This is a genomic window from Acetobacterium bakii (assembly GCF_001263355.1).
In the GTDB taxonomy this organism is placed as follows: Bacteria; Bacillota; Clostridia; order Eubacteriales; family Eubacteriaceae; genus Acetobacterium; species Acetobacterium bakii.
On the sequence record NZ_LGYO01000007.1, the window covers coordinates 115,343 to 173,013 of the forward strand.

A 57,671-nucleotide genomic window follows, 5' to 3' on the forward strand; every position below is an offset into this window, starting at 1 on the left:
CATAAAATCCGAATCAGACTTGAAAAGATCAATGACCGTAGAAAACTCATCAAACATTCCATCAACAATATTTTTATCAACGGCAGTGTCAAATAAAGCCTGGGCATATCTTTTCGCTACTAGACTCATTTAGCTTCTCCTACCTTATCGATAAAATCCAAAATCATGGCTTCATGCTGTTTCTGATCCATTGATTTGTGGATAATCTTTTCAGCTGCAAAGAGTGAAAGATCAACGATATTGGATTTAACTTCGTTCATCGCTTTACGTTTTTCGAGTTCAATTTCTGCCATGGCTTTGGCCAAAATTACTTTTGCTTCGCCATGTGCTTTTTCAACGATATCATGTCGCTGAGCCTGTCCCTCGGTATTAGCTTCCCGGATAATTTCATTCTCTTTAGCTCTGATATCCGCTAATAAGCCTTCATATTCCAGTTTCAGTTTACCGGCAGTAGCATTCTTTTCAGTGGCACCGACAATTTCCGCCGAAACATCATCTTGTCTTTTTGCTATAATAACCTTAACTTTTTCATAAAAGAAATGTTTTATGATCAAAACAAAAATTATAAAGTTGATGATTGTTGCCAATAAGATTTTTAAATCTATACCAACTAAGTTTGCGTATTCAAACACTGTTATAGCCCCCTTTCTAATTCATAAGCATTGAAGTTTTTCATATCAGATCTACTCCAGTTTTAAAAAAAAGGATTAGCAAATAGTAAGATCAGTGCAACAATCAAACCATAAATACCAGTGGTTTCAGCTACAGCTGCTCCCAAAAGCATTGTTCTTACGATATCACTTTGTGCTTCCGGCTGTCGCCCAACGGCTTCGGCCCCTTTACCAGCCGCAAAACCCTGGCCAATTCCAGGTCCAACCCCGGCGATCATGGCAATCCCAGCACCAATTGCTGAACATGCTTTAATAAAATCTAAACCATCCATATGTATACGTACCTCCTCGTTTTATCAGATAACTTATTAACTATCCGTTACTGTTTTTAAAAAAATGGGTTTGCAAATAATAAAATCAATGCAACAATCAAACCATAGATACCAGTGGTTTCAGCTACAGCTGCTCCCAAAAGCATGGTTCTTACGATATCACTTTGTGCTTCCGGCTGACGCCCAACGGCTTCTGCCCCTTTACCAGCGGCAAAACCCTGGCCAATTCCAGGTCCTACTCCGGCGATCATAGCAATGCCGGCACCAATAGCTGAACATGCTTTAATAAAATCTAAACCTTCCATAATTAAACGTTCCTCCTAAATAATTTCCCTTTTTAAAAAAAAGGATTCGCAAACAGTAAAATTAATGCGACAATCAATCCATAAATCCCAGTTGTTTCTGCTACAGCTGCTCCGAGAAGCATCGTTCTGACAATATCACTTTGGGAATCAGGTCTAATTCCTACTGCTTCGGCGCCTTTACCAGCTGCAAATCCCTGGCCAATCCCAGGTCCTACCCCGGCGATCATCGCAGTACCTGCTCCAATGGCTGAAAATGCTTTAATCACATCGATGCCATCAAACTGACTTAAAAACTGCAACAAGAAGTCTACCATATTCAAATCACCGATCATACAAATTTCCTCCTATTCTCTCTCATTAATCCATAGCCCCTGAAATAAACACCATGGATAGCATTGTAAAGATAAAACTCTGCAATAATCCTGAGAAAATATCAAAGTAAAAATGAAAAGGAATCGGTATCAGCACAGGAAAAAATATTAATCCTGCCAAAGCTGAATACAACAGTGCCATGATGATTCCCCCTCCCAGTAAGTTTCCGAAAAGACGGAAAGACAACGAAACTGGGTTTGCAAGTTCTCCGATAATGTTAATCGGAAGCAGGAAAGGCATTGGCTCAAGAAAACTCTTAAGATATCCGCCCACCCCTTTTGATTTGAAACCAAAAAACTGGGTCATAAAAAACGTCATCAAAGCCAGGGCTATCGTACAATTTAAATCAGCTGTTGGAGATCTCAGACCATAGATTCCAGCAGTATTCGAAACCGCGAGAAACAGAATAAGCGAAAGCATATATGGTGCAAACTTCATCTTATCTTTTCCCATTGTTTGTGCGACTAAATTGTCCATAACCGTGACAAGAGTTTCAGCAATGACTTGGGCTTTCCCCGGAATTTTTTTCATATTCCTTGTTAACAAGTAGCACAAAATAATAGCTATTGCCATACATATCCACGTATTGACTACTGTTTGTGTAATCGTCAGTCCGAAGATTTCCCCGTAAATTTTTGGGCCTTCCATTGTTTTTTCACCTCATTGTCCAGGCTGGTTTGAAACGATATCTTTCAAACTGCCTTTTGTGTTTTTTTAATTTTGTTCACGCCTTATTTTCAAAAACGCTTTTTTTTTCTAAAAAACTGTTTACTAAAACTGAAATTTTCACAGCAACCAAACCCAGCAGAACGCCAATGATATTTAGCCAGGGATTAATAATTGCCACATATATAACAACACCGGTAATCAGGTATCTCAAAAAGTATCTGGTCTGAATATATTTTTGAGCCTGGGCCGATGGCATTTTCATTGCTTTTTCAAAGCTTAACTGCATTAACCTGAAGTTGAGAATACTATAGAGTCCTCCGAATAGAACCCCTAACATAAACTTTAACGGATCCGCTGTCACAAAACCAAACAGCATCAGCACCAGACTGACACATCCACCGCCAATCATGATTTTCGTCTCCAAAGAAAGATTATTTATTTTCATCTTTTTTATCCTCTTCATCCTCATTGTTTTTCTGAGTATTTTTTTGAGCTTTTTCATTTAATCTCAGTGGAATCACGTACAAATTTCTGAGTCCTGCCATCACACCCAAAATAGCGCAAATGATGACACCGATATTCCCGGTGTGAAAAAAATAATCCAACCCTTTTCCCAGTAAAAACATCAGTCCAATCGGAACAATCACTGAAATTCCCAGTTGCGAAATCATCACCAGATATTGATACGACGAATTCTTTTTGGTCGCCATTGATTACTCCATTCTTATAAAACGCAGCTACTTTTTTGTTCATAAACTGGTTTTTTTCATTATTAAATATCTTTCGAGTTCAATCAACTGCAACTATTTTTGCAGAGATTCCCAATTTTTATCTTTTCCATGAAATCTTTTACATATCGTACCACAATTTCAAAGACATGTATATACAGCAGCACAAATTTTTTGAACTTTTAGGCTTTCATATACTTGTTTTCAATTTCGCTGATCAGGTCAAGCCGTCGCTGATGACGCCCGCCTGAAAATTCGGTTTCAAGCCAAACCTTGAGGATGCGCATGGCTAAATCCACGCCCAATACCCGCCCCCCCAATACCAGAACATTGGCATTGTTATGTTCCCGGGACATGGCTGCCATAAACTCATTGGTGCACAATGCACCGCGAATTCCCGGGACCTTGTTGACGGCCATGGAAATGCCCAGCCCGGTGCCGCAAATGGCAATCCCTCGGTCACAGTCACCAAAGCTCACGGCTTCGCCAACCTTCTGGCCATAAATAGGATAATCACAGGAATCTTTGGTATAGGTACCGAAATCTGCAATCTCCCAGCCGGCTTCAAGCAGATAGGCTTTCACCTGTTCTTTTAATTCCAGACCGCCATGGTCTGCGCCTAATGCGATTTTCATATAGTTTTCCTTCCTTATATAAATGTATATCCGGCAGCTTTATACAGCCGGTTCAAAAGTGCCAGGGTTTCATTATTTAACGGGATATCTTCAGCATAGATCTTTTCCACGCCCAGCTCGTCAAAGGTTCGCAGCCGTGAAAAAAGATTTTTTGCCATTTCCTTGGGATCATCCCGGCTGCCCAAGGAAATAATGACGCCGGTGTGATAGGATTCCATGGTTTCATCACTGGCCAGAATCCCGATGGTCATGGGCTTGCCATGGTAATGGGCGACTGCCTGGGTGATTTTTTCACGGATTTGGTCGGGGTTTCCCTTAACCACCACCAGTTCGCCTTTGGGGGAATAGTGGGTGTATTTCATCCCCGGGGACTTGACCTTATCGGTGCTGGTATTCTTGGTGATGCTGGCAGCAACCAGCACTTCGCCTAAAACTTCCCGCAGCTCGGCAACGGTTACATCCCCGGGGCGTAGCACCACCGGGGGATCCAGAGTCATATCAATCACCGTGGATTCCAGCCCCAATTCCCCATCCGCGGACAGGATAATGGCGGCTACCCGGCCATCCAAGTCCTCGAGCACATGCTTTCCTTCGGTGGGACTCGGTCGCCCTGACAGATTGGCACTGGGTGCCGCCACCGGACAGCCGGCCAGTTTAATAAAGGCCCGGGCGATATCATGGCTGGGAAAGCGCACCGCCACGGTGTTCAGGCCGGCAGTGACCGCCTCCGGGACCACCGCGGATTTCTCCATGATGATGGTCAGGGGACCGGGCCAGAAAGCATCCATGAGTTTTTTGGCTTTTTCCGGGATAACCGCCACCAGAGCATCCACCTGGGACAGCTCCGATACATGAATGATCAGCGGATTATCCTCCGGGCGTCCCTTGGCAACAAAGATCTTTTTGACGGCTTCCGGGTCCAGGGCATTAGCCCCTAAGCCATACACCGTTTCGGTTGGGAAAACCACGTTTTCCCCTTTGCGGATGAGTGCCGCCGGGATTTCCAGTAATTTCAGTCCCTTGGCATCCAGGTTTTGAATATCAAATATCTGTGTTTTCATTGTTTTATTTCCGTTTTTTCCTTATTGCGGTTGCTTGGCCATGCTTATTCAACCTCGCTCAATAACCGTTGTTTAAGTGACCAAAGCTCCTGGGATAAATCCACATGATACACATGGGGATTTATCATCCGTTTAAAGGCCGGCCACAAGCCTTCTTTTTCATCCCGGAGATGGGCTTGAATTTCCAGAATACTGGGGGTATCGTACACACATTTACCGGCTTCAAAAATCGGCACCATGATCTCCCGGACATAGTAGTTGGTGATGGTGCGTTTTTTCCAGGTGTACACCGGATGAAAAATAACCAGGGGTTCGTTGACGTCAATGGTTTCATGTTCCAAGGTCATCAAATCCGCCAGGGCCATATCGTTGCTTTTGCCGTAAATACGGAATACCTTTTTGCAGCCCGGATTGGTAATTTTCCCGGGATCGTTGGAAACCTTGAGTTTGGGCTTGCCGTCAATGGAAGCCAGTTTGTACACCCCACCCAAAGCCGGGCAGTCATAGGCGGTGATCAGTTTGGTCCCGACACCCCAGGAATTGATTTTCGCCCCCTGGCTTTTCAAATCCTTAATCAGGTATTCGTCGAGATCCGAGGAGGCCACAATGCCGGCGTCCTCCAAACCCGCATCATCGAGAAGCTTGCGGGCTTCACCACTGAGGTAGGCAAGATCTCCGGAATCAATCCGAATCCCGTAGTGTCCGGTAATTCCGCCTTCGGCCAGGGCCTTGTGAAAAACTGCAATGGCATTGGGAACCCCTTGTTCCAGGGTGTTGTAGGTGTCCACCAACAGAATGGCGTTGTCGGGATTATACTTGACAAATTTTTCGAAGGCTTCGATTTCGGTGTCGTAGCTTAAAATAAAGCTATGACTCATGGTTCCCATGGACGGCCGCTGCAGCATCGCTTCGGTTTCCACCACACTGGTACCGGCACAGCCGCCGATAACCGCTGCCCGGGCGCCAAAATAACCGGCTTCGGTACCATGGGCGCGACGCAGGCCAAATTCCATGACCAGGTCGCCCCGGGCCTCTTCGATGATCCGTGCGGCCTTGGTGGCAATCAGGGTCTGATGATTGATAATGCTCAGAATGGTTGTCTCCACCAGCTGGGCCTGGATCAGCGGTCCTTTCACCCGAATAATCGGTTCAAAGGGAAAAATAATGCTGCCTTCGGGCACTGCGTAAATCTCGCCTTCAAATTTAAAATTTTCTAAATAGGTTAAAAATTCTTCTGAGAACTCCGGATGGTTTTTTTTGAGTAAAACCGTATCCGCTTTGGTGAATCGGAGACCCTTAATATAATCAATGACCTGCTCCAAACCTGCTACCACTGTGTATCCACCCCCGAAGGGATTTTCCCGTATAAAAGCATCAAAAACAGCCTCTTCCGCAGCTTTACCATCTTGAAGATAGACATTCCCCATGGTAAATTGGTACAAATCAGTTGCCAGCTGAAGCTTTCGATCAAATTGCATAATAAAATCTCCTTCTTTTACGTCGAGACCTATTCTATCACTTTACCATGATAAAATACAAATCTTTTTAATAATAAATATTTGCTTGTTTTTATCTTATTTTTATCCATTGCCTGGGCTTTTCAGTGTTAATCTTTACCTATATATATATATATAAGTTTTCAGCCCCTAAAATTTCGCAGTTAAAACCACGTAAAAAAGAAATGCTTTCGCATTTCTTTAGTTTTAGCACCCAATTTTTCACCGATCAGCCGCATTTGCCGCAACCGCTTTCAGTGCCCTCAACGGCTAAAGCATTTGCGCGTTTTTCAATGTTGGCATAGTTTGCCAGATCACTCCAGGGAAGACCGGCCCATTTGGCAAATTCAAGGTCTGTGGGATATTCGCCTTTAGATTCAAGCTTACCTTCAACCACAATAAACGGCAACGCTTCGACGCCGTCTTCCACCAAGGCTGTCTTAACCGCCTCATTGGCTAAAAACGCCGGACCATCGTCAATAATATTGTAACGGGATATGGAAACCCCGCGTTCTCGTAAATCCTGGACCAGGTGCTCCATCCGAAGCAAATCTTTTTCAATGGCTGGATCGCAAAAACCGCTGGCACAACCCGCCGGTTCGTATATTTCAATTTTTCGCATATTTTTTTCCTCCTGAATCTGGTTTATATGGCTATAGTAACACAGGTATGATGGTTTGTGAATGGAAATTTGAAAGTTGCTCGCCCGAACGGGAATTAAATTTACGTTTGCTTAAAATTGATACTATTTACTGGCTCAAGGGGCGATTATTAATCGCCCGCAACCCGGGGGATTCGCAAAATGCTGGCATTTGTTGAAATGTACCTACTATCACTGAACCGCTCTCCATTTCGACGTGTCACTAAACTGTGATTTTAAATCTGCCCAGGTAACTGTTTGGGTTGTGGGTCCCATGCTGGCCATTCCAAAATTTTCTCTTCCATTATTATCAATATATTCATACCACGTGCCTTCTTCATGATTGAAAACTAACTTTGTCCCCCAACTTCCCTGAGCCGCATTAACGGAATTGGCAAACATCACTACATCCCCATCGAGTGTAAAATAAGGCTGTATCATATAATCGGTTTCATCTTTTAAGTACCGGGATTTTTTGATAAGATCCACAGGAAATGCATTCCAAGTATTCCCATTATCTCTAAATATTTTAGCCCGATAGGTATCATTTGAAAAATTACTGTCTTCAATTTTCAAATATGCCCGTTTCTCCGCAGGAGTCATATTTTTAATATCATCCCACAAAGCTTTTGATTTCACAAAAAGCTTGCCATCCGGAGACGTGGTATGAACTGAACAATAAACTACAGCAACCGCGGTTTGGGGATCTTCATAATAAGAATATCCATAATATTTTCCGCCACTGGGACAAATTCCATCCATTGGACCGTAGTTATCCTCAATAAATGCAGCAATTTCCAACTCTGGATGGATCCTGGCATTCACTTTAAAGAGATTTACCATTTCCTTTCGCTGGGTGTCACAAAGCGATTCCTGAGAATTCCCAACAAACCCCAGCATGGTTGGAATAGCAAAGGCGGCTAAAATAGCCAGAATAACCAGGACAACAATAATTTCGGTTAGGGTAAAACCTTCATTATTTTTCATCACATACCTCTCCTTTTTTGAAAACCATCTTTTTTGAATGATATCTTGAAAGAGCCAATATACGTCCTAAAAAACTGACAATACTCATTAATTTACCTGTGTAATCACAAAATATTTTTCTTCGTCCGCATTTAGGGTAGGCGTACTTAAAGATGCAATTTTTATGTTATTCCTACAATTTCACCGTTCAAATTGGTCATCTATTTTTTAGGCACAATTACATAATTCATCGTATTTCCATTGGTAGTACTCAACCTGTTTTTCGTGATCTGGTCCACTTTATATGCAACACTGTTAATGACTTCCACATCGTCTCTCTCATGGTTGAATCCCATCCCGTAAACTGCTCCGGAAATCATAGGTATCGCAACACAAGTATAGTGGTTGGTGAACACCATAAGGCTGTTTCGAAAATTTATTTTCTACAGACCCTAATTACATATACGGTTTCTCTTATTTTTTAACAATTTTCACCCAGTAATTATTTGTTGTGGTTACGGTTGGATTAATAGGCGGCGTAATAGTTGTGCTATCACTCGACCAAATATATACAAAATCGCCATATTCATATAAGTTTCCAAATGTTGGCTGCGATGTTAACCACGCGGTTTCATTAACATTATCCGAATTATACACCGGGGTAGTGCTTGTTATTTCAATGAACTTTTTCTGATCTGCTGGGCTTAGCCATCCATAAAAGTTATCCGTCGTCGTATAAAAAAACCAGGGATCTTGCTCCAAATCATCGATTGACACATATGTACCGCATTCTCTACCAAATAAAAATGTAGTACTTCTGTAAACTGCACCACTTTCTGTTGTAATAAACCAATCATATGGATACCAATCTGAATAAAGATCTTCAAAATACTTTTTCACATTACCAACAGTATCTACATTTGCAAGTTCAATAAAATTCGCTGTATAAATCATTGTGATATATGGAGTGCTTTCTGGCGGAAAAAAAGTTAAATTTGTTCCCACCCGGATTCCGGCACTGTCAACCCATTGCAAGAATTGGTACCCCTCTTGCGGTGTTGCTGTTGAACCTGCTGGGTTTCCAGTTATTGCTCCGATCGTTTCACTGGTAGGATTGACACTACCATTAGGACCTGCTGTATAGGTGATGGTAACTTCATTTTCACTGAAATTGGCAGTATATGTTGCCGATTCGTATTTCCCCTCATTTTTGGTTGGCGAGAATGTTGCGACTGGACCGACCTCCGCACCATTTTTTGTCCAGTTAACGAAGGTGTACCCCAAATTGGCAGTAGCCGTTGATCCACTTACGGGTCCATTACTCGCATCTACGGTTTCACTCGTTTTGGATACAGAACCGCCATTACTTGCTGTATATTGGATGGTCACATTGTTAACTACAGGAGGAGCAACATTAGGGTTTACATCCGCAATCATCCCATCATGTTTGTCGCAGTAAATATTGATGCTGCCATTGTCTGTCTGCGTGTAATAATTCCCGCCATCCTGGCAAATTCCCGCAACCATTTTTTTCCCATCTTTATCAATTACCTTTATAACGGATTCTTCGCCAGACGCAAGATCCACATTGAATTCGTCATAAATCGCTTGAAAGAAAATTTTGTTTCTTAACGCCACTTGATCAGGATTATTTCCATCAATTTTCACTATCTTGGTTGGTGAGTCGGTTAAATCTTTTTGTGCCTGCTGGCAATCACGTGTAAGCATTGCCGTATAGGCGGCACATTCTTTTGCCTGAGAATCCTTCACAAATCCCAGATAGGTGGGTATGGCAAACGCCGCTAAAACTGCCAGGATTACTAAAGTCACAATAACTTCAATCATCGTAAAACCATCTCTGTTTTTATCAACGTCCACTTTTACAAACATCAGCAACCACCAACTCTTTCCTTATAACTTGATAACCCCTTAGCAGTATAATCTCGTAAATACCTACTTTTAATGCCTTTAACGTACCCTATTATCGAATCTACTCCATATCGACCAATGTCAACACCAGATATTGTTTGACCGGACCATTGAGCGCTCCCTGGATGAATGCCGGAAAATTATTGTTACTTTGTCTAATATTGTTCATGACAACCCCACCACTCAAGGTTGTCATGGTTGCATCTATCGGTATAAGCCCATAATTCAGGGTTACCGCTTCATTACTCCCGGTTACCTGGACTGTTATATTTGATATCTGGGGAATGGCGTGGTCAATCCGTGAATACTGTTTTCCCCCAGATGCATCAAGCACAGGATTGCCAGCACTGTCAACAATTAAGGTCATGATGACTTCTTCGCAGGTACCATCCGCTTTAAACCCAATACTGTAACTCTCCTTTAATGCCGTTTGCGGCGTGCTGGATATTGCTACGCCTGTTGCCACTGCCAATACCTTTTGCAGATTCGTTTCTACATTCGTAATCGAGCCCTCTTTATTGCTGATAGCTTCGCTATGCACATAAGTTTTCTGGGACATTAGAAAAACCGAAGAGATGGTCGCCAACAAAATCCCCGTGATCAGCAGTGCTACCAACAATTCAATTAGCGTAAAACCCTTATCTCTGGAGATTTTCACCATTCGTTTCATACGCCGACGCCATCCTTCTTCGTATAGGCTTTCAATTCTACATAAGATTCACTATTATTATAATAAACCCGAACCCAAACATTATAGATGGTGTATTTCTTAATCCTCAATGGATCACTTGTTAATCTATTCTCATCGATCACTTTTTCAACTGTGTTTGGTTTAATAACAAACTGTTTTGATGTATCAATTTTTGATGTATCGATCAATGCCAGCTTCTCGGGAGTTATCAACTTTGGATCAATAAAATTGGCAACTGTACCAACATTGTAAGCCCCGGTGTTTTCATTTGTGGGAAGCGTCCCTTTCGAAATCATGGTCATAATCTCATCAATCAGATCTTGAGCCTGGGCTGCTCCATTGTTTTTTACGTCTGAAAAAACAACCATTTTCTGTCCGTAAAGCAAGGCTCCCAAAACCGTAACTAAAAGAATGGCGATAATTGCCGTGGCCACCACCGTTTCAACCAGAGTTACACCATTTTGATCATTGATTATCTTCTTCATGACGCCCCCCTTAGTAATAAATTTCTGAACCAGTTGAACCTGCCCCTTCAGTTACTGTCACAGTAACCGACCCAGCACCTACTGGCAATTTAATCTTATCCCATTCTGGCCCCTGATAAGGATCTGGTGTCATATTATAAAGCCAGTTTGAGGGGTCGACTTCAGGGAACTGACCTTTTATCGTATTGTAAACACCAGAATTAACTTGAAACTTGTAATAGTGCCAATCTCCTGAATCCCAAATTACCGATTTTTTTAAATGAAAATTAGTGACGTTATTATTTTTTCCTGTGTAATAAAACATACTTCGATCCGCACCATAGAATTGGTCAATATTAATTGAAACATTATCTAGATAAATATCATCAGCTGCAACTTTCAATACTGCCTGTGACTCTTTATTATCTCCGTCTAAAACAAAACTAGTGCCACCAAATATCACTAAATCCGCCCCATTAATATTGACTGTAGAAACAAGTTGAGAATAAGATCCGGCAAAGCGGATATTTAATGACTGTCCATCAAAAGTCTTAATATTTAAGGGACTAGATAACCTTGTAATTTTAACTTCGCCTGTACAATCTAAATACTGCGTTGTTATAACTACTGATCCAGCCCAAGAAAATTCAGTTTTACCCTCTATCCTCACAATCTTTGAGGTAAGTTGTACTGTTGAATTATTATTTACTGAAAAATCCTGGCATCTAAAAGAGGCGAAATTTGCAACATTAATATTATATGTATTTCCACCTTCATTTGGCTGGATTGAGTTCACTATCATTTGGCTTCCATTTATACTCGAACCAGTAACTATAAACTGAGTAGCCTGCCCTAACTTGATATTATTTTTTACATTTAAATAATTCACATTTTTAAGTTCTACGCTAACATCAGATGATTTTGTTTCTATATCTTTACCAATCCAAATGTTAGGACAATTTGTTGAAAGCGATGTTCCACGATTTAAAGAAATACCCTTCTCAACAACAATGTTTTCCGCGGTAATATTAAGTTTTGAATTACTTGAATCTAAATAAATATCGCCGGTAACAAATAGATTTTTACACGTGATATTTACCGTGCTATTTACCGCTAATTCAAGATCCCCATTAATTACAATATTGCCGCCTGTTGCAGTCAGGGTGTTAACCCCTTGATTATCCGGTGTATAACCATGTTTAAAATAAATATCACCTGGCAACAACTTATTGGTTGTTGGATCTAGTTTTTCCACCGCTGTCATATTAAAATTTGAAACCCTACCACCATCTTCCGCACTGCTACTACAATCACTCGGGTCAAATTCATGCTTAATAAAAATACTATGAGCAGTTAACTCTAATGACCTTCCTATTGCCCAGTCAATTTTATTATCAACTTGCAAATTTGCGGTTGGATAATTAAGGGTCAGCACCTGATTAGCATTCTCATACCTTGGTTGATCTCCAGGCAATCCCGGGAAGTCACCGTAAACTTTATAATTGCCATTACAGTCTATTTCACCCACGATCCACGGACTAAAATTCGTAGAAATATTACCATCATACGTTGGCTTAGTCGGTGTAACAAGCGGACCACCCGTAGTCGTTTCCGTTTTGGTGGAAGCTACATAATTAAAACCAATCTTATAATCCAGTTTACGACTGATATTTTTACTATCGGTTTCGATTCTAAATTGATTTTTGGTAGAATCAAATTTTAATTCCCCTAATTTTACAAGATTTCCTTCATTTGCTGCCGTGGGCTCTACGGACGTTAATGTCTCCGTTGCATTTTTCACATTTCCATAAATCACAAATTCTGAACTCAATGCATTTATCAATTCAGTTCTTCGGATCTCAGCCGCATCAATTTTAGTTTTTAAAGGATTTATTATGCTAGGATTCGGAGTAGGCTTTTCCATTTCCGTCTTATACTCCATATACAAACCGGTCAATTGAGTATTTATATTATTTAACGCGGTCATCCTGCTATTTATCTCTATCTTCCCAAATTCAATCACCGACTTGGCGTCAATATAAGCCTGCCGACTCTCAACCGTTTCCTGGGTAAAGGTAAAATCACTGTTAGCTATTGCAAGCAGCGAGGTCGTCATGAGCAATATAATAAAACTGATAATCAGCACAAAGGGCAAGGCGTTGCCTTTGTTGTTTTTTATTCCCTGCTTTATTTTTTCATTCATGGCATTTCCTCCTATAACGTATGGTTTATTTTAAAACTTAAGCCAGTCTGAACAACTGGCTATGCTTTTTATCATTATCTATTCTATTTATCGACCATATAAACCGTGAACATTACATTAATGGTCGCATCGCCGCCATCCAATTCGGGTGCCCATCCTGAACTTGTGGTGGTGGTTGTGGTTGTCCCGGATGTACTTGTTCCATCAGTGGACTGGCCCACCGGCAGAAGTTCATAGCTCGAAATAATCATGTCTGACCGGGCCGCCACTCCGTCCACCAGACGTTGAAAATTAAACTGGGTTCCGGTGAGTTCCATTGACACTGTACCGGTCCAGGTTTCTGCACTTCCGGAACTTACAGAAGCTGTTTCGGTGCTGCTTTCCGTCGTGGTTTCAGCACCTGTAGCTGTGGTAGTTGGGGCGGCTGCGCCTTCCGCCTGGCCTGGGGTGGTTTGATAAACCAGCGGTGCTTCCGTAAAGGTTGCGACTCCTGTCCAGGCATTGGAGGTTACATTCAACACCTTTGCTTTCAGACTGTAATCCAAACACAGTTTCGTAAGAAGGGCATCCAACCCTTCGTTTGGCAGATGAGCGGAGAAAGGGCTTTTTAACGCACTCAGTACGAAACTGGCATCATCCCGGGCTGTCATGACCACCGGCACATTTTCAATGGCGGCTGACATGGTATTTTGCTGATATTCAGCCTCGGACAGCTGATTTCGCAGATTCTGGTATTGATTGTAACTAGGAAACAGCACCAAATAGAAGCCGCCCATTACTATCACAAAACAGGCCAGGGCATAAAGAAGTATTATTTCGCGTTTTGACAATTTTTTCATTATTGGCCTCCCGCTTTCAGATAAGCGTCCACAGTAAAACCATAGCCTTCAGCTGTGGTAGTAGTAGTTCGGGTGGCAGCGTTGGCTTGGCTGGTGCTGGTGGTACTGCTGGTAGCGGTATTGGAAATGGTTTGGGTTCTGGTCATCTCCAGTTGGGAATAGCCGCCATAAACAATCTGAGTGAAATAGCCGGTTGCTTTTAACCGTTCAATATACAAGGCCGCTTCCTGTTCGTTATTAGCGATGGCGGTCATATTTAGGGCGCCGGTGGTGCCGTCATAGGTCATGGTGTTAAGGGCAATAACCCCATTGGTAAGCGTCTGGACCCGATTGAGTTTTTCCGACACCAGCTGGGGATTACTGGCAATGGCCTGATTAATGCTTTCCATACTGGCTATTTGCTCATTGATGATGGCGATCTGGGCATCCAGGGTCTGGGCCTGGGTGTATTCCGCCTGGACCTGTTCATCATTGATATACTGATTGATCCACTCCAGATTCTTTTCCATTCTAAGGTTTAGAATAAAAAAGGTCAGAAAAGCTCCCAAAAAGAATACCGCCAAACCAATGGGCAGATATAGGGCCTTATATTTAACATTGCTTTCTTTTTTAACCAGATTGCTTTCCCGATAGGCCCGCATCAGATTGATATCGGACTTCCCGGCAAAAAAACCGCTTATGGGATAAAGGTACCCGCCAAAATCGAAGGTATCCTCAACGTTGAAGGTTACCAGGATGTTCGGGGTTTGGGGGATGATGAAAAGTTTTAGATCCGGGTCAAAAACCAGGGTTTTAAGTGAATTGAGTTCGTATTCATCCAAACCGGCATAGAGGCTCATGACCAGGGTATGCTCGGATTTTTCGGACTTGTTAAATTGAATTAACGACGACAGCCGGGTTGATAATTCGGACGCAAAGGCTTCGGTGCCGCGGTCGGCCATTAACCGGGAACGGGTCGAAAAAATATAACGGCCGTTTTCAAAAAGCAGGGATAACAGATTGTTCCCGTCCACTAAATTCAAGGCAAAGGTCATCCCATGGTAGTCGCGGGTTCCCGACACATATTTGATGATGGCGTTGAGACCCACATCTATGCTTTTAATTTTTACTTTCAAGCTTTCAAATAAAGCCACATAGGGGTCCAGCACATTTTTTTCAACCGCACAGCAGAACATGTTCTGGCCGTTGACTCCAGGAATGCTGGAGTAATCGACAATCAGGTTTTCATAATTCCCGGCGGCATCTTCAAATTCACTGGCCGCCAACGCCAGAAGGGCCTTTTTATTGAGCTTGGGCACCTCGATATTTTTCGTCATAATCAGACTGCTGTCAATCAGGAGGCTGATGTTTTTAAACAAGTCCCCATTCTCTTCCATGGCGGCTGCAATGGTTGTCCGGAGGGCTTCCTCATTGGTGATAACGCCATTGATGAGGGCCCCTTCCTCGATCGGCAGGCTTTTAAAATTGCGAATGGTGAGCTTGCCGCTTTTTATCCCACCCTGGAGGACTTGAATGCCATTGTTTGAAAAGTATACGATTGTCTGCAAATGTCTGTCCTCCTATCCGATATTTTGGTATAAAGTCATAATTGGAAGCATCACCGACAGCATAATCCCGCCGACAATCACTGCCATAATAATAATCATAATCGGTTCAATAAAGGTGACCAGCCGGGTGGTGGCCATTTCCGCCTCATAGTCAAAAGCGTCGGCCACGGTTTCCAGCATTTCATCCAGGTTCCCGGATTCTTCACCGATGTAAATGGTGGATACGAGCTTAGGATCAAACCCCTTAATAGTGCCGATGGATGCCGATAATGGCTCGCCGTTACGGACCTGGGCAATGGCCTGGGGAAACTGGGACTGTAAGTAGGTATTGCCGATAATGGAACCGCTGATATTAAGGGCATTGATCATGGCCAAACCGCTGGAATACAGAGAACTCAGGGTTCTGGCAAACCGTGCGGTGTAGATGATTTTCAGGAGCTTTCCAATCTGGGGTATCTTTAATTTAAACTGATCCAGCCCCTGTTTTACGCTGGGAATGGTCAACAAAAAGGTGGTGAGGACCATCAGGATCAGCGTTCCGATAATATAAAACAACCAGTAATGGGTCAGTGAGCTGCTGATATTGATCATCAGCTGGGTAATTGCCGGTAGTTCGATGCCCTCAAACAGGGTAAAGAACTGGGGCAATATCAAGGTGAAGATCAAAATGACGACCATGATTGTGACCACAAAGAGGATCGCCGGGTAGGTCATGGCGCTTTTTATCTTACCGTTCAGCTTATGCTCTTTTTCATAGTGATCCGCCATTTTTCGGGCGGTGCCTTCCATTTGGCCACTGGCTTCCCCGGCCTTGTACATGTTGATGAGCAGTTCCGGAAAAGAGCCCCCGGTGGCTTCCATGGCAAAGGACAGGGTGTTCCCCCGCTGGATCTCCTTATATAAGGTGCTGTATACTTTTTTAAGGGGCAGCTTAATGTCCCGTTCTTCCATAATGCGGATGGCCCGGATCACCGTGATTCCCGAAGCCATCATACTGGCAACCTGTCTGGAAAAATCCGAAAGTTCCATGGGCTTTAATTTGTACTGTTTTTTATTTTCCTCGACTTCGCTAATTTTAATGGCAAATTCATTTTTTTGCCGCAGGGTACGGCGCACCACCTCGGCACTGGATGCCTCCATGGTTCCGCGGACGATTTTAGATTGCAGATTCTTTGCTGTATATTTATAAGTAGGCATTGCCCCTCCGTTGTCGGCATTAATTACCAGATCATTACGAAACTAACCTGAGCTTTGCTATCTATCTGTTTGTCTGTTTATATAAACAATTTTTCCACTTGACCGTACAACATTTTACTGTACTGTTCGCCTCGGTTACAAAGCTGTTTATATAAACAGACATCAAATTAAATAAGCCCCTCTTTTTAATTTGCTTTAAGTATCCATGCTTTTGGGCACTGAAAATCACAGCCCAAAAATACCCAGATACCACCCAATTATTATATCACCAAAAACCAGTGCTGTCATGATTCCAAAACATAAATATGGGCCAAAGGGCATATGTTTTTCTTTGGTTTTTTTGACCAGGATCACCGCTGCCACAATCCCTCCGGTGATCAGCCCTAAAAAAGCTGCCAACAGAGTATTTGGCCACCCCAGCATGAATCCGGCTACCGCCATCAGCTTAATATCGCCGCCCCCAAAAGCATCGGGAACGGCCATGGTTAACAGCAGCATCGGCAGGCTGACTGCCACAATGCCAATCACCCGGGACAGGAGGCCCACTTCCGGAAAAACGAAAAAGCAGATCAGAGTGGGAACCATCAGCGCGATGACCAAACCGTTGGGAATGGTCATGGTATCAAAGTCGATCATGGCGATACAGGTGAGAATGGCACCAATACTGAAAACCACGATTGCCTGAACGGTAAAGCCGTAAAATAAAAATAACAACACTGCCAATATGCCGGTAAACAGTTCAACCAACGGGTATCGCAGAGATATTTTCCCTCCGCAGTAGGCGCATTTCCCCCTAAGCCAAAGATAACTGAAAATGGGAATATTATGATAAGCCCGAACGGGAGCCGTACAGCGGGGACAAAAAGAACGGCCCTGGGCCACTGAGATCTGCCGGGGCACCCGATAGATAACCACGTTGAGGAAGCTGCCAATGACGGCGCCGAAGACAAACACAAAGGTAAAAAGAAGGATATAAATAAGTGCAATCATGTTATGCGCTGTCCTTTCCTGGGCTATTTTTCTGCCGTGACCACAACGTCTCCGGGGATATACTTGGTCACCAGACCGTTTCTGGTATAGACGATATAATCAATGAAGGCATCCTGATTTTCATCCACCACCGAGATCGTGGCATCGGCATTGATTTCCTCACCGATGAGCGGCAATAAATCATTTTGAACCGGTACCGCATAGCTGCCGGATGATGTAAACTCAATGGCTTTGGCGGTAGCCGCCAGATACACCACCCGGGCACTGGCATAGTCAGCGGTTTGATTGAAACCCTGAACCAGACCGGTAATAATGATAACCACCGCCCCAAGGATAATTACCACCGCCAGGGCAAAACCTCGGCTGAAGCCTGGGATTTCCTTTTCGACTGGAGCATATTCATAATTTTTGATAGGGTTCATAGGATCCCTCCATGGGTGTTTTTGAAAATGCGATGGCCAGAAAGATTAGGAAATAGGGGTAAGTATAATACATGGTATTTCCAAATAAAGCGGAAATGAGATAACCGGTACAGGCACCACAAGCGATGATTGTGGCTGGCGAAAGCTCTTTTAAATGCCTCAATGCTTTCCAAAAGCCAAAACCGAGGGCTAGACTATAAAAAATCAAGGCGGGAATCCCCATACTTGCACCGATTTGGAGAAATTCATTATGCGGACGATCCCAGGCTATTCCCATTTCTTCGTAAGCCGTTGCCAGATTGTCCGGTCCGGTGCCAAATAACGGATTTTCTTTGATAATCTGTACAGCCCCCACCCAGAGTCGCCATCGGCCGGAGCCGGCGCGATTAGCTAAATCATTGCTCTTTTTCTCATCTTCAGTCAGTGTCAACGCCTCAGCTTGTTGCTGGTCCCCATTCGTTTCGCCTGCAACTTGAACGATATTTTTAACATCCACTGCAAGAACTGCGAAATTCTTTGCCACAGATCCCATTGCGCTATTTACCAGCAGACTGACGCCCAAAAACAAGACCAACAACAGAAATATACGTTTCACCTTTTCTTTTCGATAAATATACACCACCGTCAGAATGAACAAAGCAGCCAAAACCCCTAAATATGATCCAAACGTATTGTTGGCCACCAGTACACCGGCTAAAAGCACAAACCAAAAGCCACTGATAAAAATTCCGATTTTCCGGGTTTCAAAAATAAACAATCCCCCGGCTGCCATTACCGCTATGGAAAGATAGTATCCGTAATGATTGATGTTGTGAAAAATACCAGCCCAGAGAATAAAGGGTTTGTCGTCATTGACGCCAAACTGATACACAACGCTTTTAATGGGAAACCCCAAATATTGAAGGGTCACCACCGCACCCAAAACTACGGCGCTAAAAACAAAGACCCTTATGATTCTGTGCTTAAGCTGCTCACTATGAATGCTTAGCATACCGGTGAAAATTCCGGCATAAGCCCCCATGGTCAAAAGCCCTTCTTTGCGGTAATAATCTCCGAAAAAAGATAATTGCATATCCGATGAAAAAAGGGTGGAAAGGATTGCCCAAAACAGCAGGGTTCCTAGAAAAATAAAGTGCAGGTTATTTATTAAACATTCTCTTTTTGATTCCTTTTGTGATTTTTCACAGGAGCGTTTGTAGGCTAAAAGCATGGTGAAAATAGTAGCAACATACCCAATCTGGAGCACCAATAAGTAAGGATTAAAAAAAGTGATTTCCAAGTTGAGAAGCAGCAGCATTACCAATGGTGAAACGCAGAAAAAAGCCAACAGATAAAAAAGAATTCCTTCAAAAATGGATTCTGGGACTTGAGCCAATACCTCGGCTAAGCTTTTGGCATTTCTAAGTTTTTCATAATTGATTACCGGATTTTTCACCTGATGCTCCTTTATAAGTAAGTTTAAAAAAATCTCCCTGTCCGAGCAAACCCAGGGACGGGTTTGCGCCATGGATAGGGAGATTTGAGGTTCACCCTATGGCGCATAGGGTGTAAAATTAATTTTTATAAACTAGCTAATAACTTCTACTGTACCGCCAGCATTAAGTTTTAACTGATGACCTTCTTTAATGAATGTTAAAGAATCTACTTTTCCATCAGTTATTTTAACCGTCCAAAAAGCATTATCAGCACCTGTTGCGGCAGCACCTGTTGCGGCAGCACCCGTGCTAACAGCAGTCAAATCATTTTTTAAATACTTTCGCATTTGCTTTGTTGCAACGTCAACATTTGCAGCTGTTGCTAGTGTAGCTGAGTTTATTAACTCTGAATTTGTACCCAAAGAAAATTCAGTACCCGCAGCTTGCGCCGCTACATATACCTCACGCGCTTGCGCAATTAAAGCTTTTGATTTTGCATCGCTCACAAATCCCAACATCGTAGGAATAGTAAACGCTGCTAAAATAGCTAAAATAACAAGAACTACAATAATTTCTACTAACGTAAAACCTTTTGTTTTTTTACGCATTTTGTTAATAAATTTCATAAATTTCTCCTCTTTCTTTATTTTTGTCTCTATATCATCACCTGCGCCACAAGGTGAAGCATAAACCATTCTTTAGCTTTTTTAAGCTTTTACAATTGTTTTTGCATTCATTTCAACCTTATTTCTTAACAATGCAGCTTTTTCATTAAAAAAAGCCACACCTTATTGTGTGGCAACTGGCTGTCTTATCCCGGTTTCCACCTTGAACTTAGACCCTGTAGTTTTGCGTCACAGGTTTTCGCCTGATTTGCTATTTGCTCCTTAATTTTAATTGTTTCTCAATTAAAAGTCAAGTTAATAATCAGATAACTTTATGGGCAATTCCTGATAATTTGAATTTATATGAGACGCCATTTTAATGTTTCGATTATTTTTCAACTATTGATATCAATACACCTCTTTGTTTTTTGCAAACCTATATTACTCCTTCGATTTGTAATAATCATTCCGCAGAAAATATATGCGTCCCAACGAACCGGAAATAACGTCCGTTTTAATCAGACGTAGGTTCAATACAAGGGGCGGGTAGTACCCGCCCGAGGCGTTAAGGTCACATTGTACGTGTGCGTAGCAACACCGACGTCCATGGCGGTGGCATGGGTTGGGTTGGGTTATTTCCCGTAAACGGTGGGTGTATTGCCCTGGGGTGCGGGTGATTTGCATGCGTTCGATGGTTACCCGGGGACGGTTAGGTGTGTTACCCGAGGTTGCGGGCGATTAATAATCGCCCCTACGGGCAGTCCCATAAGTTGCTATTTATGCAATTTGTAGGAAAAGTTTTTAGCGTTCGAAGTATTGACCAAACTCCTGGCGGTCGCTGGCCCATTCCAGGGCGGTGTCGTAGGCGATTTTATGGTCTCTGACGAGCTGGGCGAGGTGGGCGTTGAGGGTGTTCATGCCATCTCGGCCGCCGGTTTGCATGACTGAGGCCAGCTGGTGGGTTTTGCTTTCGCGGATGAGGTTAAGCACGGCATCGGTGCCGATGAGGACTTCCAGGGCGGCCATGCGGCCGCTGCCGTCGGCCAGGGGGACGAGCTGCTGGGTGACGACACCTTTTAAAATACTGGCGAGCTGGGTGCGGATCTGCTGCTGGCCGTGGGGTGGGAATACGTCGATGATGCGGTCGATGGTGTTGGCGGCGCCAATGGTGTGGAGGGTGGACAGGACCAAATGCCCGGTTTCGGCGGCGGTTACCGCGGCGGAAATGGTTTCGTAGTCGCGCATTTCCCCAACCAGGATCACATCCGGATCCTCCCGGAGTGAGGACCGCAGGGCCGAGGCAAAAGAGGCCACATCGACGCCCACTTCCCGCTGATGAACGATCCCTTTTTTGTGCTCGTGCTTATACTCGACAGGATCTTCGATGGTGAGGATATGGGAAGCGCGGTTGGTATTAATGTAGTCGATCATCGAGGCCAGGGTAGTGGACTTGCCGCTGCCGGTGGGGCCGGTGATGAGGATCAGGCCCCGGGGTTCGTCGGCCAGCTTTCTAATCACCGGCGGCAATTTTAAATCCGCAAAGCTGGGAATGGTATCATTGAGGAGCCGGATGGCGGCGGCGTAGCTGCCCTGCTGGCGGTAGACATTGACCCGCTGGCGTAAACCTTCGGGGGTGACGTGACAGAAATCCACGTCTTCATTGGCCAGGAGTTTTTCCTTTTGAGGGAGATCCAGCATCCCTAGAATCCAGGCTTCGGTTTCTTGGGGGTTGTGTTCAAAATTACTTTGAAACAGTTTTCCATTTTTTCTGAACACCGGCGGCAATTCTCTTGTCAGGTGTATGTCCGAGCAGTCGTTCTGTCTGCCGTAATTGACTAAATCCAGTAAGCTTGTCATGTTTGCCTCCCTAATCCACGTAATATGATAGTTTCAAAAATTCTTCCATGGAGGTAACCCCATCCCTTGTCAGGTTGGCCACGCTGATTCGCAGCGGGATCACCCGCTGGGTTTCTTCCACATAGGTATAGATGTCTTCCACCGGTTCTTTTCTAGAAATCATGGTTCTGATTTTCTTGTCGATAGCGAGGATTTCATGAATGGCAATTCGGCCTTTGTAACCGGTATTATTGCACATATGACAGCCTCTGCCCCGGTAAAGGGTATGGATCCCTTCACCCAGAAGCTGCTTTTCAACCTCGCTGGGTTCGTAGGATTCTTTGCAGTTGGTGCATATTTTTTTGACCAGCCGCTGGGCCACCACCCCGGTCAGGGAGTTGGCCACCATATAGGGTTCCACCTCCATATCCTCTAAACGGACAATGGCGGATACCGCATCATTGGTATGAAGGGTGGATAGCACCAGATGGCCGGTGATGGCGGAACGCACCACAATCGAGGCAGTTTCCCGGTCTCTGGTTTCGCCAACCATGATAACATCGGGATCCTGGCGCAGAATCGACCGGAGTCCGGATTCAAAGCTCAGCCCGGCCAGATTATTCACCTGGGTCTGGTTGATGCCTGAGAGATTACGTTCCACCGGATCCTCAATGGTGGCAATGTTGACGGCTTTTTTGGCCAGCATTTCCAGCACCATGTATAGGGTCGTGGTTTTGCCGCTGCCGGTGGGGCCGGTGATATAAACCACGCCATGGGGACTCTGGAGGATATTCATCATTTTAGTGTAATCGTCCGTGTTCATCCCAAATTGTCCGGCATGATCCAGGGCGGTGTTCATGCTCAGGAACCGCAGCACCATTTTTTCGCCGTAAACGGTGGGAATGCTGGAACTTCGGACGTTCATTTCGACGCCGTCGATGCGAACCCGGAAATGGCCATCCTGGGGCACCCGACGCTCGGCAATATCGAGATTGGACAGTATCTTAATCCGGGCGATCAGGGATTGATGAAGGGTTGGCGACAGGGCCAGATAATCCACAATCAGCCCGTCAATACGCATGCGCACCGTGGTTTCTTTCTCGAAAGGTTCAATATGGATGTCGCTGGCACCGGCACTGTGGCCTTTTAACAGCACTGAGTTCACCAGATTTACAATCGGAGCATCGCCTTCGTTGGTGATGATGTCTTCCACAAAGGAAATGCTGCTGCCGTGGACCGCCTCATTAGCCAGGGACGCGGCTTTGCGGGCTTCAATTTCGGTGTAAGCTTCATGGATTGCCGCCATGATATCTTCTTTTCCGGCCAGCACGATATCGATGGGCATGTTGGTAATCAGCCGGATGTCCTCGATGGCATAGAAATCCAGGGGATCATTAACCGCCACCAATAAGCGATCGTTTTCCTGGCTGATGGGAATGAGGTTGTATTTTACAGCGATGCTCTGGGGAATTTTCCCGGCGGCGTCAAAATCTACAACCGTATCCCGCAGATCGATGACCGCCACATTCAGGCGTTTGGACAGCGCCTCAAGCAGCTGAGGTTCTGAAACGTAACCGTAATCAACCAGGATCGCACCAAGACGTTTTCGCTTATCGATTTTTTGATAGGCCAACGCCTCCTGCAGATGCTCTTCGGTTATAAAGCCTGCCGCTTTGAGGATATCGCCGATTCGAATGTTTTTTGTTTCCATTATTTCCCTCTTTCACAGATCCAAAGTATTTATACTTATCAAAATTTCTTTTCAAACTCATCTAGGGGCACAGGTTTTCCAAAGTAGTAGCCTTGGATCACATCACAGTTCAGCGCTCTTAAAATATCGACCTCTTCTTTTTTTTCAATGCCCTCGGCGACAACGGTCATGCCCAATTTTTTAATGAGATCAATGATGGCTTTTACCACCACGTAATCCCGTTTATTTTCGAGACTATCGCGAAAGAAGCCTTTATCCATTTTAATGGTGTCCAGGGGCAGGGTTCCCAATAAATTAATGGAGGAGTAGCCTGAGCCAAAGTCATCCATGGACATTTTAAAACCATAATCCCGAAAGGCTTTCCCCACTTCGATGATGCGTTCGATATCTTCAAAGATACTGGATTCGGTTAATTCAAACTCCAGGTTTTTCCGGTTAATTTGGTAGCGGTCAGTTATTTTAAGGACATCGGGGATAAAGCTGGCCTGTTTGAGATTCTTTCGGGAAATATTCACCGAGATCACCCTTTCCGGAAAATCTTTTTCTTCCCAGCGTTTAAGCACCTTGCATACTTCTTCGATCATAAACATATCCAGCTTTTTGATAAATCCACTTTGTTCGAAGATCGGAATAAAATCGTCAGGCTTGATCAACCCTTTTTGAGGATCATTCCAGCGAACCAGTGCTTCCGCACCGCAATATTGATTTAAATGCAGGTTGTATTTGGGCTGGAGATACATTTCAAATTCATTCTTTACCAGAGCGTATTCCATCCGGTTAACGATTTCTTTTTCCTGGAAAATAGTTTTTCGGAATTCTTCTGAATAAATGAACCAGGACATACCCTCTTCATTTTTAGCGGCAATTCTGGCCAGGTTTGCTTTTTCACGCATTTTTTCCAGTTTTTCGGATTTATCCTTTATTTTGTAAATTCCAAAACAGCACTTAAGCTTTACTTTAATCCCCAGCTCGGATTTATCCACATCCAGGATTCGATTAAATCCTCTGATCCGTTTGATTATTCCTTGATCTCCTGTGGTTTTGGTTAATATCACAAAATTATCCCCGGATACCCGGCCACAGGTTTCGTCCTTTCCCATATTGGTTTTAAGAATTTTCATGATGTGACGCAGTACTGTATCGCCTACCTCATGGCCATAATCTTCATTAATAAATCGAAAGCTGGCGATATCTAAAAGGATGATGGCATAGTCTTTTTCCGGTGCGGCATTTAATATTTTATGGGTATCCATCGTGAATTTCCGCCAGTTGTTGCCACCGGTTACCTCGTCGGTATAGGCGATTTTTTCCAGTTCTCTTTTGGAACGGTTGAGAAAAAAGAAAATACTGAGGAATAACAGGCTAATCACAGTTAAAGCAATGGCGATGAGTAATAACGAATACCGGGAAATCTTTGTGGCCTGATCGCTGATAACCCCGGAGGGCACAACGGTCATCATATACCAATCATTGATGCCCAGAGGCCGGTAGATGGTATAACGGTCCAAATTGTTGTAGAAACTGGCAAAGCTGCCACTTTCCCCAAGATTCATTTTATGGGCAATGGTTTCCAGGTCGTCACCCTGAAAGAATGTAGCATCTTTTAAAACATCAAACATATTATCAAAGGCACCGACACTGTTGGAATGAAGCGATGCAATCACCGCATCGCCGTTGGCTTTGACAATATAGGAATAGCCCTGATCATCAAAAGTGTTGACTTCCAGATATTCTTTTAGACTTTCGGTTTCCACTGATGCCAGTAGCACGGCCGTCAATTCATTGCCATTATAGATCGGTGTTGCATAGATATTTATTGTTAGACCTGCATAGTCATCGATGGTATCCGAAACCACTGATTTCCCGGTTAAAGCCTCCTTAAAATAGGATCGTTCTCTTATATCAAGGATGGATCCATCTGAGGTGAGCAAGTTTCCATTAAGCATTGCAATGCCCATGTGGATATCGTCGTCGCTTTCTACCCGGTTTTGAATGAACGCCAGCATCTCTTTTTGATCAAAATTGCCATGGATTTCAATGAGTTTGGCCACGGCCTCCAGACTCTCCAGTTTATTACCCACCTTTGTTTCAACCAGCTTCGCTCCCTGTTCGGAGACTTCGGAAAGGTACAAAAGAGTTGCCGTCTTTAGTTCATGGTTGATCATGGTGATGTACTGGTAACTCAAAGCAAAGAATAGCATAACAATAAAAATTACGATCATGCCGGGTTTTATGAATTTGAGCTTTGCTTTCATCTGTTATCCTTTCTAATGCCGGGTCTTTTTCGGGGAATTGCTTTGTCTTGCTGCCAGTCCGTATTATTCTACCAAAACAAAAGAACTTATTCAATGTAAATTGAATAAGTTCTTTGATTTTATCGACATAACCGTCCTGGGGACAATGGTAAATCGCTGTCGGCTGCATGATCGGACAGACTACCGCCTGTTCGCCATGATGCCGACAGCTGATGTTACGATTGTCCTCAGGACTTACTTTTTGTTTATTGGCAAACCCGTCCGGGGGACGATGGTAAATCGTTGTCGGCAGCATGATCACACAAGCGATGCCTGTTCGCCTTGATGCCGACAACTGATGTTACGATTGTCCCCAGGACTTGCTTTTCCAGTTTGTCTGGTTTAACGAATTTCTTTGATGTCAACCAACTCAATTTTGGCCATGGTCCGATTGGACTTCAGGCAGTCAAGCAGCGCCTGGGCAGTATCCAGAGAGGTCAGCAGGCTGATTGAGGATTCCACGGACTTGCGGCGCATGCGCACATCGTCAGCTTCGGGCAGGCGCCCTTTGCTTGAGGTGGAAATCACATAGGTCACCTTGCCGCTTTCCAACAAATCGCCGATGTTGGGCTGATTTTCGGACATGCGGCGGACCACCTTGGTGGGAATGTTGTTTTCATTGAGGATCAGGGCGGTGCCCACGGTTCCGTAAATGGCAAAACCCATTTCGTGGAACTGACGGCCAATCTCCACAATGGCTTCCTTGTCGCGATCCCGCACGGTCAGGATGACGCCGCCGGAGCGTTCCATTTTTTTGCCCGAGGCCACCAGTCCCTTATACAAGGCATCGGCAAAGGTTTTGGCCACGCCGAGAACTTCGCCGGTGGATTTCATTTCCGGTCCCAGCTGGGTGTCCATGTCCTGGATCTTGGAAAAGCTGAACACCGGCACCTTAACCGCAACGTATTCGCCTTCAGGATGAAGACCCGGAGCATAGCCCAGATCCGCCAGTTTGTCACCCAGCATCATTTTAGTGGCCAGGTTAACCATGGGAATATCGGTGACCTTGGAAATATAGGGTACGGTCCGCGAGGATCGGGGGTTGACTTCAATGACGTATACCTCTTCTTCGTAGATGACGTACTGAATGTTTACCAGTCCGACAATATCCAGGGCCTTGACCAGCCGGCCGGTATAGTCGATGATGGTTTCCTTGGTGCGGTCATCCAGGGTTTGGGGCGGATAAACGGAAATGGAATCGCCGGAGTGCACCCCGGCCCGTTCGATGTGTTCCATAATCCCGGGAATCAGGTAATTCTCGCCGTCGCAGATGGCATCCACTTCGACTTCTTTACCCATTAAATATTTATCGATGAGGACCGGATTTTCCAGGGCCACGGTGGTGATGATGTCCATGTATTCCACCACGTCTTCCTGTTCGTAGGCGATGATCATGTTCTGACCACCTAACACGTAGGAGGGCCGCAGCAGGACCGGGAAGCCCAGGCGATCGGCCACATCCACAGCCTCAGCGGTGGTATAGACGGTTTCGCCCTGGGGTCGCCGGATATCACAGCTTTCCAGCAGCTGGTCAAAGACCTCGCGGTCTTCGGCGGCATCAATGTTTTTAGGCGAGGTGCCGAGCACCGGCACGCCCATTTCTTCTAAATAGCGGGTCAGCTTAATGGCGGTTTGGCCGCCGAACTGGACAATCGCGCCGATTGGTTTTTCGGTTTCCACCACCGAACGGACGTCTTCCTGGGTTAATGGTTCGAAATAAAGTCGGTCCGAGGTATCAAAATCGGTGGAGACGGTTTCCGGGTTGTTGTTGATTAAAATGGCTTCGTAGCCTTTTTCCCGTAACGCCCAGGCGCAATGCACCGAACAATAATCAAACTCGATCCCCTGGCCGATCCGGATCGGGCCGGAACCCAGGACCAGAATCCGGTCTTTGCCGCTGGGATGGGCTTCGATAAACAGCGCCGCTTCATTTTCCTTATCCCGGGTGGAATAAAAATAGGGGGTCTGGGCGGCAAACTCGCCGGCACAGGTATCCACCATTTTAAAGGAGGCGTAGGTTTTGATTTCTTCATTGATTTTCTCGCCGGATAATTCTTCGATGGTTTTATCCAGGAAGCCGATTTCCCGGGCAACCCGGATGCGTTCTTCGGTGAGACCCAGGGTTTCTAAGTCTTTTTCCATCACTGCCAGATGACGGAGCTTGTCCAAAAACCATTTATCAATTTTGGTAATGGCGAAAATAGTGTCCAGAGGTACTTTACGCTTAATTGCTTCGTACACCACAAAGGCCCGTTCGTCATCGGACTCGGCCAGCATGGTCATGATTTCATCATCGCTGGCGTCAACCAGGCGTTCGATGGTCAGGGTTTCCATACCCAGCTCGATGGAGCGAATGGCTTTCATCATGGCATGTTCAAAGCTTGAGCCAATCGACATGATTTCGCCGGTGGCTTTCATCTGGGTGCCCAGGGTTCGTTTGGCATAGACAAATTTATCAAAGGGCCAGCGCGGGAATTTCACAACGATGTAATCCAGAGCCGGTTCGAAACAGGCGGTGGTATCACCGGTGACTTCGTTGATGATTTCATCCAGGGAAAAACCGACGGCAATCTGGGACGCCACCTTGGCAATCGGATAGCCGGTGGCCTTGGAGGCCAGGGCCGACGATCGGGAAACCCGGGGGTTGACTTCAATGACGGCATAGTTAAAGTTTTCCGGATTCAGGGCAAACTGAACATTACAGCCGCCTTCGACCTTCAGTTCCGAAATGATTTTCAGCGCCGAGGTCCGCAGCATCTGGAATTCCTTATCGCTAAGGGTCTGACAGGGAGCAACCACAATGGAATCCCCGGTATGAATCCCGACCGGGTCAAAGTTTTCCATACTGCACACGGTGATGACGTTACCTTTGGAATCCCGCATGACTTCAAATTCAATTTCTTTCCAGCCGGAAATGCATTTTTCCACCAGGATCTGGGTAATCGGCGACAGCCGCAGACCATGGGTCCCGATTTCCACCAGTTCTTTGCGGTTCTGAACAATGCCGCCGCCGGTGCCGCCCATGGTAAAGGCCGGTCGGATAATCACCGGATAACCGATGGTTTCGGCAAAAGCAATGGCCGCAGCGATATCAGTAACTACTTCCGAGGGAATACAGGGCTCACCAATGTCCCGCATCATGTCCTTAAAGGCTTGACGGTCTTCGGCTTTTTCAATGGTTTCGAGGTTGGCTCCCAATAGCTTGACGCCGTGGGCTTCCAGGAAACCTTCTTTGGCCAGCTGCATCGACAGGGTCAATCCGGTTTGGCCGCCCAGGGTTGACAGCACGCTGTCGGGTTTTTCCAACAGAATGACCCGTTTGACTACTTCCAGAGTCAACGGTTCAATATATATTTTATCCGCCATCGATTTATCGGTCATAATCGTGGCCGGATTCGAGTTAATCAGGACCACTTCCAAACCGGCGTTGCGCAAGGCTTTACAGGCCTGGGTTCCGGCATAATCAAATTCAGCGGCCTGGCCGATAATAATCGGACCCGATCCGATGACCAGTACGCGTTTTACATCGCTTCTTAAAGGCATCCCAGTTGCCCCCTTTCCATAAGGTTCGTGAATTTTTCAAACAGATAGCCGGTGTCATTGGGTCCGGCACTGGCTTCCGGATGAAACTGAACGGTATAGGCACAGCAATTTTTATACTCGATGCCTTCACAGGTACCGTCGTTGAGATTAAAATGGGTAATCGTGCCGATGTCTTCTTTAATGCTTTCGGGCACCACGGCATAACCATGATTCTGGCTGGTAATAAAGACCCGGTCCCGGGCGACGTCCTTGACCGGCTGATTCATGCCCCGATGACCGTATTTGAGCTTAATGGTTTCCCCGCCCATGGCTAGCGCCATCAGCTGATGACCCAAACAGATGCCAAAGATCGGTTTACCGTAGGCAATGAAATCTTTGATGTTTTCAATAATTTGCACGTTTTCGGCCGGGTCCCCGGGTCCGTTGGACAGCATGATCCCGTCGGGATTGAGCATCCGAATTTCATCCACGGTGGTGTTGGCCGGCATCACGGTGACGTTGCAGCCCAAGCGCAATAACATCCGCAGAATATTGTGCTTAAAACCGTAATCAATCAGCGCCACGTGGTTGGCCCGGTTATCCTGGCTGTAATACCAGCCCTTATTTTTCCGGGTCACCGCCTGGACCGGTTGAACCACTTTAAAGTCCCTGATCTGTTCCATTAGGGCTTCCTTGGTGGTGTCAATATCCTCGGTGGTGATGGCGGCGTTCATGGTCCCGTGTTCTCTGATGATCCGGGTAATGGCCCGGGTATCGACATCCCAGATCCCTATTTTATCCTGTTCGATCATAAATTCGTTAATGGTTTTGGTGTTTCTGAAATTGGATGGTTCTTCACACCATTCTTTGGTGATATAGCCGTTGACCCAGCTTCGTTCGGATTCCATATCATCCATATTAATCCCATAGTTGCCGATGAGAGGATAGGTTTGCAGGACAATCTGGCCAAAATAAGATGGATCGGTCAGCACTTCCTGATAACCGGTCATGCCGGTGTTAAATACAATTTCTCCAATGGTGGTGCCTTCGCACCCAAAGTTATAGCCTTCAAAAACGGTGCCGTCCGACAGTACCAGCCAGGCCCGTTTATCTCTTTTATAATAAGACATTTTTCCCTCCGCTTTGTTTTATATTTCTAAAAAATACCTGATTGCATGCAATCAGGTATTTTGTATTAGTGTGTCAGTCGAATTGCCAGGTCTTCTCGGTCCGGTCCAACCCCTACATAAGCAACGGTGGTTCCGACCAGGTCTTCAATTGTTTTGATGTATATTTTGGCGTTTTCCGGCAGATCGCCAATCCGGCGAATCTGGGTGGTGTCGCTCATCCAACCCTGCAGGGTGATATAAACCGGTTCAACCCGTTCTAAATCTTCGGTGGTCGGAAAACCCTTAACCAGTTCGCCATCGAGCATATAGTCAACGCAAATCTTGATTTCCGGCAAATTGTCAAGCTTGTCAATTTTACATAAAGCCAGTTCATCATAACCGTTAATTGAATGGGTGTATCTTACCACCGGAATGTCAAACCAACCCAATCGACGGGATCGACCGGTTCTAGCCCCGAATTCATCATCCGGTTTTTCGCCGGTGCCGCGCAGCATGTCAATGGTACCGCCAACCTCTTCGGTTGGGAAGGGGCCGCCGCCAACAGCACTGGAAAAGGCCTTAGCCACGCCAATGACCTTATTGATTTTCTTGGCCGGAAAACCGCCGCTGACTGCAGCATAGGCAGCCAGGGGATTGGAGGATGTCACATAGGGGAAAATCCCCAAGTCAATGTCCTTCATGGCGCCCAATTGGCCTTCAAAAAGTATTTCTTTATCCGCATCAATCATATCGTGAAGATAAACCATGGGATCAACAATCATATGCCCATATGTTTTTGCCCAAAATTCGCATTTGGCATAAAGTTCTTCAACCGTATAAGGCTCAATCTTATACGAAGCCATCTGATCGTTCACAACCGGAACAATGGTTTCAAGCTTGGCTCGGGCATTTTCCAGTTTGAGTAAATCTTCGAAACGCAGGCTTTTGCGCAGGGCTTTGTAGGCATACGCCTGACCAATCCCGCGTTTGGTGGTCCCGATACCGCCGCTGGCTTCCATCAGCTCATCCAGTTTTTGATGGTATGGCATCAGAATGTGTGCCTTGGCCGAAATTTTCATTCGGTCCACGCCCAGGCCGACATCTGTGATTTGCTGCATTTCTTCGATGAGAACGTCGGGATTCACAACCATGCCGGTGCCAATCAGGCATTGGCATTCTTTATTAAAAATGCCACAGGGAATTAAGTGAAGCTTAAAAACACCGTAATCATTTATTACAGTATGACCTGCATTGTCCCCTCCCTGAAATCGCACAATTAAGTCCGATTGCATAGCGAAGTAATCCACCATTTTTCCTTTACCTTCATCGCCCCACTGGGCGCCAACTAATACAGAAATCGACATATATTTTTTTCCTTCCTTATACCTCAGATCCGAATTCACAATCAGGATGATTGCCGTTCTTCTCTCTAAAGCCTTGAAATAATTATTTTTATTTAATACGATGGGATCAATTTTTCCCAGAATATTATAACATAAAGCAGTGACAATTGATTCACATATTTTCAAAAAATATGATGATATTGTTTACATATTTCTATTGTTATTATACCACAACATACTAAAGGGTTCCATAATAAGACTCAGTCTTATTATGGAACCCTTTTCTATTTCTTTTTCCCATAGGTTTTGATGATTTGTTCGGCCACTTTTCGTGGTGACTGGCGAGTGTCCATGGCCTTCTTTTGAATGTAGCGATGAGCCTCTGCCTCGGACATATCGAGGTAACCCATTAAGCAGAGCTTGCCCCGGTAGACTGCCGCCATATCGTCAATTTTTTCTTTGAGCTCGGTATTTTTGTTTTCCAGTCGCTGGATTTTCTCCCGTGACGCAAGCACAAACCGGACGTTTTGGACCAGGAGCTGACGGTTTAGGGGCTTTGCCACCACAAAGGCCGTTGTATCCACAAGTTTTTCCTCCACATGATCGACAAGCTCGCTTTTGACAATCAGTATCATTCCGACAGTCATTTTTTCAAGGGTATCAATGGCAAAATCGACGCCAAATTCATCACCCAGCGGGGTATTTACAATGACCAGATCATACTCAACTTCCAGGAGCCTGCGGCGGCCTTCGGCGGCTGAGGTAGCCGAATCGATTAATTGAAAATTCATGGGGCGCACTATTTCAGCCAGCCCCTTAATCACATCATTTTGTTTGCAAACCAACAATACGCTACTCATCCCCTTCACCTCCTACCCTATTTTTGTTTTTATTGGTGTTGGGTTTAATAAATAGAAAGGTAACGGTCAATTTCCCAGGGATGAACCGTTTTGATGTAATCCATCCATTCCTGTTTTTTAAGCTCGATGTATTTTTGCTTCAGGTCGTTTCCCAAAACACTTGCGATCAGAGCATCGGCTTCCATAGCGCAAATGGCTTCGGCCAGGGTTACCGGAAGGGATTCTGCTTCAAGGTTCACCTCTTCCATCAGGGGCATTTTTTTCGCCAGCCCCTCAAGTCCGGCGGCTAAAATAACCGCAAAGGTTAAATAGGGATTACAGGTGGGATCCGGGCTGCGCAGCTCCATGCGGGAATATTGCCCGACGGCCACCGGAATCCGAATCAGCGAGGCATGGTTGCTGATCCCCCAGCCAATGGTTTTTGGTGCTTCATGGCTGCCCATAAAACGCTTGTAACTGTTGATCAGCGGATTGGCAATGGCAGTGATGCCCTTGATATGGGCTAATACCCCGGCAATGAAATACCGGGCTTGTTCGGAGAGTTCACCATCAATGGTTTCGAAAATATTTTTTCCGTCGATGATTAAGGACGCATTGACATGCATGCCGCTACCGGGCTCATCCATCAGCGGTTTTGGCAAAAAGGATGCATGGAGACCATTTCGCTGAGCCACGGTTTTCACCACGGTCTTAAAGGTCATCATATTATCCGCGGACAACAGGGCATTATCGTATTTAAAATCAATCCCGTGCTGGCCCTTGCCGGCTTCATGGCGGGAGCTTTCAATTTCAAAGCCCATGTCCTCCAATGTCAGGCAAATTTCTCTGCGGGTGTTTTCGCCGCGATCAAAGGGCGCCAGATCAAAATATCCGGCCTGATCGCTGGGCGTAGTGGTTGGTTCCCCATCTTCGTCCTGTTTGAACAGATAAAATTCACACTCGGTCCCGGTATTAAAAAGGTAACCCAACGCTTCTGCCTGTTTCATGGTTTCCCTTAAAATATTGCGGCTATCACCTCTGAAAATACTGCCGTCAGGGTATCTGATATCACATAGAATCCGGGCCACCTTGCCCTGCTGAGGACGCCAGGGTAAAATCTGAATCGTACTCATGTCCGGGAATAAAACCAGATCCGCATTTTTCGATTCGGAAAATCCCGCCACTGACGAGGAATCAAAAGGGATCCCACAGGCCAAAGCGCGTTCCATCTGGTTCGCTAAAATAGCGATGTTACGGTTTTGACCATCAAGATCACAAAACTGAAGCCGAATGAATTTAACGTCATTTTCTTCGATAAATTCCATGGCTTCGATGGTTTTTCTAGTTAGGCTCATTTTATACCTCCATTAATATTAATTGTGTGCATAGATTGTGTTGTAGTGATTGCCACCACCGGGGGTTATTTTATAGAAGGGCTTGTTGAAAATATCAGCCTCCAATATATTAAAATAGCTGCAGTAGTTCTTGATAAAAGGTTGGATCTCCGTAAGATCTTCCCGGGCGCATTCCCTGATCAGTAAATGGGGCAGCGGATTTTGGGGCGGCACATCACTTCTAATATACATCACCCCGCCGTGCATGCCGGTGCCACAATAATTGCCGGTGGGGAAGGAGTTATCCACACCCAGTCCCAATACCACCAGGATTCCGCCGGCCTGGTATTCACCTAAAAAAGAACCGACCCGCCCCCCGACAACGAGGACCGGTTTGTTTTCCTGATATTCTTTCATATGAATCCCGACCCGGTAGCCGCCATTACCTTTGACGTAAATAACGCCGCCGCGCATGGCATAACCCAGGGTATCGCCGCCATTGCCGTGAACAATGATTTCGCCGTTATTCATGGTATCGCCCACGGCATCCTGAACGTTGCCGTAAACCGTGATATTGCAGTTATCCAGGTAGGCGCCCAGGGCATTGCCCGGGGTGCCGTGCAGGATCAGATTTTTGCCCTGTACCCCGCTGCCGATATAACGCTGGCCAATGATATTGTTGACGGTCACTTCACTGGCATCCGCCTGTTTAATGGCTTTATTCAAATCTGCAAAATAGATATCTTTTCCTTCTATAATCATCTTTTCCTCCTTCGACTTAATGACTTTGGGCCAATTTTTCTTTGCGGGTGTTCTGATTAAAGATCATAATCTGCGGCGAACTTATCAACATTTCCAGGTCAATTGTGGATAAGTCTGTTTGTTCCCGGATCAGATCGGTGTAAATGCCACCCCGCATGCAGTCGCCGATAATGATAAACCCTTTTAACACATTGTCTTTAATGAATAGTTTTTTATACTCTTCGGGACTTTCCGATTCATAGACGACCCCTTCATAGGTTCCGGCACTGAAAATATAAAGCCCCATGAAACCCACTGAATTCAGCGGAAAAGCCTGATCATAATAGGTTTCTTCTCCCGCCATGTTCATGCCAGCAACTTCACCCTGCAAGAAAGCGTTGGGCAGGATGGCCAGATTTTTCTGAGTATCCGAGGTCATGTCCAGGCTCTGGGTACAATCCCCGGCGGCATAGACTTTCTTCAGGCTGGTTTGCTGCCGGTCATCGGTAACAATGCCGCGGCCAATCTCACCGCCGGCTTCCCGGACCAGATCGCACTGGGGTTTGGTGCCCACAGCCAGAATCAGGATATCATAGGGAATTTTTTCCCCGTCACTGAGCAGTACGTCTTTTTTCAAAATTTCAGTGATACTGGTTTCCAAAATGAAGCTCACGGATTGGGCTTCCAAATGTTTTTTTACAATATCGCTGCTTTTTTCCTGGAGTACACTGGGCAGCACCCGGTTTGCCAAATCCACTACGATGACGCTCTGGCTTTGGCTCACCATGGCTTCAGCGGCTTTTAAGCCAATCAAACCAGCTCCCAGAATCACGACCTTTGACTTTGGTGTCAGGATTTCTCTGATGCCGATGGCATCTTCCAGGGTGGTAAAGGTGAATATATTGGTGGTATTATTCAAGTTTTCGGGCAAGCCTATCATTGGCGGTACAAAAGGAACCGATCCCGTGGCCACCAGCAGGTTTTTATATCCGATGATTTCGCCATCGGCCAGGTTAATGGTTTTTTCTTTGGGATTTATTTTTTCGACCGGAATAGCATAACGCACCTGACAGTTGTTTTCTGTAAAAAACGAGGGCTCGCGGTAATACATTTTTTCCCGTTTTACCTTGCCCTGGAGCCAGTAGGAAATTAGCGGCCGTGAATAGGTCTGCCAGGGTTCGGCGGTTAAAATTAAAATCTCATTTTCCAGATCACCTTTGCGGATGCCCTGAACACCGCCGATGGCAGCTGCGGAATTTCCGATAATCACATATTTATACTTTTTCATTATAATACCCCATCCCGGTCTTCGAAAACAATGGCATTGTTGGGACAACGCTGCACGCAGCTCGGTTCTCCCCCAGCATTTTCAACACATAACTCGCATTTTAACAGGGTTTTATTGTGTCCCACGGTTAAGCAGCCATAGGGGCACATCAGAATACAGGTCCGACACCCCACGCAACGGGTCTCGTCAATTTGCACCACGCCGTTATCGTTAACGGTCAAAGCCCCGGTAATACAGCCTTTGACACACCAGGGGGTGTCACAGTGCCGGCAGGACACGGCAAAATGAATATCATCTGCACCGTCTTCGACGGTGATTCTTGAAATTGGTTTTTTTTCACTATTATTAAAGGCTTTGACCATATCCGTTTCACCGGAATTGGCAAAGGCGCATTGAATTTCGCATAGATGGCAGCCAAGGCACCACTCTTCGTTCACATAGACACGCTTCATATTTACTCCATTTCTTATTAAACTGTTTATTATTCGCCGGCGTGGGCAATGCCGAAAATTTCTAATTCTTTTGCTGACATACCAATGCCTCTGAGCATCAGGCGGTTACCCTTGAGGGCTTCGATGGAGTTGATCCCCATGCCGCCCATCATTTCCATAATCTCATGGTTCCAGGCACTGACAAGGTTCACCAACCGCCTGGAGCCGATATCGGGATTCAGGCGTTTGACCAGATCCTCCCGCTGGGTGGCGATGCCCCAGTTGCATTTTCCGGTGTGACAGGTGCGACAGAGGTGACAACCCAATGCCAGCAACGCGGCGGTGCCAATATAAACCGCATCAGCACCCAGGGCAATGGCTTTCACCACATCCGCACTGTTTCTAATACTTCCACCGACGACGATGGATACATCATTGCGGATTTTTTCATCCCGGAGCCGCTGATCCACGGCGGCCAAAGCTAATTCAATGGGGATTCCCACATTATCCCGGATCCGGGTAGGGGCAGCACCGGTGCCGCCGCGGAAGCCATCAATGGAAATAATATCGGCGCCGGAACGGGCAATTCCGGAGGCAATGGCTGCCACATTGTGAACCGCGGCAATTTTTACAATCACCGGCTTTTTATAGTTGGTAGCCTCTTTCAGGGAAAAAATCAACTGCCTTAAATCTTCAATGGAATATATATCATGGTGTGGTGCCGGCGAAATCGCATCGACGCCCACCGGTATCATCCGGGTTCGGGACACCTTTTCCTGAATTTTTTTACCAGGGAGATGACCGCCAATACCGGGTTTAGCCCCTTGACCCATTTTGATTTCAATGGCTGCGCCGGCGTTCAGGTAGTCTCTGTGAACCCCAAAACGTCCGGAAGCAACCTGGACAATGGTGTTGGCCCCGTACTGGTATAAATCCTGATTCAGTCCGCCTTCTCCGGTATTATAACAGATTCCCAGCTCGGTGGCTGCCCGGGCCAAGGATTTATGGGCATTTTCACTGATGGACCCGTAGGACATTGCCGAAAACATAATCGGCATTTCCAATTCAATCTGTGGGGGTATTTCAGACAAAAGTTCGTCGTTTTCGTCAAACTCCAGCTTATTCAGCTTTTTTCCCAGAAAAACCTTGGATTCCATGGGTTCCCGCAGAGGGTCGATGGGCGGGTTGGTTACCTGGCTGGCATTGATCAGAATCTTGTCAAAGTAATTGGGATAATCCTTTGGTGTGCCCATGCTTGACAGCAGCACCCCGCCGGTGTCGGCCTGGCGAAAGATCTCTTCCATGGTTTGCTGCTGCCAGTTGGCATTTTCCCGGTAGCGATTATTGGTTTTCACTATTTTAAGGGCATTGGTCGGGCACAGAGTCACACAGCGCTGGCAATCCACACATTGGGATTCCTGGGCTTCCATGCAGTCAAATTCCTGATCGTAGCTATGCACCTCATTGGCACACTGCCGTTCACAAGCCCGGCATTTAATACAGCGTTTTTCATTTCGGACTACTTCGTACTCCGGATATATAAAATTAATGGACATTTATTTCCTCCTAGTTATTGATTCTTCAGGTAATTACTTAATTTAAAAAGCTAAACGTAAATTGCTTTGATGTCAGTTTTCATATACAATTTTGTAACGTATAGGCGAACAATACAAGAAAATGTTGTCCGACCTAGTGGAAAAATTGTTTATGTAAACTAGGCAGCGAAGCTCCGAATCGTTTCGCAATTACCTGTTTACTCTTACAATGATGGGTTCGCCGCCCTGGGGGGCCCAGATGTTTTCAATGTCGGGGCAAATGGCGCGGATCGCGCATTCTTCGCTGGCGATATAAACAATATTGTCTTTTTCTCCGGTCACCATGGAGCGTAGCTTGAGGCGATCGTTAAGGGCCATGAAACCACCATTAAAACCAAGGATAATGGAAAAAGGTCCGGTAATCAGAAGACTGGCAAAGGTATTTCGAAATAGCGTGATCCGTTTGGCTTCAGCCTCTGGCATGCGCTTTATTTCCTCCCAGAAAGGGGCGGCAATAATTTTTGCGATGTTCTCATAATTAAGTCCCTGCTTCCGATTGAGGTAATCGATAATATAGGTAATGACCTCGGTGTCGGTTTGGAGGTTGCATTTATAATCAAACATTTCAATGAAACGTCGGTTGGCGTCATAGGAAGAAATTTCGCCGTTATGAACAATGGAATAATCCAGCAGTGCAAAGGGATGGGCACCGCCCCACCAGCCTGGGGTATTGGTGGGATAACGGCCATGGGCGGTCCATGAATAGGCATCGTATTCTTCTAAGCGATAAAATTCCCCAACATCTTCAGGAAAGCCGACGGCTTTGAATACTCCCATATTTTTTCCGCTGGAAAAAATATAGGCGCCTTTTATAAAGGTATTAATATGGAAAACAGTTTCCACAATAAATTGTTTTTCGTCGATTTCTTCCTGTTCTTCCTGGAGCAAGGTGAAAATCGGATTTACAAAGTACCGCCAAATCTGCGGTTCGTCTTTAATTCTCGGATGTTTTCTGGTGGGTATGCGACTTAGATTGACCATCTCAAAATAGCGATCTAAATACCGTTCGGTTTCTTCTCTGGCCGTCATGTCTTCATAGAAAACATGAAAGGCGTATTGATCCGCATATTCCGGGTAAATGCCGTAACCGGCAAAGCCTCCTCCGAGACCGTTGGAGCGGTCGTGCATATGAGCAATGGATTTTACAATACTGCTCCCATTAATCGAGCATTCGCCGGTTTTATTAATGATTCCTGAAATAGCACACCCTGATGGTATTCTGATCTCGCCTTCTTTTTTTAACATATAGTTCCTCCGTGTTTTTCATGTAGTGCTTCATAACGTTATTAGAATACAACTAAAAAAGAACATACAGAACCAACCCCTCTGATAAAATCAGGAGAATAGAACCCCATTGTTCTTAGTTGCTGCGTCCATATTTTATTTTATGTATACAATATACTTTGTTTGACTTACTATTAAATCATATTTTTGGTCAGGATTCAATTTATTTTTTATTAATCTAAACTGATAAGGATTTCAGATTATTATTTTACGCCATTTAATAACATCAATTGGTTCTGACTGAATAAAAAGCAAAAAAGTAAGTCCTGGGGACAATCGTAACATCAGTTGTCTGCATCATGACAAACAGGCATCGCCTGTACGATCATGCAGCAGACAACGATTTACCATTGTGCCCAGGACATTTTTATCAATAAACGCTGCTATTTGAAGCCGTTTAACGGGTACCCTCTTCGAGTTGTTCTAAAATTTCACTGATATCATTGGCAATTTCCTTATTTAAAAACCATGGCGCTAAACAGTCATAGGCTTTCTCTTTAAAAAGGATGATGCTTTTAATGGCTTCGGCTCTCATAATGGCATCGCTCATGCTTTCTTTTTCAAACCCCAGCGGCAGTAATAAACAAGCGATCAGGGCATTATTCTCCAGGTCATTGTTCCCAATGTCCACATTTTCAATGATATATCTTTCGCCGATGAGGAGTTTTTGGCAAACTGACTTTGCCTGGCAATCCTCCAAATGAAACCATTCGCTAAGGGCATTCTGATGAATGCTTTTAGGCAGTTCATATAAACTGATGAAAAACGGAGCATCGCCCACAAGAATTCGCAGATTTTCCAATGATTTCAGAGCCGTCACCCGATATTTTCCCGGAGAATACTTAAAAACCCGGGTGAGTGGTTCGATCATGGCAACATCATTCATTTTTCCCATGACTTCCAATAAAAAGAATGCACTTTCCATATAATAGTTTCGGTCAAGAACTTCAATCACCTGATTAAAATAAGTAATCAGGATCGGAGTTGCCAGAGGATTTCCAATTCTGCCTAAAGCCACAAGAATTTCATCTTTCCAGGGTGTTTTGCTCATTAATGCGTTACACAATGGCAGGGTCGCTTCCGGATCTTTTATTTTACCCAGAGCCTCGGCGATCTTGGGGATCTCATATTCATCGCTTTTTTCCAGACATTCGCATAATGTTGGGGTTGCTGCCGGATCGCCGATTTCCCCTAATGCCTGAATCGCATGAAGAGCACAGACGCCTGGTTTTTCATTAACAATTCTGATCAGCTCCGGCACTGCTGCGGGACCAATATCCACCAATAAGGCTACGCAGGCAATTTTTAGCTCCCGATAATAATCCGAATCAGCAATTACATCAAAAATCATCGGAATCATATCTTTATCAACAAAGGGTTGCAGTCCGGGAACCGCATCCATTGCCAGCCATTTATCGTTTCCGGAGAAAATCACCTTAAGAAATTCAACGGCTGATTCCGCCTGAAGCTGCCCCAGGATCTGGATGGCCTTTTTTTGCTGTTCATCATTGAGTCGATGATAATGTTTGCAGAGTACTCTTGCCGCCTTATTTTTTGATTCTAAAAGAGCGTCCGTCACTAATGTCGGGTTATGACCTTTTGGAGAAGTTTCATTTAAGATTATCTTTATCCCCTCGCAGTTTTTCGCCCGCAGCAATTCGTTGACATAACATTGGATAACGCTTTTTTCCATGGGATTTTTTTGCATTTGCACTTTAATGTCATGGATACGTTCGGTTTTCATTATCCTATCTCCTCATAAAAACAGGTGACCCAATAGTAGCTTTGCGTCACCTGTTTTATTATTGAATTTGTGTTTTTTCCATTTGAGCTAAAACCATTTGTTTTAACAAATCCATTGAAGCTGTAAATTCTTCCAATGTCAGCCCGGGAACTTTTTCCGCCACCATCTCATATCCTGCTTCAAAGTTTGGCGCTGCGTTAACAGCCATCATTAAGTCAGCATCCCCCAGCAAAGCGTCAAGTATGGCAACATGCCTTTCTTGCTTAACATCCAATTTTTCGTCCATTTTAAATTCCTCCTTAATTTCATTTAACTCTATGCCAATATTTATACCCTGTTTTTGAAATATTATACCGTAGGTAGCTGTTTTTGTAAATATTTTCATTCCATCGGTCATATTGATAACCATTACAGATGAAAATTTAAAAAAATTCCTTTACAAGACATTTTCAATAGTCTATAATAAGGCTAACTTAAATATCAGTGGCATCAGCCACATCTTTTAGTTAGCAATGGTGCTTTTGAGGGTGTTTTTTACGCCTTTCTGAAGCACCTTTTTTTGTTTAATCTTTACCGTTTCCATTTCAATGGAAACGGTGAAATAAGTTTTATTTTAATCCCGAGGTCAATGGAGACACAGTGGTTTTAATGAAACATTCTATGATTAAAATTTTAGGAGGATATTCACATGCAAAATATTGTAAAAGAAAATGTTGCTGACATTTTCGGATCAAAGGTTTTTAATTCCGGTGTTATGCGAAAGCGATTGCCCAAACACATTTATGCTTCCCTGTTAAAAACCATGAAAGAAGATTTGCCGTTGGAAGAAAACGTCGCCGAGGTTGTTGCCAATGCGATGATGGATTGGGCTTTGGAACAGGGCGCCACACATTTCACCCATTGGTTCCAACCGATGACCGGAATCACCGCTGAAAAGCATGATGCGTTTATCAACCCCACCGAAGAAGGCAAAGTAATGATGGAATTCTCCGGTAAAGAATTGGTTAAGGGCGAACCCGATGCCTCATCTTTCCCCTCCGGCGGACTCCGAGCCACTTTTGAAGCCCGTGGCTATACCGCTTGGGATCCAACTTCATATGCTTTTATTAAAGGAACAACGCTTTGTATCCCAACCATCTTTTGTTCGTACTCCGGAGAAGTTCTGGATAAAAAAACACCACTGTTACGTTCGATGGAAGCCCTGAATCATCATGCTCTTCGGGTCCTCAAGCTTTTCGGTAAGACTGATGTAAAAAAAGTAACCACCACCGCCGGTGCGGAACAGGAATATTTCCTGATCGAACGAGAAATGTTTAAAAAACGTAAGGACTTAATCCTGACCGGACGTACCCTATTTGGTGCCAAACCACCAAAAGGCCAGGAAATGGAAACTCATTATTTCGGACGTATCCGTGGCCGTGTATCTAATTACATGGCAGACCTTGATAAAGAACTTTGGATGCTTGGCATCGCTTCTAAAACCCGCCATAACGAAGTTGCCCCAGCTCAGCATGAGTTAGCACCTATTTTCACCAACACCAATGTTGCCACTGATAATAACCAATTAATTATGGAATTCATGCAACGCGTTGCCTATCGTCATGATTTAGCTTGTCTACTTCACGAAAAACCCTTCGCCGGCGTAAACGGATCCGGAAAACACAATAACTTTTCCATTTCCACCAATACCGGTGAAAACCTGTTAAACCCTGGCGACAATCCTGCTGAAAATATGCAATTTTTGCTTTTCCTTTGTGCCATCATCGAGGCTGTAAACACTTATAGTGAAATGATTCGAATCAATGTTGCCAACGCCGGTAATGATCACCGTTTAGGTGCCAACGAAGCACCTCCGGCCATTGTTTCTATCTTCCTGGGTGAGCAGCTGACGGCCGCACTTAAATCCATCGAAACCGGAAAACCTGTTAAAGAAGCTAAAGATCTTGTTCTTGAAATGGGCGTCAGTACCTTGCCTAAGCTGATCATGGATGCCACCGATCGAAACAGAACATCACCTTTTGCATTTACCGGAAACCGCTTTGAACATCGTATGTTGGGATCCAACCAATCCATTGCTGGACCTAACATCACCCTTAACACCATTGTTGCGGATGTCCTGGGTAAATTTGCGGATGTTTTGGAAAAAGCTGATGACTTTGATGCTGCCTTAATTGAATTGCTCCGAAAATCCGTTAAAGAAAACAAAAACATTGTCTTTAATGGCGATAACTACACCGAAGAATGGGTAGTCGAAGCCAAACGACGCGGTCTTCCAAATTTACGAACAACACCGGAAGCTTTGTCTCACTTTACTTCTGAAAAAAATGTTAAACTTTTTGAACGACATAATATTTTCACTCCAGCTGAAATGGATTCTCGTTACGAAATACATCTGGAAGAATACAGCAAAACCATTAACATCGAAGCCTTAACCATGATCAGTCTTGCGAAACGGGAAATTTCTCCTGCGGTTGTAACCTATACAAAAGAGGTTTGTGATACACTGCTGGCTAAAAAGGCTTGCGGCGGTTCCATTGATCTCTCTGCCGAAGAAACGCTTGCCGAAAGACTTTCCAAAGGTTTTGGTGATTTCATTAAATCAATTGATTCGCTGGAAGAAATTCTTGAAGGCGCACAAAACGGCGAAACCCCTCAGGACGAAGCCAACTATTACTGTACTGAAGTCATCCCCGCCATGACAGCACTTCGAGTCATCGCTGATGACCTTGAAACCATGGTAGCTGAAAAATACTGGCCATTCCCAGTTTATGAAGATATTCTGTTCTACGTTTAATAAAGTGTTAGGGAAGGGGCAGCAGTGCCCCTTCCCCCTTTAAATAAATATCACCATTGAAAGAAGGAGGTTCTTATGAAAAAGCTAGAAATTATAATTAAGCCTGAAAGACTCGAGGAATTAAAAGAGATTTTCAACACCTGTGATGTACAGGGCATGATGCTAACCAATATTATGGGCTACGGAAACCAGAAGGGTTATAAAAAATCCTATCGCGGCACCGCTTATACCGTTAATTTTCTTCCAAAACTTAAAGTTGAAACAGTTACCGACGCCGAAACAGCCGGCATTATTATTAAACTCATTACCGATCGTCTCACAACTGAAGAAATCGGCGGCGGCAAAATTTTCGTTTATGATGTTGAAGATGTGGTGCGTATACGAACAGGGGTTCACGGTAAAGACGCGATTTAGGAAAAAGGGTGAAAACAATTGAATAATTTATACTGTCAAAGGCGATAGTTTTTAATGAATCATTAAAAACGGTCGTCTTTTTTATTTTCAAAAAATTATTCATGTCGTTTTACCCTACAAATTTATGATAAGAGAGGTTGTCCTTATGGAATTAATAGCAGTGCAACAATATATGGATATTATTTGGGTATTTTTGGCTTCTGTCCTTGTGTTCTTTATGCAGGCAGGATTTGCCATGGTTGAAACCGGCTTTACGCGAGCTAAAAATGCCGGTAATATTATTATGAAAAACTTTGTCGATTTTATGATTGGCTCAATTCTGTTCTTTTGCTTCGGCTTTGGGATTATGTTCGGTCCTGACTGGATGGGATTAATTGGTACCGCAGGATTCTTCAATCCTGAAAATCTTACCAATGTTTCCGCCTTTGAAGCGGTTACCCCTGAACTGTTCATCTTTTTTCAAACCGTATTCGCCGCAACCGCAGCAACCATCGTTTCCGGTGCCGTTGCCGGTCGTACCAAATTCAGTGTTTATTGTTTGATTTCGGCCTTTGTCAGTCTGATTATTTATCCGGTTGTCGGCCATTGGGTATGGGGCGGCGGTTTCCTTGGCTCAATGGGTTTCATTGATTTTGCCGGTTCTACCGTCGTTCACTCGGTTGGTGGCTGGACCGCGCTGGTTGGCGCGATCATGGTTGGTCCTCGTATTGGCAAATACAACAAAGACGGTAAAGCCAATGCCATTCCCGGCCATAGCCTAACCTTAGGTGCTCTGGGTGTTTTCATTCTGTGGTTTGCCTGGTTTGGTTTTAACGCCGGTAGCACCTTAACTGTTAATCTTGATATTGGCCACATTGCCATGACTACCAATCTTGCCGCAGCTGCCGGTGGATTAACCGTTATGTTTTTAACCTGGATTCGCTACCAGAAACCTGATATTTCAATGACTCTTAATGGTGTGCTTGGCGGTCTGGTTGCCATCACTGCCGGATGTCTGGTGGTTACTCTCTGGGGCGCGATCCTCATCGGTATCATTGCCGGTGTTGTGATTACCTTCGGTATTCCTTTCATCGATCAAAAGCTTCGAATTGATGATCCTGTTGGGGCCATTGGTGTTCATTGCTTCTGTGGTGTGACCGGTACTCTGCTGGTTGGTCTTTTTGCCAACTACCTGCCGGGAACTGAAGATGCCATTCTCGGATTATTCTACGGCGGCGGACTTGCCGTTCTCGGTGTCCAAGCCATTGGTGTTCTATCTGTTGCCGCCTGGACTGTAAGTGTTGCGTTTATCCTCTTCTTTATTCTTAAGAAAACAATGGGACTTCGTGTTGACAAGATTGTCGAAATTGAAGGACTGGACGTTCACGAACATGGTATTGAAGCTTACTCTGACTTTGTAAGCCGCATGAACTAGACCTGACAAAATCGCCCCGGGGTCAATGGTAAATCGTTGTCGGCTGCAATTCGTACAAACTATGCCTGTTCGCCATGATGCCGACAAATGATGTTAGGATTGTTGACAGTCAAAAAGCGTGCCGCAATTTTATATTGCGACACGCTTTTGTTTTAAAATTCTGCGAATTCTTTTCCGAATTCGACGCAGCGGCGGCGGCTTTCTTTGTCGGGTTCGCCCAGAACGGTGAGGCCGCGATCATAAAGAATCGCGCCTAAATCATTGACACGTTTTTCCCAATCTGCCATCCATTCGGCATTTCCCCATCCGTGGGAACCGAAAAGGGCGACTTTTTTTCCTTTTAATTGGTCTGATATTGCCCTGAAGAATGGCTCAAACTCGGTTTTTTCAAGTGCCTCGCCCTCCATTGCCGGACAGCCCAGCACAATTTTTGCGTAGGTATTTATTGTTTTCGGGTCAAAATCCGCAACATTCAAAAGAATCGCCCGACTTCCGGCCTCATCAATTCCATTGGAAATTTTTTCCGCCATAATTTCTGTACTTTCACGATCGCTCCAATAAATTACTCCAATTTTATCCAACAGTTTATTTTCCATTTTGTCTCTCCTCTTCTGTTTATGCATAGGCAATTGCGAAAGTGATTTGCGCTTCGCGGCCAGTTTGCAGCTACCCCATAAATCCTGTTTTATTCTTTTAAGTCGCATTTTCTTAATTGTTATTTAAACCTGACATTATCGGGCTTGATTCATTGTTCATCCTGCATGAGTTCGTCATTGATATGATTTAATTCCTTGGTGAGTATTTGAACACAGATTTCCAGGTGGTGATAAAGCAACTCCCGGTTGTGCCCGAGGCCTTCTTTATAGTATGCCCGGATACGCTCCCTGATGGCATATTTTCCCAATAAGCCCACCACCGGAATGCAAATGAAAATCGTTCCGGCTACTGCTGCTGTGATTTTAGCGCTTTTTTTCATTTGAAAATGAGTGATCTTCGATAGCTTTTCCTGTTTCCGAACCTGTATTATTGAGTACCCCAAAAATTGATCGCTAAACACATTGTAATAATCATAGGCTTCATTGAAGAGAGCATCGGATTCACTTTCTATTTCTTTAAAAATGTCCTGAGCATAGAGATCAAATAGTTCGTTGCGTTTTTCTTCTTTTTTCACTGAGGAAGGGTTTAACAGCCGCACATTTTTCTCAACGATTTCCGAACAATTCTTGTGCCATTTTTCTATTTTCTTCGACCCAAAATTCTCAAGCAGTTGCGGCATCTTACTGGAAATGGACCCCAGCAGATTTACCTTGATCCGATGAATAATTTTTTCTTTCCCAAAGGGCCTTGTCTGCTTTCCCCCCAACAGGGTTTTTGAATGGCTGGACACTTCCACAATGTCCTGCTGGGTCACATTACCCTGGGCACAGAGAACCTCCCGCATTGCTGTAATGGATGACTTAACATTCATTACATCACAATGAGTCAGCACCACCATCACCGGATTGCCATCCTTTGCCAGGGTCCTGATCATTTCCAGGTCAAAGGCTTCAACCCGTGCGGATTTGGCTGATAGACAATAGATAATGGTGTGAAACCACTCTTTTATTTCCCGGACATTATGCTCTTCCAGCGCTTCATTAATAAGGGATTTCCAGGTTTGTGATTTGTCGGCTTCCAACCCCCAGGAATCATAAAGATGAAGGGTCAGGTTTTCATTTAGGGCAACCGTTTCCTCAAACAGACCCATGCCCGTGACCGGGCGTCCGGCCCCGGTTTTTAAAAGATCAGCCCCAAAGATATAATTAAACAAAGATGTTTTACCAACTCCGGTTTTACCGAGGATCAGGACATTGGTTTCACATTTCTTATCCATTTTTGGAAACCCTGAACCATTCCCCCATAAGGCTGGCAATGTTTTCACTGTTGAAATATTCGGAAAAAACAATTTCCTTACCATCTTCAAAAACAGCTTTGGCACAGCGAAAACAAATCTCCGAGATGGCATAGCCCATGGCGGCGGTAAAACTGGATGCCACGGCGGTGTTGACGCCGGTTCCGATGGCGGTTCCCACACCGGGGATCAGTTTTAACAGATTGGCACTCAGGGTTTGGGCCAGTAAGCGACCGGATTCGGATACCACCACCGAGCCCACCAGGGATGACAAGTTTCCCAGGGTCTGATCTAAACCATAGGTTTTCATAATATGCAGGGCCATCTTTATTTGAACCGGCACCAACAGGGCCGCATCGGAAAAAGGAATGGGTGTCAGGGCAATGCCGGCTGCGGCGCTGGTATAAAGGGGAATGATTTTATGATTAATCAGCCCCCGCTTGGTTGTCAGGTTCCCCTGCAGGGCCCCGATAAAGCCTTCCCTTAAGGATTCATCCAGCTGATCGATGGCCCAGGCAATAAGGGCCTCCCACTGGAGATAATCCTTTAGGGCGCTCAGCACTTCTAGATCCTGGGAGACACAGGTTCTAAAAAACGGCACGTCGCAATAATGAACAATGGCCTCTTCCATGGCAGTCAGTTCCTCTTCATCGAGGTTGTCAATTTGCGTCAACACCACTGCCAACGGCACCTTTTTTGACACCAGACTTTTAATCACGTCGATGTCCATATCGGTAACCCGTTTATTGCCGCCGGAAATACAATACCACACCTCATGGATCTGGTTCTTGAGATCCATACTTTTGGCCTGATTAATCCAGTTTTCCACCTGGGTTTTATAGTGGGAGACTTTCTCCGTTCCGATTTCATACCCTTCGGTATCGTAGAGCACCACCCCGGAATCATCCCGCTGGTACTTTGTTATGCCCCGAGTCACCGGAATGCCATCGCCGGTTTTGGCAAGATCTTCACCAAACACATAGTTTACCACCGAACTTTTTCCGGCCCCGGTGGCACCGCAGATGAGAATATTTGGTTTGGCAATCCCCTGTTTAATTTCTCCAAGGGCTTTATTAAAATCAAAATCGTCGGGTCGATATTCTTTCATCGGTTCCCTCTTTCTCGTTTTTTACTTAATTTAGTCTGACTATCCACAACCTTTTGCGGCTTGTCCATAACTGCCGGCCAATCATTGCTTTTAATCAGCCAATTTTTAAATTATACCAGAGAATTTTTAATTTCTATTTAATTAAGTTTTTCAATATCATTTAGATAAACATCGACCAGTAATTCCTGGTAGGCGCTGAAGCCGGAGCTCCTGATTACTTTTGCCAGCTTTTTTAATTCCGGCGACAGCAGTCCATCCATTTTTTTTAATCTTGATTCAGAAATCTTCTTTTTTGACTTTATCCTTTCATAGTCTTCCGGGGTAAAATGCCACAAAACCAATTTTTCGCCGTATCTTTTTTTGAGTTTATCAGCAATAATCAGCCCCTCCGGATCGAAGTCGCCGCCATAATAAATCATCCCGCCGCTTTGAACAATTTTATCCAGCAGCAATAGGGTTGCCACCTTTACGTTTCCGACTGAACAGATCAGGGAACAGGGTCGGTCTTCCATCAGACCCGCAATTTCACTGAAAACCGTGGGATTTTCAAAGACAAAGACCCGATTTTTGACGCAGGCCACCCTGTCGATCATCCCGATATTCCAGAGCGAAAGGTGCAGAGGCTCGCCCAATTCAGCAAATCCAACCCAGCCCGAATGTATTTTATCCCCGGCAAACGCCTGGAGACCTCGACCGATGGTGTAATTGGAAACCTCATCATAAATCAAACCGGCTTTGTATAAAAGCTCCATCTGTGCTTCCGCATTTTTGGGATAATTAAGCCGATAATAAGCGCTTAAAGCGTAAAGCAATAGTCGTCCCCCCTCCCGATTCATGTCAAAGGCATGGGGATCTCTGGTCATCTGAGAGGCAAAGAGTGCCAGCCGAACCTTCTGCGGTTTTGCCACGCATTGATTCAAACCTATGCAAACCTGGGTCAGAAGTCGTCTTAAATGCTCTGGGTCCTCGTTGTATTTCATACTCAGGATTGGATAGGCATTATTTCTATTTTTCAGAAGATCCGTCAGCCATAATGCTCCGGGAGATTCTTTAAAGACCTCAATAATTTCCCCAAAGCACCGGCTTTTTTCGTCATCATACTGACTTTTAACATCCTTTTTCCAGCTCAGCTTTTCGCCAAAATAACTGGCCAGCATTTCTTCAAAGTCCACGCCTTCATAGCGGGTGGCTGCAAAGGCACTGATAAATTTTTCAACTGCAAAGGAGGCACTTTTCTGGAGATAGTTTTTTTTGAAAAGACTTCTGAGTACCTCCCGCTCCGCATCGGTCATTTTATCCAACCGGATGGTGCCGCCCAGATGGCCCAGGGATTCATATTTTTCGCCAATCTGTTTCATGATTCGGTGATAGCCGGGATTGGCTTTCAGATAAGCGGCAAACTCATGAGGCATCATCCACCACCAGCTTTCGTACCTTGCCATTCCAGTGATATCTCAGGACCGTCACAAAATCTGCGTTATCCGGCCGGATCAGTTCACTGATGGCCAGGGAATCGACGGTGTCATAATCGCCCCAAAGGATTTGGGAATTAATAATATAGCTTAAATCCAGATCATTCAGCAGCCGGAACATATCCCGAATATTCTGTTCATCCACTCCGGCAAAGGCCTCATCCAGAGAAAGAATCCGGGCACTTTCTTTTCCAGCCGCCTCGTACCGGGCATTGACCGCCGAAAATAAGGGCACATACATAGCCATGGCCTTTTCCCCGCCACTGAATTTAAAAAAGCCGTTGTTGGTAAGTTCTTTGCTGAGATGACCGGTTTTTTTAAAGAACAGTTTAAATTCAAACCATTTTCGATAATCCAGTATATCCTTCACAATGGAATGGAAGGTCAGATTAACATCCTTCTCCTCCAGGGCTCGTCTGGCTAACGTGATTTTTGAACGAAAGTGTTCTGACAGGGCGTTGAGGTCTTCATCCCTTAATAGATTACCATCCATTTTAAGCAGGTTCACCAGTTTTCGGGTGTCCAGCTGTTCTTCGGTTTCGGCCTTTTTATTGGTCCAGCGCAGACTGAAGCTAAGCCCCATGGAGGTATCCATTTTCGCCATCAGCTGATTCATATTATCCACCCATTTTTCACTGTGAAAAATCCGGGCGCTTATTTTTTTACTGATATTCTTAACCAGAATGTCTTCAAACAATTCCCGATCACTTTCTCTTAAAAGCTTTTCGGTTTCCTCCAGACTGTCTTTCAGATAATCGGACAAGTCGTAAAAATTGACCACCTTGCCAGTGACCTTGGCCGTGATATTCAGACGTCTTCTGATCTCATGGGCTTTTTCCACTGCCTCGTCTTCATCCTCGCTCCACTCTTTTTCGAAAATATACTGACTGTTCACCGAAAAATCCCGGAGATACTGACTATTACTATTTAAATTTTCGACGATCCTGGTGGTGACCTGGTCTTTGTTTTGTTTATCCCTAACTGGATTTTTTGCGAGGAGATCCCCAGCCACGCTAAACAAATCGTCTTTCACTGATTTAACTGCATATCCCAGCTGCAGTTCTTCTTTAAACGCTTCTTTCATAATTGAATAGATTTTTTCATGTTGTTTAAGTGTCTGCTCCAGATTGCCAATATCCTCTGTCAGCCGTTCGGATCCCAAACGCACCCTTTCCAACTGTATCACAGTTTCTTCTTTTTCTTGAGGGAGTTCCTTTAATGCCAGCAGGCATTGCTCCAGTTCGGCCTTAATAGCCTCATAATCGGTGAGCTTTAACTGTTCACTCAAATTGGTCAGTATCAATGCCAGGGTGGCGCGTTTGGTGTTCAGTCCGCTGATCTCATAAAGTACATCATCGATTTCTTGAAGCACTTCCTCATACCGGTTTTCGGCTCCCCTCAAACTGATTTGGAAATTGTCTAAATGAAGCTTTTGTTTTTCCAGCTTATGGAGCTCATCAAGGTACGTCGTAGCCGCAATCTGGGCCTCCTCATAGGTTTCCAGATTCACCGGCAGGGTGATTCTCCCGGTGATGCGGTAAATCTCTTCCTTTATTTTCTTCACTGCTTCGTAAAGGATTTTTTCTTCACCGCTTTTCTTTGCCACTGCTTTTGAGACCATCACATGCTCAAACATCGCCTGTTTGACAACGTTGGCCGCCGTTACCAGATCTTCCTGATTCAAGCCTTCGGTAAACTCCCGTTTCAAGATCTCAATTTCCTGCTTTACTTGATTCAGGACTTTTTCCTGGCCAATCAGGCGATCCGTAATGGCTGCCAATTCCAATTCCAGGGCTTTCTGCTGTTCTTCCCGATACTTTTTTCGGGCCGAAGAGCCAATGAATTTCGGCGTATCCCTGCCACTGGCCTTTCCTCTTAAAATCCCCAGGCTGTAATTTCCTTTTTCATCCATATGCGTATGGTGGTTTTCATCAATGAGAATGCTGGTCAATACATTGGCTACCTCTTCCGGCGAAATCTCTGCCAGGGACGTTTCCACCTGCAGATATTGGTTCATGCTGTGAACCATAAACTGGGGAGCCGGAAATATGTATTTATCTCCGGACAGCTCAGGCATTGATCCCAGTTGCCCCCGAAAAGTCTCAGGAATGATCAGGGCATCCAATATACCCATATCGGCCATGGCTTCTTCAATGGCCGCCTGGGTGGCCGCATCAACCCCGTCCACATAATCCAGTGCCTTGTACAGGGGAATATGGGGAATGCCCAGTGCCACCAGCTTTTCTCTGTTTTTTTTGACTTTTTCGGCCCGGGCGGGTTCTGGATCCTTCATCTTTTTCCAGTAATCAAGTTCGGCTTGCTTTTCACTTTTCTCCTTATTTATTTTTGCCCATTCAGATTGTTCAATGAAAAGTCGTTCCCGTTTTAGTTCTTCCAACCCGATCTGTTCGCCCCGAAGAATCTGGGCTATGTCGTTAAAATTGCTTTCCGGTCCAAATTGGCGGATTACCCGAGCGAGCTGACTTAAACCATCAACTGAAATAATATATTCCTGGTTGTCCTGATTTTTCTGATACAGCTTTTCCAGCATTTCATCCTGGATTTCCGTCATTTGGCGATTGGCCTGTTCCCGCAGTCGTTCTTTTTCGGCGAGTTCTTTTTTAAGTAAATCCAGTTCCATCACACATTTTTCATAGGCTTCTGAAATCTGCTTTTCTTTTTCCAGAGCTTTAACCGCCTGACTAAGGATCTCGGTATGCTTCTTTAAGATCGTCGTAACATAACCGAAATCAAAGGGCTCAGTCACATCTTTTTTGACTTCATCCCGCATGAAATCATGCTCATCAAAGACAAAAGTCTCGGCCAGATCATCCATTTCAGTAAGCTGCTTGATGATACCGCGTTCCCCGGCTTCAATATTCTGACGGTAACCGCTTACCTGATTGTCCAGATCCCGTTCCTGCTGCCTTTTGGTCTCATGCTGATTATCCTTTTCAAACCGCTGTGTCGCCAGTTCCTGGATTTCTTTTTCAGTTTGCATGATCTTTTCCCGGATCTTCACGCTGTCATGGCTTTCCAGTTCCCGCTTTTTTTCCTGCTGGGTCTGCAGAACGATTTCCAGCTTTATGATTTTTTCTTTCAGGCTGGCAATCTCTTTTCCGGCTTTGTCAATTTCCCTGGTTTTTTTATTCTTCAGGTTTTTTTGCTGCTCCAACCGGAGGTGGTGATCATAAAACTGTCGGGCCTTATCCAGTACAATAAATTGATTGTACCGGTCAAAGGCTTGCCTAATCCGATCCGCGGCGCCCTTGCAGTCCTTTAGAACCTCGAGTCGGCTCTTGATGTTATCCATGTTTTCAATGGCTTCGGACATCGGTCTGAGATCGTCCTCGGACAGGGGCTGCAGCGAATTTTCCATAATCTCATAAATAACCGTTGGTTTGAAATCCTTGGACAACTTGGGACTGCGAAGCTGTACCAGCAATTTAACCAGCTCATCGTATTCGTCCAGATCATCAAAGCCAAAAACCAGATCGTTTACCAGCTTCATATAGTTTTTTTGTCCCTCGACTACCTGACCGCCGTCGCCGATCCGGTTTTCCAGTTCCTTCCTGGTCAACGGTATTTTTTCACCCATTTGTTTATATAAAAAGAAGTCTTCGCCAATGCGTCTGCCATCGGTGATGGAGAACCCCCAGGATTTCATCGGCTTGCCCCGATTTGCCTTAAACCCCATGCCGATGGTGGCCCTATTGTTGGAGTGCTTCTTTTTGAATTCCATAAAAAGATAGCCGATGGATTCGTCCTTTCCGTTTTCGTCATCTCCCAGAATATAGTTTTCTATTTTTCGGGCTTTTGATCCGAACGGATCCAGCCGCTCCGGACTTTTATTGCCATCCAGCAAAAGCGGAATAAAGCTCTGCATCGTCACCGATTTACCCGATCCATTGGAGCCGCGCAGGAGCAGCCGTCCCTGAGAAAAATCAAAGGTTTCCTCATCATAATACCAGAAATTCACCAGACCGGCCCGGTTGATCACCCATCGATTGTCCATCTTATTTTTCTCCCTTTCTCTCAGCCATATCCTCCGGATAGGTTCCCATGAGTTTTCCCGCCAGTGGCAGGATCTCAATTTCCCGACCGTCATAAAGCTGCCGCAGCATCTTGAAGTCTTCCATATATTCTGCCAGATTTGCAGCCAGCCCGGCGGCTGACATTTCCCGAAACTCCTTACTCCAGTTCCTGCCTGCTTTTGCCTTCAGCTCGACTACCCATTCATCAAAGGCCACCCGGGATAGGGAAACCCCGCCGGTTGGATTGATTTTCAGCTTTTTTTCAGCAAGCGCCTCCCGCATCTGGGCAACCAACAAAAGGGTGATATCACAGATGGCCCTAGTGTTGGGAAATCCGTCCTGAATATTTTTTTCGGCCGGCACCACCAGCATGGCCCCATTCTTATGAACATGAAGAGGGTATTCCAGATATTTCAAAAAATCGCCTTCCATCAGTCCCCGTTGTTTTTTGATGTAGTCATAATCCACATCATCAGCCCCCTGAGAATAAACCACCGGTTCCATCAAAAGCTTCCGGTAAACCCGCTGCCGCCGGATAACGCCCCGGTCGGCGTTCAAGTCCCCCCATTCGGCATTTTCGATATCCTGATAATTGGCAAAACCCATGATATCCGCCGTAAAATGGCGCACAAAATACCGGGATAAACCGGTGCTTTCATATAAAACCTCGGCGTCATCGTGATAGGCAAACTTCTGATCATCCCCATCATTGACCTTCATTAAACCAAGGCGCTGGGCAAAGCGCAATACCTTGATAAAATGCTTCCGATGGCTGTACTGAGTCCAGTCGATTTTTTCTTTGCCGATATTATTCCCGGCAATGAATTCGGTAATTTCCGACAGCACAAACTGTTCATCCCGGGAACGATCTTCCAGAAACATCAAGAGCAGACACAAAAGTATGTATTGCATGGGATGATTGAATTCCTGAATCCCCATAAAGCTTTCGGCCGAACCGGGAATTTTCTCCAGCTTGATTAAATGCTGGTTGATAACAATCCCATAACCCAGCTTATCGCTGAGAAATGTTTTAAATTGGGGAATGCTATCCTTAACCCGATAAAATAAATCCTTGTCGTTATCCTTCACCACCCAGTATTGATCCAGGAGTATTTCAAGCTCTTTCATTTTCCGACTCCTTCGTATTATCTAAAAACCGAATCACATAGGCGGGCATTTCCAGATTTCCATCCTCACACCGCAATACACAGCGACGATTTCGTTCCTTTGGCAGCTCCACCTGAAACACCCGGCCATCCTCGGTTTTGCCTTTTTTATCTGCTCCAATGCCTTTGCTCAACCATTTCAATAAAGTCGTCCGGACATGCCGCTCAATCACCGGAAGACTGGCAAAGTCGATGCAGTAGTCAATGACATAGTTTTCCATGGTCTTTTCTTCGATCTGCCGCTCCAGTCGGATCCGGTTTCTCATTGCCTCTTTTTTCTCGCGGTTGCTGCGGATGGTGGTCCGTTGGGCCTTTTCCTGATAGCCCCGGACCCTGGGCTTCAGGGCCAAGACACCCGGTGACTCTTCAAAGATCTGGCTATTAATGCTCTCTGTTTCTCTGAAATGATCGGATTTGATATGTTTCATCTGAAAAATACCAAAGGACATGCTGGATAATTGATGGGCTTCCTTTATATCGCGGCACTGGTCAAAAAGTTCTGCCAGCTTGCGATATTCTTCCTTCCGGTTAATGGCATTGTTTCTGCTTTCTGAGATTTGAGAGGCGTAACGGGTTATCTTTCTGATAATATCGTTGGTGATATCCATCAGTTTGGCGGCTTCGCTCTCGTTTCCCTTTGATCCCAAAAACCAGGCATTAAGGCTGTCCCACCGCCCGACTATATTTTCACTGATCCCAACTTCGTCAATCTCCGCATCAATTCTAGGAATGGACACCTCATAGGCGATGGCTTTTTTAAGCACCCTATCGATGTCTGCCGCATTAAGATTTTTTAAGATATGTTCTATGGCATTGGCATGGTTCTGTAGCCCTTTTACAAAATCACGAAGATATTCAATGAATTTGTCCTTAAAAATCATGAATTCCTTTGTTTTCATCATTTCCTCGGCCTTGATGGAATACAGATCACGAATATAATCCTGATAGTTCTGGTTCAGCCGTTTAAAGTCGCTGTTGAGACTACTCCACCAGCTGCCCACTTCTTTTTCACCCTGTTTTGCCACCTGAGGCAACTTTTTAAGCTCTTCCCGGAGCCGTTCCAGCAGGGTGGGTTCCAAGGAGGCCGATTCCACAAAGAGATTTTCCAGCCGGAGGGTCAACCGTTCAATTTCGACACTATATTCAGACAGCTGATATCGGAACTGCTTGTTCTTGAATTCCTCCACCGTGGCAACCTTGGCAGTATCCTGGATGGCTGACAGATTTTTCCAGGATAGCAGTACATCCAGATCCTGTCTGCACATATCCATGGTATAGGCCTTAAATTCGTCATTTTCCTTTAGGGCCTCAAAGATGTCTTCCTTATATAGCCAATACTTCATCTTTTCATACTGCATATAAAAGTACCGCAAAATGCTTCGGTATCGCCAGGCATTATCAACCGTCAAATAACGCATTTCATCGATCTGTTTTGTCAGTTTACCGGTGATTTCAAACTTCATATTTCTCTTATCCCTTAGTTTCTTCATCTGTATTTATATAAGGCACCCGCGCCGAGGGCACACAGTCGGAGGCAGCGTCGGTATGAATGGCCTGGTCGTCAAAATAAATGTGGGCACCAAAGGCCTTTAAGACATTCCGCTTTTCCATCCCGCCCAGGAAAAAAGCTTCGTCGATGCGAACATCCCAGGCCCTCAGGGTTCGAATCACCCGTTCATGGGCCGGGGCATTTCGGGCGGTTACCAGGGCGGTTCGAATCGGCGCCTGGTTTTTATCAAACTCCTTTTGCAGCGAAGACAAGGTTTTTAGAAATTTGGCAAAGGGTCCTTCGGGCAGGGGGTTTCGGGCATTTTCAATCTCGTTTTCCTGAAAGGCTTCAATGCCCTGGCTTTTGTAAATTTTTTCCGAAGCATCCGAAAATAGCACGGCATCGCCATCGAAGGCAATGCGAATCTGATCAATTTCCTGCTTATTTTCACTGAGCAAATGCTGGGTACAAATGATTCCGGCCGCCACCCCGGAATTGACCGCTTCCTGAACATCTTCCTCGTTGGCCGATAAAAACAAATCTGTATTAAAAGCCCCCAGATATGGCGCGAGATACGCGCCGCTAACCAACGCGGCCCGGGTGATATCGAGGTTGTAATGTTTGATGGAGTTGAAAATCCGCAGACTGGTATCAGCGCTGTTTTTGGACATGACAATGATTTCGGTTTTGCGCTCGCCCGA

52 protein-coding genes and 1 riboswitch (2 of these 53 running past the window's edge) are annotated in these 57,671 nt (G+C 45.0%); of the genes, 3 read left to right on the forward strand and 49 right to left on the reverse strand.

The window, feature by feature from the left end:
• The 41 genes from AKG39_RS02835 to AKG39_RS03025 all read right to left on the reverse strand — a co-directional run.
• A protein-coding gene (locus AKG39_RS02835) for a F0F1 ATP synthase subunit delta (protein ID WP_050738843.1) crosses the window boundary here: on the reverse strand, positions 1–129 show its 5' end (the start). Its footprint begins 414 nt before the window's first position; the window shows 129 of its 543 coding nt (coding positions 1–129); the start codon lies at positions 127–129; its stop codon lies beyond the left edge, outside the window.
• The gene (gene atpF, locus AKG39_RS02840) at positions 126–632 is read right to left on the reverse strand and encodes a F0F1 ATP synthase subunit B (protein ID WP_050738844.1); all 507 of its coding nucleotides are present in this window, start codon (positions 630–632) and stop codon (positions 126–128) included. Before atpF ends, AKG39_RS02835 begins: the two co-directional genes overlap by 4 nt.
• A 62-nt stretch (positions 633–694) precedes the next feature.
• Entirely contained in the window at positions 695–943 is a 249-nt protein-coding gene (gene atpE, locus AKG39_RS02845) for an ATP synthase F0 subunit C (RefSeq protein ID WP_050738845.1), read from the reverse strand.
• Between the two features lie 56 nt (positions 944–999).
• The gene (gene atpE, locus AKG39_RS02850; RefSeq protein ID WP_050738846.1) at positions 1,000–1,248 is read right to left on the reverse strand and encodes an ATP synthase F0 subunit C; all 249 of its coding nucleotides are present in this window, start codon (positions 1,246–1,248) and stop codon (positions 1,000–1,002) included.
• Positions 1,249–1,280: 32 nt separating this feature from the next.
• Entirely contained in the window at positions 1,281–1,580 is a 300-nt protein-coding gene (gene atpE / locus AKG39_RS02855) for an ATP synthase F0 subunit C (RefSeq protein WP_341407017.1), read from the reverse strand.
• A 25-nt stretch (positions 1,581–1,605) separates the two neighbouring features.
• Positions 1,606–2,268 (reverse strand): F0F1 ATP synthase subunit A, encoded by a 663-nt coding sequence (gene atpB / locus AKG39_RS02860; protein WP_050738847.1) that lies wholly within the window; start codon positions 2,266–2,268, stop codon positions 1,606–1,608.
• A 76-nt stretch (positions 2,269–2,344) separates the two neighbouring features.
• Complete coding sequence (locus AKG39_RS02865) at positions 2,345–2,734, reverse strand: ATP synthase subunit I (protein WP_050738848.1); 390 nt, start codon at positions 2,732–2,734, stop codon at positions 2,345–2,347.
• Entirely contained in the window at positions 2,721–2,999 is a 279-nt protein-coding gene (locus AKG39_RS02870; RefSeq protein ID WP_050738849.1) for an AtpZ/AtpI family protein, read from the reverse strand. Before AKG39_RS02870 ends, AKG39_RS02865 begins: the two co-directional genes overlap by 14 nt.
• 200 nt (positions 3,000–3,199) lie before the next feature.
• The gene (gene rpiB / locus AKG39_RS02875) at positions 3,200–3,652 is read right to left on the reverse strand and encodes a ribose 5-phosphate isomerase B (protein ID WP_050738850.1); all 453 of its coding nucleotides are present in this window, start codon (positions 3,650–3,652) and stop codon (positions 3,200–3,202) included.
• 14 nt (positions 3,653–3,666) lie between these two features.
• Complete coding sequence (locus AKG39_RS02880; RefSeq protein ID WP_050738851.1) at positions 3,667–4,713, reverse strand: L-threonylcarbamoyladenylate synthase; 1,047 nt, start codon at positions 4,711–4,713, stop codon at positions 3,667–3,669.
• 44 nt (positions 4,714–4,757) lie between these two features.
• Positions 4,758–6,191: a nicotinate phosphoribosyltransferase gene (locus tag AKG39_RS02885; protein WP_050738852.1), complete on the reverse strand. Its 1,434-nt coding sequence runs from the start codon at positions 6,189–6,191 to the stop codon at positions 4,758–4,760.
• A gap of 247 nt (positions 6,192–6,438) precedes the next feature.
• Positions 6,439–6,831: an arsenic metallochaperone ArsD family protein gene (locus tag AKG39_RS02890; RefSeq protein ID WP_050738853.1), complete on the reverse strand. Its 393-nt coding sequence runs from the start codon at positions 6,829–6,831 to the stop codon at positions 6,439–6,441.
• Between the two features lie 210 nt (positions 6,832–7,041).
• Positions 7,042–7,836, reverse strand: a complete 795-nt coding sequence (locus AKG39_RS20410) for a prepilin-type N-terminal cleavage/methylation domain-containing protein (RefSeq protein ID WP_050738854.1) — start codon at positions 7,834–7,836, stop codon at positions 7,042–7,044.
• A gap of 200 nt (positions 7,837–8,036) precedes the next feature.
• Positions 8,037–8,195, reverse strand: a complete 159-nt coding sequence (locus AKG39_RS19960) for a hypothetical protein (RefSeq protein WP_160316137.1) — start codon at positions 8,193–8,195, stop codon at positions 8,037–8,039.
• 94 nt (positions 8,196–8,289) lie between these two features.
• Positions 8,290–9,705, reverse strand: a complete 1,416-nt coding sequence (locus AKG39_RS02900; RefSeq protein ID WP_050738855.1) for an InlB B-repeat-containing protein — start codon at positions 9,703–9,705, stop codon at positions 8,290–8,292.
• 100 nt (positions 9,706–9,805) lie between these two features.
• Positions 9,806–10,414 carry a type II secretion system protein gene (locus tag AKG39_RS02905; RefSeq protein WP_050738856.1) on the reverse strand — a complete coding sequence of 203 codons (609 nt, stop codon included), beginning with the start codon at positions 10,412–10,414 and terminating at the stop codon, positions 9,806–9,808.
• Positions 10,411–10,920, reverse strand: coding sequence for a type II secretion system protein (locus tag AKG39_RS02910; RefSeq protein ID WP_050738857.1), 510 nt, complete (start codon positions 10,918–10,920; stop codon positions 10,411–10,413). The genes AKG39_RS02905 and AKG39_RS02910 overlap by 4 nt, the downstream gene beginning before the upstream one ends.
• A 10-nt stretch (positions 10,921–10,930) precedes the next feature.
• The gene (locus AKG39_RS02915; protein WP_050738858.1) at positions 10,931–13,102 is read right to left on the reverse strand and encodes a hypothetical protein; all 2,172 of its coding nucleotides are present in this window, start codon (positions 13,100–13,102) and stop codon (positions 10,931–10,933) included.
• Positions 13,103–13,185: 83 nt separating this feature from the next.
• Entirely contained in the window at positions 13,186–13,941 is a 756-nt protein-coding gene (locus tag AKG39_RS02920; protein WP_050738859.1) for a hypothetical protein, read from the reverse strand.
• Positions 13,941–15,488 carry a type IV pilus biogenesis protein PilM gene (locus AKG39_RS02925; protein ID WP_050738860.1) on the reverse strand — a complete coding sequence of 516 codons (1,548 nt, stop codon included), beginning with the start codon at positions 15,486–15,488 and terminating at the stop codon, positions 13,941–13,943. The genes AKG39_RS02920 and AKG39_RS02925 overlap by 1 nt, the downstream gene beginning before the upstream one ends.
• A 12-nt stretch (positions 15,489–15,500) precedes the next feature.
• The gene (locus tag AKG39_RS02930; protein WP_050738861.1) at positions 15,501–16,685 is read right to left on the reverse strand and encodes a type II secretion system F family protein; all 1,185 of its coding nucleotides are present in this window, start codon (positions 16,683–16,685) and stop codon (positions 15,501–15,503) included.
• A gap of 225 nt (positions 16,686–16,910) precedes the next feature.
• Positions 16,911–17,675 carry a prepilin peptidase gene (locus AKG39_RS02935; RefSeq protein WP_050738862.1) on the reverse strand — a complete coding sequence of 255 codons (765 nt, stop codon included), beginning with the start codon at positions 17,673–17,675 and terminating at the stop codon, positions 16,911–16,913.
• Positions 17,676–17,698: 23 nt separating this feature from the next.
• A complete protein-coding gene (locus AKG39_RS02940) occupies positions 17,699–18,097 on the reverse strand; it encodes a hypothetical protein (RefSeq protein WP_050738863.1) in 399 nt (132 codons plus the stop codon).
• The gene (locus tag AKG39_RS02945) at positions 18,075–19,532 is read right to left on the reverse strand and encodes an O-antigen ligase family protein (protein ID WP_050738864.1); all 1,458 of its coding nucleotides are present in this window, start codon (positions 19,530–19,532) and stop codon (positions 18,075–18,077) included. Before AKG39_RS02945 ends, AKG39_RS02940 begins: the two co-directional genes overlap by 23 nt.
• 132 nt (positions 19,533–19,664) lie before the next feature.
• Positions 19,665–20,207: a type II secretion system protein gene (locus AKG39_RS02950; protein WP_242852539.1), complete on the reverse strand. Its 543-nt coding sequence runs from the start codon at positions 20,205–20,207 to the stop codon at positions 19,665–19,667.
• 99 nt (positions 20,208–20,306) lie between these two features.
• Positions 20,307–20,400, reverse strand: a riboswitch (cyclic di-GMP riboswitch).
• 518 nt (positions 20,401–20,918) lie between these two features.
• Positions 20,919–21,974: a type IV pilus twitching motility protein PilT gene (locus tag AKG39_RS02955; RefSeq protein WP_050738866.1), complete on the reverse strand. Its 1,056-nt coding sequence runs from the start codon at positions 21,972–21,974 to the stop codon at positions 20,919–20,921.
• Between the two features lie 10 nt (positions 21,975–21,984).
• A complete protein-coding gene (locus AKG39_RS02960; protein ID WP_050738867.1) occupies positions 21,985–23,664 on the reverse strand; it encodes a GspE/PulE family protein in 1,680 nt (559 codons plus the stop codon).
• Positions 23,665–23,702: 38 nt separating this feature from the next.
• Positions 23,703–25,850 (reverse strand): bifunctional diguanylate cyclase/phosphodiesterase, encoded by a 2,148-nt coding sequence (locus AKG39_RS02965; protein ID WP_160316138.1) that lies wholly within the window; start codon positions 25,848–25,850, stop codon positions 23,703–23,705.
• Positions 25,816–26,253, reverse strand: coding sequence for a hypothetical protein (locus AKG39_RS19670; protein ID WP_160316139.1), 438 nt, complete (start codon positions 26,251–26,253; stop codon positions 25,816–25,818). Before AKG39_RS19670 ends, AKG39_RS02965 begins: the two co-directional genes overlap by 35 nt.
• Before the next feature lie 47 nt (positions 26,254–26,300).
• The gene (carB, locus tag AKG39_RS02970) at positions 26,301–29,501 is read right to left on the reverse strand and encodes a carbamoyl-phosphate synthase large subunit (RefSeq protein ID WP_050738869.1); all 3,201 of its coding nucleotides are present in this window, start codon (positions 29,499–29,501) and stop codon (positions 26,301–26,303) included.
• Entirely contained in the window at positions 29,492–30,610 is a 1,119-nt protein-coding gene (gene carA, locus AKG39_RS02975) for a glutamine-hydrolyzing carbamoyl-phosphate synthase small subunit (protein WP_050738870.1), read from the reverse strand. The genes carB and carA overlap by 10 nt, the downstream gene beginning before the upstream one ends.
• A gap of 65 nt (positions 30,611–30,675) precedes the next feature.
• The gene (locus tag AKG39_RS02980; protein ID WP_242852540.1) at positions 30,676–32,118 is read right to left on the reverse strand and encodes an adenylosuccinate synthase; all 1,443 of its coding nucleotides are present in this window, start codon (positions 32,116–32,118) and stop codon (positions 30,676–30,678) included.
• A 98-nt stretch (positions 32,119–32,216) separates the two neighbouring features.
• Positions 32,217–32,792: an ANTAR domain-containing response regulator gene (locus AKG39_RS02985; protein ID WP_050738871.1), complete on the reverse strand. Its 576-nt coding sequence runs from the start codon at positions 32,790–32,792 to the stop codon at positions 32,217–32,219.
• Between the two features lie 44 nt (positions 32,793–32,836).
• Positions 32,837–34,126, reverse strand: coding sequence for a glutamine synthetase family protein (locus AKG39_RS02990; RefSeq protein ID WP_050738872.1), 1,290 nt, complete (start codon positions 34,124–34,126; stop codon positions 32,837–32,839).
• 18 nt (positions 34,127–34,144) lie between these two features.
• Positions 34,145–34,867, reverse strand: a complete 723-nt coding sequence (locus AKG39_RS02995) for a GltB/FmdC/FwdC-like GXGXG domain-containing protein (protein ID WP_050738873.1) — start codon at positions 34,865–34,867, stop codon at positions 34,145–34,147.
• A gap of 16 nt (positions 34,868–34,883) precedes the next feature.
• Positions 34,884–36,134, reverse strand: coding sequence for an NAD(P)/FAD-dependent oxidoreductase (locus tag AKG39_RS03000; RefSeq protein ID WP_050738874.1), 1,251 nt, complete (start codon positions 36,132–36,134; stop codon positions 34,884–34,886).
• Entirely contained in the window at positions 36,134–36,586 is a 453-nt protein-coding gene (locus tag AKG39_RS03005) for a 4Fe-4S dicluster domain-containing protein (protein ID WP_050738875.1), read from the reverse strand. Before AKG39_RS03005 ends, AKG39_RS03000 begins: the two co-directional genes overlap by 1 nt.
• A gap of 29 nt (positions 36,587–36,615) precedes the next feature.
• A complete protein-coding gene (locus AKG39_RS03010) occupies positions 36,616–38,121 on the reverse strand; it encodes a glutamate synthase-related protein (RefSeq protein ID WP_050738876.1) in 1,506 nt (501 codons plus the stop codon).
• Between the two features lie 189 nt (positions 38,122–38,310).
• A complete protein-coding gene (locus tag AKG39_RS03015) occupies positions 38,311–39,405 on the reverse strand; it encodes a class II glutamine amidotransferase (protein ID WP_050738877.1) in 1,095 nt (364 codons plus the stop codon).
• A 436-nt stretch (positions 39,406–39,841) separates the two neighbouring features.
• Complete coding sequence (locus AKG39_RS03020; protein WP_050738878.1) at positions 39,842–41,188, reverse strand: HEAT repeat domain-containing protein; 1,347 nt, start codon at positions 41,186–41,188, stop codon at positions 39,842–39,844.
• Between the two features lie 58 nt (positions 41,189–41,246).
• Positions 41,247–41,573 carry a hypothetical protein gene (locus AKG39_RS03025; protein WP_242852541.1) on the reverse strand — a complete coding sequence of 109 codons (327 nt, stop codon included), beginning with the start codon at positions 41,571–41,573 and terminating at the stop codon, positions 41,247–41,249.
• A 303-nt stretch (positions 41,574–41,876) separates the two neighbouring features.
• Here AKG39_RS03025 and AKG39_RS03030 point away from each other — a divergent pair, with 303 nt between their 5' ends.
• The 3 genes from AKG39_RS03030 (at position 41,877) to AKG39_RS03040 (ending at position 45,810) form a co-directional block, all read left to right on the forward strand.
• Positions 41,877–43,982 (forward strand): glutamine synthetase III family protein, encoded by a 2,106-nt coding sequence (locus tag AKG39_RS03030; protein ID WP_050738879.1) that lies wholly within the window; start codon positions 41,877–41,879, stop codon positions 43,980–43,982.
• Between the two features lie 75 nt (positions 43,983–44,057).
• Complete coding sequence (locus AKG39_RS03035) at positions 44,058–44,396, forward strand: P-II family nitrogen regulator (protein WP_050738880.1); 339 nt, start codon at positions 44,058–44,060, stop codon at positions 44,394–44,396.
• A 145-nt stretch (positions 44,397–44,541) separates the two neighbouring features.
• Positions 44,542–45,810, forward strand: coding sequence for an ammonium transporter (locus AKG39_RS03040; protein ID WP_083439390.1), 1,269 nt, complete (start codon positions 44,542–44,544; stop codon positions 45,808–45,810).
• A 152-nt stretch (positions 45,811–45,962) separates the two neighbouring features.
• On the opposite strand, the gene AKG39_RS03045 is transcribed toward AKG39_RS03040, so the two are convergent.
• From AKG39_RS03045 to AKG39_RS03080, 8 genes are all read right to left on the reverse strand, one after another.
• A complete protein-coding gene (locus AKG39_RS03045) occupies positions 45,963–46,406 on the reverse strand; it encodes a flavodoxin domain-containing protein (RefSeq protein WP_201780239.1) in 444 nt (147 codons plus the stop codon).
• 149 nt (positions 46,407–46,555) lie between these two features.
• Entirely contained in the window at positions 46,556–47,731 is a 1,176-nt protein-coding gene (locus AKG39_RS03050) for a GTPase (protein WP_160316140.1), read from the reverse strand.
• Positions 47,676–48,809, reverse strand: a complete 1,134-nt coding sequence (locus AKG39_RS03055) for a YcjF family protein (RefSeq protein ID WP_050738882.1) — start codon at positions 48,807–48,809, stop codon at positions 47,676–47,678. Before AKG39_RS03055 ends, AKG39_RS03050 begins: the two co-directional genes overlap by 56 nt.
• Positions 48,810–48,946: 137 nt before the next feature.
• Positions 48,947–50,251: a TIGR02679 domain-containing protein gene (locus AKG39_RS03060; protein WP_083439392.1), complete on the reverse strand. Its 1,305-nt coding sequence runs from the start codon at positions 50,249–50,251 to the stop codon at positions 48,947–48,949.
• Positions 50,211–54,296: a TIGR02680 family protein gene (locus AKG39_RS03065; protein ID WP_050738884.1), complete on the reverse strand. Its 4,086-nt coding sequence runs from the start codon at positions 54,294–54,296 to the stop codon at positions 50,211–50,213. Before AKG39_RS03065 ends, AKG39_RS03060 begins: the two co-directional genes overlap by 41 nt.
• 1 nt (position 54,297) lies before the next feature.
• The gene (locus AKG39_RS03070; protein ID WP_050738885.1) at positions 54,298–55,443 is read right to left on the reverse strand and encodes a TIGR02678 family protein; all 1,146 of its coding nucleotides are present in this window, start codon (positions 55,441–55,443) and stop codon (positions 54,298–54,300) included.
• Entirely contained in the window at positions 55,430–56,944 is a 1,515-nt protein-coding gene (locus AKG39_RS03075) for a TIGR02677 family protein (protein ID WP_050738886.1), read from the reverse strand. The genes AKG39_RS03070 and AKG39_RS03075 overlap by 14 nt, the downstream gene beginning before the upstream one ends.
• 7 nt (positions 56,945–56,951) lie before the next feature.
• Positions 56,952–57,671: the 3' portion of a 5'-nucleotidase gene (locus AKG39_RS03080; RefSeq protein ID WP_050738887.1), read on the reverse strand. 198 nt of this gene lie beyond the right edge of the window; only the last 720 of its 918 coding nucleotides appear in the window; its start codon lies off the right edge, out of view; the stop codon is at positions 56,952–56,954.

What these genes read in the sequence shown, in the direction of transcription:
- AKG39_RS20410 (WP_050738854.1), bottom strand. Translation starts at nt 7,836, where the DNA reads ATGAAAAATAATGAAGGTTTTACCCTAACCGAAATTATTGTTGTCCTG.
- AKG39_RS03035 (WP_050738880.1), top strand. Translation starts at nt 44,058, where the DNA reads ATGAAAAAGCTAGAAATTATAATTAAGCCTGAAAGACTCGAGGAATTA.
- AKG39_RS03005 (WP_050738875.1), bottom strand. Translation starts at nt 36,586, where the DNA reads ATGAAGCGTGTCTATGTGAACGAAGAGTGGTGCCTTGGCTGCCATCTA.
- AKG39_RS02915 (WP_050738858.1), bottom strand. Translation starts at nt 13,102, where the DNA reads ATGAATGAAAAAATAAAGCAGGGAATAAAAAACAACAAAGGCAACGCC.
- AKG39_RS02950 (WP_242852539.1), bottom strand. Translation starts at nt 20,207, where the DNA reads ATGGTTTATGCTTCACCTTGTGGCGCAGGTGATGATATAGAGACAAAA.
- AKG39_RS02985 (WP_050738871.1), bottom strand. Translation starts at nt 32,792, where the DNA reads ATGAGTAGCGTATTGTTGGTTTGCAAACAAAATGATGTGATTAAGGGG.
- AKG39_RS03015 (WP_050738877.1), bottom strand. Translation starts at nt 39,405, where the DNA reads ATGTTAAAAAAAGAAGGCGAGATCAGAATACCATCAGGGTGTGCTATT.
- atpE (WP_341407017.1), bottom strand. Translation starts at nt 1,580, where the DNA reads ATGATCGGTGATTTGAATATGGTAGACTTCTTGTTGCAGTTTTTAAGT.
- atpB (WP_050738847.1), bottom strand. Translation starts at nt 2,268, where the DNA reads ATGGAAGGCCCAAAAATTTACGGGGAAATCTTCGGACTGACGATTACA.
- AKG39_RS02910 (WP_050738857.1), bottom strand. Translation starts at nt 10,920, where the DNA reads ATGAAGAAGATAATCAATGATCAAAATGGTGTAACTCTGGTTGAAACG.
- AKG39_RS02960 (WP_050738867.1), bottom strand. Translation starts at nt 23,664, where the DNA reads ATGGAAACAAAAAACATTCGAATCGGCGATATCCTCAAAGCGGCAGGC.
- AKG39_RS03030 (WP_050738879.1), top strand. Translation starts at nt 41,877, where the DNA reads ATGCAAAATATTGTAAAAGAAAATGTTGCTGACATTTTCGGATCAAAG.
- atpE (WP_050738845.1), bottom strand. Translation starts at nt 943, where the DNA reads ATGGATGGTTTAGATTTTATTAAAGCATGTTCAGCAATTGGTGCTGGG.
- AKG39_RS02995 (WP_050738873.1), bottom strand. Translation starts at nt 34,867, where the DNA reads ATGATTATAGAAGGAAAAGATATCTATTTTGCAGATTTGAATAAAGCC.
- AKG39_RS02955 (WP_050738866.1), bottom strand. Translation starts at nt 21,974, where the DNA reads ATGACAAGCTTACTGGATTTAGTCAATTACGGCAGACAGAACGACTGC.
- AKG39_RS02920 (WP_050738859.1), bottom strand. Translation starts at nt 13,941, where the DNA reads ATGAAAAAATTGTCAAAACGCGAAATAATACTTCTTTATGCCCTGGCC.
- AKG39_RS02940 (WP_050738863.1), bottom strand. Translation starts at nt 18,097, where the DNA reads ATGAACCCTATCAAAAATTATGAATATGCTCCAGTCGAAAAGGAAATC.
- AKG39_RS02930 (WP_050738861.1), bottom strand. Translation starts at nt 16,685, where the DNA reads ATGCCTACTTATAAATATACAGCAAAGAATCTGCAATCTAAAATCGTC.
- AKG39_RS03040 (WP_083439390.1), top strand. Translation starts at nt 44,542, where the DNA reads ATGGAATTAATAGCAGTGCAACAATATATGGATATTATTTGGGTATTT.
- AKG39_RS03065 (WP_050738884.1), bottom strand. Translation starts at nt 54,296, where the DNA reads ATGGACAATCGATGGGTGATCAACCGGGCCGGTCTGGTGAATTTCTGG.
- AKG39_RS02865 (WP_050738848.1), bottom strand. Translation starts at nt 2,734, where the DNA reads ATGAAAATAAATAATCTTTCTTTGGAGACGAAAATCATGATTGGCGGT.
- rpiB (WP_050738850.1), bottom strand. Translation starts at nt 3,652, where the DNA reads ATGAAAATCGCATTAGGCGCAGACCATGGCGGTCTGGAATTAAAAGAA.
- AKG39_RS19960 (WP_160316137.1), bottom strand. Translation starts at nt 8,195, where the DNA reads ATGATTTCCGGAGCAGTTTACGGGATGGGATTCAACCATGAGAGAGAC.
- AKG39_RS02990 (WP_050738872.1), bottom strand. Translation starts at nt 34,126, where the DNA reads ATGAGCCTAACTAGAAAAACCATCGAAGCCATGGAATTTATCGAAGAA.
- AKG39_RS03070 (WP_050738885.1), bottom strand. Translation starts at nt 55,443, where the DNA reads ATGAAAGAGCTTGAAATACTCCTGGATCAATACTGGGTGGTGAAGGAT.
- AKG39_RS03060 (WP_083439392.1), bottom strand. Translation starts at nt 50,251, where the DNA reads ATGGCAAGGTACGAAAGCTGGTGGTGGATGATGCCTCATGAGTTTGCC.
- AKG39_RS02900 (WP_050738855.1), bottom strand. Translation starts at nt 9,705, where the DNA reads ATGTTTGTAAAAGTGGACGTTGATAAAAACAGAGATGGTTTTACGATG.
- AKG39_RS03025 (WP_242852541.1), bottom strand. Translation starts at nt 41,573, where the DNA reads ATGAAAATATTTACAAAAACAGCTACCTACGGTATAATATTTCAAAAA.
- AKG39_RS03000 (WP_050738874.1), bottom strand. Translation starts at nt 36,134, where the DNA reads ATGAAAAAGTATAAATATGTGATTATCGGAAATTCCGCAGCTGCCATC.
- AKG39_RS02885 (WP_050738852.1), bottom strand. Translation starts at nt 6,191, where the DNA reads ATGCAATTTGATCGAAAGCTTCAGCTGGCAACTGATTTGTACCAATTT.
- AKG39_RS02905 (WP_050738856.1), bottom strand. Translation starts at nt 10,414, where the DNA reads ATGAAACGAATGGTGAAAATCTCCAGAGATAAGGGTTTTACGCTAATT.
- AKG39_RS03075 (WP_050738886.1), bottom strand. Translation starts at nt 56,944, where the DNA reads ATGAAGTTTGAAATCACCGGTAAACTGACAAAACAGATCGATGAAATG.
- AKG39_RS03020 (WP_050738878.1), bottom strand. Translation starts at nt 41,188, where the DNA reads ATGAAAACCGAACGTATCCATGACATTAAAGTGCAAATGCAAAAAAAT.
- AKG39_RS02935 (WP_050738862.1), bottom strand. Translation starts at nt 17,675, where the DNA reads ATGATTGCACTTATTTATATCCTTCTTTTTACCTTTGTGTTTGTCTTC.
- AKG39_RS03045 (WP_201780239.1), bottom strand. Translation starts at nt 46,406, where the DNA reads ATGGAAAATAAACTGTTGGATAAAATTGGAGTAATTTATTGGAGCGAT.
- AKG39_RS03010 (WP_050738876.1), bottom strand. Translation starts at nt 38,121, where the DNA reads ATGTCCATTAATTTTATATATCCGGAGTACGAAGTAGTCCGAAATGAA.
- AKG39_RS02880 (WP_050738851.1), bottom strand. Translation starts at nt 4,713, where the DNA reads ATGAAAACACAGATATTTGATATTCAAAACCTGGATGCCAAGGGACTG.
- AKG39_RS02890 (WP_050738853.1), bottom strand. Translation starts at nt 6,831, where the DNA reads ATGCGAAAAATTGAAATATACGAACCGGCGGGTTGTGCCAGCGGTTTT.
- AKG39_RS02870 (WP_050738849.1), bottom strand. Translation starts at nt 2,999, where the DNA reads ATGGCGACCAAAAAGAATTCGTCGTATCAATATCTGGTGATGATTTCG.
- carA (WP_050738870.1), bottom strand. Translation starts at nt 30,610, where the DNA reads ATGTCTTATTATAAAAGAGATAAACGGGCCTGGCTGGTACTGTCGGAC.
- AKG39_RS03055 (WP_050738882.1), bottom strand. Translation starts at nt 48,809, where the DNA reads ATGAAAGAATATCGACCCGACGATTTTGATTTTAATAAAGCCCTTGGA.
- atpE (WP_050738846.1), bottom strand. Translation starts at nt 1,248, where the DNA reads ATGGAAGGTTTAGATTTTATTAAAGCATGTTCAGCTATTGGTGCCGGC.
- carB (WP_050738869.1), bottom strand. Translation starts at nt 29,501, where the DNA reads ATGCCTTTAAGAAGCGATGTAAAACGCGTACTGGTCATCGGATCGGGT.